The sequence below is a fragment of the Variovorax glucosi genome (assembly GCF_051216695.1).
GTDB lineage: Bacteria > Pseudomonadota > Gammaproteobacteria > Burkholderiales > Burkholderiaceae_C > Variovorax.
In genome coordinates this window covers 1301779-1359449 of sequence record NZ_JBPJZE010000002.1, presented here as the reverse complement: position 1 = coordinate 1359449, position 57671 = coordinate 1301779, and the positions used below count along the sequence as shown (strand labels likewise).

The following is a 57671-nucleotide window of genomic DNA, read 5'->3' as shown; positions in this document are numbered from 1 at the left end:
CTACGGTCGACTGCGTGACCGATCGGGCCGGCGTGCTTCGCGAGCGGGCAAGCGGGACGATGGTCGAAGGCCTCGGGCAGCGGCTCAACCTGATGCTGACGCGCTCCACCGCGATTTCCGAATCGGCAGAAGACGCGCTGTCGCTGCTCGCCCGCTTGCTCAGACCCGAGACCTAGATGAAAACGATGATCCGCACCCTCTCGCTCGCTGCTTCGGCAGCCATTGCCTTCTGCGGAACCGTCGCGCAGGCAGACACGATCAAGGTGCTGACCGCCGGCGCCTTCAAGCAGGTCGTGGTCGCGATGGCCCCGGCTTTCGAGGCGCGCACCGGCCACAAACTCGAAATCCAGAACGACACCGCCGGTGCGTTGATACGGCGTGTCGGCGCCGGGGAGCCGTTCGACGTGCTGATGCTGACACCCGCCGCGCTGCAGACGCTGGCATCGACCGGCCGCGTGATCCCGGACAGCATCGTGCCGCTGGCCAGGGTCGGCATTGGCGTCGCGGTGAAGGCCGGTGCGCCGAAACCGCGCATCGCCACTGTGGCGGATTTCAGGCAGACGTTGCTCGATGCGCGAAAGGTCGCGTACATCGATCCCGCAGCGGGCGGCTCGAGCGGCATCTACCTCGACGGCCTGTTCCAGCGCATGGGCATCGCCGAGGCGATTCGCGCGAAAGCCGTGCTGGTGCCGGGTGGTCTGGTCGCCGAACGTCTGGTCACCGGCGAGGCCGATCTGGCAATTCACCAGGTCAGCGAGATCCTTCCGGTAAAGGGAGTCGATTTGGTCGGTCCGCTGCCTGCGGAAGTGCAGAACGAGACGACCTATGCCGGCGCGGTGGCGAACGACACCATCCACGCCGAAGCGGCACGAAGCCTGCTTGCAGCCATGACAGGGCCGGAGGCGGCATCGACGCTGGCGGCCAAGGGAATGAGCCCGGCACGCTGAAGCTTTCCAGCCATCTTGCAGATGAGCGGATTAGTCAATAAACTGTCTCTTAACCCGGTTAAAAGATTGTTTATTGGTGTCCAGAAGCAGCCTTTCACTGTCCGTCATTCCTGAGCAGGCGCAAGCGGCGCTGGTCCGGATGGGCTCGCGCCTGCGCGCGCACCGGGTGCAGCGCGGCTGGACGGTCGCGGAAATGGCCGAACGCATGTTGTGCTCGCCGACCACCTGGCGCGCGGTCGAATCCGGCAGATCCGGCTCGAGCGTCGGACTCTGGGCACATGCGCTCTGGCTTTTCGGCGAGCTCGACGCGCTCGACACCGTCGCTCCCGCCCCTGCTGCGCTGGCGGCCAACCGACGCGTCCGTCGCACGCGCAGCGAGCCGGTTGCCGGCGTCATTGGTGACGACGAACGTGACTTCTGACCCAACCACGCCGGGGGGCCCGTCGACGCTGTATGTCGGCCTCGCGCAGGACGGTGGCAACGAAGCTTCGTCCGTCGGCCTGCTCAAGCTCGCCCGCAGCGGCGTCGTGGAGTCCGGCGAATTCGCATACGGGCGGCGCTATCTGGCGGCACCGTCCAGCTTCCCGCTCAACCCCGATCGCCTGCCGCTGCGCGACGCGCCATTCCTTCTGCCCGCCCGGCGGCTGCGGGACGGCGGCGCATTGCCGCTGACGCTTCGCGACGCGTTGCCCGACAGTTGGGGGCGCAAGGTGCTGGAGATCCAGCAAGGCCGGCCGCTGACGGATGTCGAAGCGCTGCTGCTCACCAACGAGGACCGTGTCGGTTCGATGGTGTTCGCTGCAGAGCTGCCGATCGGGCGCGAAGGCGACATTCATCCACGACGGCAAACGCCACATCGCCAAATTCGCGTCGCGAGGCGATACGCACGATATGGAAATCGTCGAAGCCGTCACGCTCGACCTGGCCGGGCTCTGCGGCATCGAAGTTCCGTCGTTCGTGTTGCAACCGCTGGCCACCGGACACGCGCTGCTTCTGCGGCGCTTCGACCGTACTGGCGACGTCGACGACGAACGCCGCCATCACTACCTGTCGGCCTCTGCACTGCTGGACGTGCCCTACGAATCCAGTCGCGGCAGCTATGTCGAATTCGCGCAAACGCTGCGCCGCATCTCGCACCGGCCCGCGCAAGACCTGCCGGAGCTGTTCCGTCGGATGGTCTTCAACCTCGTCATCGGCAACAGCGACGACCATGTGAAGAACCACGGCGTGCTGCATGTCGAAGGCAAAGGCTGGGAGCTGGCGCCGGCTTTCGATCTCGTCGCGCAGATCGAAGGACATGCGGGATATCAGGAACTGGCGATCCTGCCGGGGCAGCATGCGTCGAGCCTGGGACTGGCGCGGATGGCGGCACCGCACTTCGGCCTGGTTGCGGGCGAGGCGGAGGTGGTGATCGGGAAGATCGTTTCAACCGTCACAAGCCAGGTCGGGAATGCCGTCGAGGCCCGCTGCGAGGACATGGCGCTGTCGCGGATCTTCACGGCGTTCGTAGAGCTGCAGGGACGACGAATCGGCGCTGCCGAATAGTTCGCAATACGCACCGGATGAACGTTGCGTACTACGTCAGGCCGCATTGGCGAACCTCAATGACTGATCATCCAGGGTCGCCGGCCCGGCGCACTCTTAGCCCCATTCGGCGCAGTCACCGTCGCGCCGCGCTTGGTACTCCCGCCGGAACAACATCCGCATCCCGAGGGATGCTTCAGCCGCGCGTAATCACCCGAGCGCTTGGGCTCATGCCGCGCGCGCTCGTTGGTCTCGATGGCGCTGCGTGTGCTGCCCGCCATCAGCGCCAGGCTCGGCGCGAAGGCGAACACGCGCGGCGATGCGGCACCGCATCCCGGGCATGCGGCAGGCTCGTCGCGCCGGCTCACGCTGCGCAGCGCATCGAAGCCGCCGCAGCCGGCGCAGGCGTAGTCGTAGGTCGGCATGCTGTCGGCTCCTCGCTCAGACGATGTCGTGCGACAGCGGCATGTCGATGCTGCCGTCGATCATCTTCGTCGGCCCGTTGGCATTCGGATTGATGTCGAAGTCGAAGATCTGCGTCGGCAGCCACAGCGTCGCGCAGGCATTCGGCACGTCGACGACACCGCTGATATGGCCCTGCACCGGCGCGGTGCCGAGGATCGAATAAGCCTGTGCGCCGGAGTAGCCGAACTTCTTCAGGTACTCGATCGCGTTCAGGCAGGCCTGCCGGTAGGCGACGTTGACGTCCAGGTAGTACTGCTTGCCGGCTTCGTCGACCGAGATGCCTTCGAAGATCAGGTAGTCGTTGTAGTTCGGCGTCATCACGCTCGGCTTGAAGATCGGGTTCTTGATGCCGTACTTGGCCATGCCGCCCTTGATCAGCGTGACCTTCATGTGCACCCAGCCGGCCATCTCAATGGCGCCGCAGAAGGTGATCTCGCCGTCGCCCTGGCTGAAGTGCAGGTCGCCGACCGACAGGCCCGCGCCATCGACATACACCGGAAAGAACACCTTCGAACCGCGCGACAGATCCTTGATGTCGCAATTGCCGCCGTGCTCGCGCGGCGGCACGGTGCGCGCGCCTTCGGCTGCGGCCTTCGCCTTGGCATCGCCTGTCAGCCGTCCCATGTGCGCGGTGCCGGGCGAAGGCGGATTCGCGAGCCCACCGCTTGGGTTGGTGTCGATCAGGTGCTGCTCGCGCATGTTCCACAGGTCGAGCATCGGCTTGTCGGGCAGGCAGCCGATCAGGCCGGGATGAATCAGGCCGGCGAAGTTCACGCCGGGGATGTGGCGCGAGCTGGTGAACATGCCCTTGAAGTCCCAGATCGACTTCTGCGCCTCGGGGAAATGCTCGGTCAGGAAGCCGCCGCCGTTCTTCTTCGAGAAGAAGCCGTTGAAACCCCACAGGCTGTCCTGCTTTGCGCCGATGTCGAGCAGGTCGACCACCAGCAGATCGCCCGGCTCCGCGCCCTTCACGCCCACCGGACCCGAAAGGTAGTGCACGGTGGTCAGGTCGATGTCGCGCACGTCGTCGGCGCTGTCGTCGTTCTTGATGAATCCGCCAGTCCAGTCGAAGGTCTCGAGGATGAAGTCGTCGCCGGGATTCACCCAGCAAGCCATCGGGATGTCCGGATGCCAGCGGTTGTGGATGTTCTCGTTCTCGGTGGGCGACTTCGTCAGGTCGACCTTGATCAGCGTGTCCGTCATTTGAATTGGCTCCAGGGGTTGTGGTTGAACGAAAAGGGTCAGACCGACAGGTAGGCCTTGATGTGGTTGACATCGGTCTTGTCGCGCGCGGTTTCGTGGACGAGGCGACCGCCTTCGATCACGAACAGGCGATCGGCGACATCCATCGCGAAGCTCAGCACCTGCTCCGAAACGATGATCGTGATGCCGCGCCGACGACGGATCTCGTTGAGCGCCTTGGCTATGTCCTTGATGATCGAGGGCTGGATGCCTTCGGTCGGCTCGTCGAGCAGCAGCACCTTCGGGTCGGTGACCAGTGCGCGCGCGATGGCGAGTTGCTGCTGCTGGCCGCCCGACAGGTTGCCGCCCTTGCGCCGCTTCATGTCCCACAGCACCGGGAACAGCGCGTAGATGTCTTCGGGAATGCGGCGCGTCTTCGAGTTCTCCAGGCCGGTCTGGATGTTCTCCTCGACCGTGAGCGTCGGGAAGATCATCCGGCCCTGCGGCACGTAGGCGATGCCCTTGGCGACGCGCTTGAAGCTCTCGTCGTGCGACACATCGTTGCCCGCGACTTCGATGCGCCCGCTCCTGATCGGCAGCACGCCCATCAGGCTCTTGAACAGCGTCGTCTTGCCCATGCCGTTGCGGCCCATGATGGCGACCGTTTCGTTGGCCATCGCATCGAACGAGATGCCGTGCAGCGCCTCGCTCTGGCCGTAAGCGGTGTGCAGGTCGTCGACCTTGAGGATGATGTCGCTCATGTCAGTGGCCTAAATAAACGTCGATCACGCGTTCGTCGGCCTGCACCTTCTCCATCGGCCCTTCGGCGAGGATCTTTCCCTGGTGCATGACGGTGACCTTGTGCGCGATCTGCTTGACGAATTCCATGTCGTGCTCGATCACGATCACCGCGCGGTTCTTGCAGATGCGCTTGAGCAGTTCGGCCGTCAGCTCGCGTTCGCGCGAGCTCATGCCGGCGATGGGCTCGTCGAGCATCAGAAGTTCGGGCTCCTGCATCAGCAGCATGCCGATCTCCAGCCACTGCTTCTGGCCGTGCGACAACAGGCCGGCTTCGGTGCGCAGCCTGTCGCCCAGGCCGATGTCTTCGGCGACCGACTGCACGGCCGCCTTCACGGTGTCGGTGCATTTGAAAGCCAGCGCGCCGAAAACCGTGCGACCGCTCGGATACGACACTTCCAGGTTCTGGAAGACGCTCAGGTTCTCGTAGATCGACGGCGTCTGGAACTTGCGGCCGATGCCCAGCCGCACCCGCTTGTGCTCGGCCATCTTCGTCAGCTCGGTGTTCTTGAACTTGATGCTGCCGCTGCTGGCCTTGGTTTTGCCGCAGATCAGGTCGAGCAGCGTGGTCTTGCCGGCGCCGTTGGGGCCGATGATCACGCGCAGCTCGTTCCTGTCGATGTAGAGCGTCAGGTTGTCGATGGCCTTGAAACCGTCGAAGGAAACGGTCAGGTCTTCGACCGCGAGGGCGAAATCGGTGTTGCTCATGGAACTGCTTTCTTCGGCACTGCGGCCGATGCCTGCCGCAGCGCCTCGCGACGCGCCTTCCACCACGGCACGATGTGGCTCTCCCACAATCCTGCAAGCCCCATCGGGAAAGCCATCGTCACGCCGATGAAGAGGCCGGCCATCAGGAACAGCCAGAGGTCCGGGAAGCTCTCCGAGAACAGCGTCTTGCCGGCGTTCACCAGCAGCGCGCCGTACACCGCACCGACCAGGCTCAGCCGCCCACCGACCGCCGCGTAGATCACCATCTCGATCGACGGCACGATGCCGACGAAGCTCGGCGACATGAAGCCGACCTGCAGCGAGAACAGCGCGCCGCCGATGCCCGAAAGTGCAGCCGCCAGACAGAAGGTGAAGACCTTGAAGTTGGCGACGTCGTAGCCCGAGAAGCGGACCCGGTCTTCCTTGTCGCGCATGGCGAGCAGCAGCGTGCCGAGCTTGCTGGTCTGAATCCAGCGGCACAGCAAAATGCTCGCTATCAACAGGCCGACGCAGACGTAGTAGAGGATGTATTTGGCGCTGTCGGTGCGCGTGTCCCAGCCGAGCATCGTCTTCAGGTCGGTCATGCCGTTGACGCCACCCGTGTAGCCCTGCTGGCCGATGATGAGCACGGTGACGATCAGCGCCACCGCCTGCGTGATGATCGCGAAATACACGCCACCGACGCGCCGCTTGAACATCGCGAAGCTGATCAGCCAGGCCAGCACCGTCGGCACCGCGATGACGAGGATGAGCGTCAGCGTCAGGCTCTTGAACGGCACCCACATCAGCGGGAGCTCGGTGATCTGGTTCCAGTCCATGAAGTCGGGGATACCGGGCGTCGACTGGATCTTGGTGGTGATCGGGTCCGACGCTTCGAGCTTCAAAAACATCGCCATCGCGTAGCCGCCGAGCCCAAAGAAAACGCCCTGCCCCAGGCTCAGCACGCCACCGTAGCCCCACACCATCACCAGCCCGACGGCGACGAAAGCGTAGGTCAGGTATTTGCCGACAAGGTTGAGCCGGAAGATGTCGAGCGTGGCCGGCAACACCACCGCCAGAAGCAGTGCCAGCAGCAGCACGCTCCAGAGCTTGTAGCGCGTATTCAACGACTTGAGCATGTTCATGTTCAACGCCTCACTTTCGATGCGAAGAGGCCTTGCGGGCGGATCATGAGGATCAGAACGATGAGCGACAGCGTCAGCACCTTCGCCATCGATCCGGTGATGAAGAACTCACTGATCGATTGCGTCTGCGCGATGCCGAAGGCCGATACCACCGTGCCCAGCAGACTCGCCGCGCCGCCGAAGGTGACGACCAGGAAGGCGTCGACGATGTAGAGCTGGCCCGAGGTCGGCCCGGTCGAGCCGATGGTCGTGAAAGCCGCACCCGCAATGCCGGCGATGCCGCAGCCGATGGCAAACGTCAGCCGGTCGGTCTTTTTTGTGTCGATGCCGATGGCATTGGCCATCACGCGGTTGGCGACCGTGGCGCGCACGCGCAGGCCCCAGCGGCTCCGGTGCAGCGCGAGCAGGACGGTACAGGTGACCAGCGTGGTGAGGCCGAGCACAAACATGCCGTTGATCGGAATGTCGAGGCCCTCGGCCGGCGCCCACGACCCCATCAGCCATTCGGGCAGTGCCGGGCTGACTTCCTTCGGACCGATGAAGGTACGGAAGATCTGCTGCATGCCCAGGCTGATGCCCCAGGTGGCGAGCAGCGTATCGAGCGGCCGCTTGTAGAGATGGCGGATGAGCCCCCACTCGACGAACCAGCCGACGATGAATGCGATCACGAAAGCGAGTGCGATCGCGAGCGGAAAGTAGTACGCCATGAAGCCCGGCGCGTGCGTGCCGACGAAGGTCGAGGCCATGTAGATGGTGTAGGCACCGATCGTCATGAACTCGCCATGCGCCATGTTGATGACGCCCATCTGGCCGAAGATGATCGCCAGCCCGAGCCCCATGAGCAGCAGCACCGCGAACAGGCTCAGACCCGCGAAGCCCTGCATGAGGCCGATGTTCCACATGTCCGAAATGCTCATGGCGCAAGGCTCCTGGGGGTTGGGATTACTGATAGCCCTTGGGGAACGGATCGGGCTTGATCAGCTCAGGCGACTCCGCCACCACCTTGAAGCTGCCGTCCAGTTGCCCCTGCCCGATGCGCGCCTTGCTCCACAGGTGGTGGTTCGCATCCAGCTTCACGTAGCCTTCCGGTGCGTTCTTCAGCTCGATGCCCGGCGATGCGGCGACCACCTTGTCGACGTCGAAGCTGCCGGCCTTCTCGACCGCCGCCTTCCACAGCCACGGGCCGAGATAGCCGGCCTGCGTCACGTCGCCGATGACAGCGTCCTTGCCGTACTTGGCCTTGAAGGCCGCGACGAACTTCTTGTTGTTCTCGTTCGGCAGGCTCTGGAAGTACTTCATCGACGAATAGAAGCCGGCGAAGTTCTCGCCGCCCACACCCGTCATCTCGTCTTCCGTCACGGCCAGCGTCAGCAGGAACTGCTTGTCGCCGGTGATGCCCGCAGCCTTCAGCTGCTTGTAGAACGCCACGTTCGAGCCGCCGACCACCGCTGCGAAAATGCAGTCGGGCTTGGCGACCTTGATCTTGTTGATCAGCGAATTGAAGTTGGTGTGGCCGAGCGGGTAGTACTCCTCGCCCTTGATCGAGCCCTTCTGGAAATTCTCGACATGCTTGCGCGCGATCTTCATCGAGGTGCGCGGCCAGATGTAGTCGGAGCCGACCAGGAAGAAGGTCTTGGCCTTCTTCTCCTTCTGCGCCCAGTCCAGGCCCCAGATGATCTGCTGCGTGGCTTCCTGGCCGGTATAGAAAACGTTCTTGCTCTGCTCGAGGCCTTCGTAGAAGGTCGGGTAGTACAGCAGGCCGTTTTCCTTCTCGAACACCGGCAGCACCGCCTTGCGCGACGCGCTGGTCCAGCAGCCGAAGACCGCCGCGCAGTGGTCGTTCACCAGCAGCTTCTTCGACTTCTCGGCAAACGTCGGCCAGTCGGAGGCGCCGTCTTCCTTGATCACCTTGATCTTGCGACCGAGGATGCCGCCCATCGCGTTGATCTCGTCGATGGCGAGCTGCTCGGCCTGGATCGAGCCGGTCTCCGAGATGGCCATCGTGCCGCTCGACGAATGCAGCTGGCCGACGGTGACTTCCGTGTCGGTCACGGCGAGCTTGGTCGTGTTCACCTTGGCCGTGGGAAATGCCTGCCCGAATGCGAGGCCGCTCAGGCCCAGCACGGGCAGCGCGGCGGCGCCCTGCAGCAGTCGGCGGCGCTGTGCCGCATGGTGCAACGCTGCGGACAGGTCGAGAGATTGGTTTTGCGGATCCTGCGGATCCTGGTCGCGGTCACGGGCCATGCGGAAATCTCCAGTCGGGGTTGATGAACGAAAAGCTGTGGTTCGGAGACTCGAAGACTTGGCACCATCGTTGTGCGCTTCGGGTCGCCATGGCCGCAACTCTAGGAACGACGGATGCGCAGGCGAATACGTCAATCAACGTAGCCGCCAGGCACGCGCTTGCGACGAGACTTCGCGACATGAATCGACACCGAAGCGATCGAGGACCGCTTCTTGCGAGCGTCGGGGGACACCCTTCCCGAAAGCACGGCGCCATGCCTTCCGCCAGCGAACCAGCGCCCCGCCCGACGACCCATCCGGTGACGGGCCAGAAGATCTTCCGCATCCGCCGCGACTACAACACCTGGGTCGCGAACGAAACGCTGGAGGACTACGCACTGCGCTACACGCCGCGCAGCTTTCGTAAATGGTCGGAGTTCCGGGTCGCGAACGCTGCCTTCGGCGCCACTTCGTTCCTCGCGCTCGAAGCCATCGGCGGCGCGATCGCGCTGAGCTACGGCTTCGCGAACGCGCTGTGGGCGATATTGGTAGTCGGCATCGTCACCTTCTTCACCGGCCTGCCGATCTGCTACTACGCTGCCAAGTACGGCGTCGACATGGACCTGCTCACGCGCGGCGCGGGCTTCGGCTATCTCGGCTCGACGCTCACATCGCTGATCTACGCCAGCTTCACCTTCATCTTCTTCGCGCTGGAAGCCGCCATCCTGGCGCTGGCGCTGCAGATGTATTTCGACTGGCCGATGGCGGTCTGCTACCTGGTGTCTTCGGTCGTCATCATTCCGCTGGTGATGCGCGGCATCACGATGATTTCGGCCCTGCAGCTGTGGACGCAGCCGGTCTGGCTGGTGCTCTTCGTCTGCCCGTTCATCGCGGTGCTGTGGAAGAACCCGCAGGCATATTCGGACTTCACCGGGCTGGTGGGCCGCATCTCCGGCGGCAACGACTTCGACCCGCTGATGTTCGGCGCGGGCGCCACGGTCGCGTTCTCGCTGGTGGTGCAGATCGGCGAACAGGTCGACTACCTGCGTTTCCTGCCCGAGAAGACCGCGGCCAACCGCCGCAAGTGGTGGGCGGCCGTGCTCATCGCCGGGCCGGGCTGGATCGTGCCGGGAATGATCAAGATGATGGGCGGGGCCTTCCTCGCCTTCCTTGCGCTTCAGCACGAGATTCCGGCAGCGCACGCCGTCGAACCGACGCGCATGTATCTGGCCGGCTTCGGCTACGTCTTCGACAACCCGGACTGGGTGCTCGGCGTGACGGTGCTCTTCGTCGTAGTCTCGCAGATGAAGATCAACCTGACCAACGCCTATGCCGGCTCGCTGGCCTGGTCCAATTTCTTCGCTCGGCTCACGCACAGCCATCCGGGCCGCGTGGTGTGGCTGGTGTTCAACGTGCTGATCGCGCTGCTGCTGATGACGCTCGGCGTCTTTGGCGCGCTGGAGAAGGTGCTCGGCCTCTACAGCAACATCGCCATCGCCTGGGTCGGCGCGCTGGTGGCCGATCTGGTCATCAACAAGCCGTTGGGCTGGAGCCCGAAGTCGATCGAATTCAAGCGCGCCCATCTCTACGACATCAACCCGGTCGGGCTGGTGTCGATGGTGGTGGCGGCGACGGTGGCGATGGTCGCTTACGCCGGCCTGCTCGGCCCGTGGCCGGCCTCGTTCTCGCCTTTCATCGCGCTGCTGACGGCATTGGTCGTATCGCCGCTGCTGGCCTGGCGCACGCGCGGCAGGTACTACCTGGCGCGCACCGATCTACAGCACTGGGCGCCGGGAGAAATCGTGCGCTGCGCGGTCTGCGACAACAGCTTCGAGTCCGAGGACATGGCGCATTGCCCGGCCTATGCGGCACCGATCTGCTCGCTGTGCTGCACGCTCGAATCGCGCTGCCACGACGCCTGCAAGAAGGATTCGCGCGCGTCGGAGCAGATCGGCGTCTGGCTCAAGGCGCTGCTGCCGCCGGCGCTGGCATTGCGGCTGAACTTTCGGGTCGCGCATTACGTGCTGGTGGCGACATCGCTGATCGCCCTGCTCGCGACCGTGATGGGCATCGTCTACGCGCAGGAGGGACTGGTCAACGCGCACGCGGCTAACGTGTTCCTGCGCGGACCATTCCTCAAGGTATTCGCGCTGCTGGCGATGGTGGCCGCGGTGGCGGCCTGGTGGATCGTGCTGGGCAGCGAAAGCCGCAAGATGGCGCAGGAGGAATCGAACCGCCACAACCATCTGCTGACGGTCGAGATCGAAGCCCACGGCCGCACCGGCACCGCGCTGCAGGCAGCCAAGGAAGCCGCCGAATCCGCGAACCAGGCCAAGACGCGCTACGTCGCCGGCATGACGCACGAGTTGCGCACGCCGCTCAACAGCATCCTCGGCTACTCGCAGATCCTGCTGAAGGCCGACGGCGCCGTGCGACCGCCGCGCGAGACGGTGCAGACCATCCACCGCAGCGGCGAACACATGCTAGGCCTGATCGACGGCCTGCTCGACCTCGCCCGCATCGAGGCCGGCCGCCTGCAGCTCGAACCGATGCCGCTCGCGCTGCGCGACTTTCTCGAGGAAGTCGTCCGCATGGTGCGTCCGCAGGCCGAGAGCAAGGGCCTGGCCTTCGTCTACACCGAGAGCGGCCGGCTGCCGGAATGGGTCAATGCGGATGCCAAGCGGCTGCGCCAGATCCTCATCAACCTGCTGACCAACGCCGTGCGTTTTACCGATGCCGGCACCGTCACGCTGCATGTCGACGCGCGGCGCCACGTGCTGCGCTTCGACGTGATCGACACCGGCATCGGCGTCGCGCCGCAGGACCACCAGCGCATCTTCCTGCCCTTCGAGCGCGGCGCGGCGGGACGCCGCCATGGCGAGCCGGGCACCGGGCTCGGCCTGACCATCACCGGCCTGCTGACCTCGCTGATGGGCGGCGAGCTGAAGATGACGCACACATCCAGCGCGGGCAGCGTCTTCAGCGTGCGGGTGTACCTGCGCGAAGTCGCCGATCCGGGCCCGCAGGCCGAACCGCAACGCGCCATCACCGGCTACTTCGGCCCGCGCCGCACGCTGCTGGTGGTCGACGACCAGCCGGTGCAGCGCCAGATGCTGGCCGGCATGCTGATGCCGCTCGGCTTCGAGATCCGAGAAGCCGCGAGCGGCACCGAATGCCTCGACAGCCTGCGCGAGCACGTGCCCTCGGCCATCCTGCTGGACATCAGCATGGACGACATGGACGGCTGGGAGACGGCCCGCCGTGTGCGCGCGACCGGCTTCGAAGCAGTCCCGATCATCATCGTGTCGGCCAACGTGTTCGAGAACCAGACCGAGCGGCTCAAGGAATCGAACTGCCAGGCGTTCATCGGCAAGCCGGTCATCGAGTCGGAGCTGATCGTCACGCTCGAACGCAACCTCGGGCTGGCCTGGATGCAGCACACGGCGCCGCCCGGCGTGCCACCCGGCTTCTATGCCAAGCCGGCACCGTTGAACCTGCCCGACGACGTGCGCGGCGAACTGATGCGGCTGGTACAGGTCGGCCACGTGCGTGGACTGCAGCAGGCGCTCGACCGCATCACCGCCGAAGATCCGTCGCTCGCCGCGAGCTGCACCTTGTTGCGTGGCATGGTCGCGCGCTTCGAACTCGAAGGCGTGCGCTCCGCGCTGATGGAGGACGACGATGTCGCTGCTGCCTGAGAACGAACGCCCGGTCGTGCTGGTCGTCGACGATGCGCCCAGCAGCCTCGGCATGCTGTGCGACACGCTGGAAGCCAGCGGCTACACCGTGCTGGTCGCGGGCGACGGCGAATCCGCGCTGCAGCGGCTCGAACTGGTGGTGCCCGACGCGATCCTGCTCGACGGCATGATGCCCGGCCTTTCCGGCTTCGAGACCTGCCGCCGCATCAAGGCCAACCCGGCGCTGGCGCACATCCCTGTGCTGTTCATGACCGGCATGTCGGAGACGCAGGACGTTGTCGAGGGCTTCGCGAGCGGCGGCGTCGACTATGTCGTGAAGCCGATTCGCGCGCAGGAGGTGCTGGCGCGGCTGCACACGCATGCACGCAATGCACGCATCGTGCGGATGGCGCGGGATGCGGTCGACGTGGCCGGCATGGGCGTGGTCTTCGTCGACACGCGCGGGCGCATCGCGTGGCGTTCGCCGCAGGCTGCGCTGTGGCTGCATGCGCTGGGCGAGCCGCAGTCGCCGGGCCAGCTGCCGGTCGCGGTCGAGGGCGCGCTGACCGGCGTCACCCCGTTGCGCGTGACGACGGCCGGCGGCACGCTGCTGTCGGTGCGCAACCTGGGCGCGGCAGCGCTGGGCGAAACCATGCTGCTGCTGGCGCAGGTGCGGCCGGGGCCGGAAGCGTCATCGCGGCTGGCCGACGCGGCATTGACGCCGCGCGAGACCGAAGTGCTTTCATGGCTGGCCAAGGGCAAGACCAACCGCGACATCGCCGAGATCCTCGGCATGAGTCCGCGCACGGTGAACAAGCACCTGGAGCACATCTTCGAAAAGCTGGGTGTGGAAACGCGGTCTGCGGCGGCAGCGCTGGCGACGGGGCAGCTGGGTTAGGTCGCCTCAATCCCCCTGAATCTGCGACGCCTTCACCACGCTGCCCCAACGCACCAGCTCTGCCTTGCTGAATTCACCAAGCCGCGCCGGGTCCATGTAGTCCGCCGAAGCGCCCTGCTCCGCCGCCTTCTGCTGGAACGCCGGTGTGGCAGTGAGCTTGGCGATCTCGCTGCTGATGCGGTCGACGATCGGCTGCGGCGTCCTGGCCGGCGCGAAAACCGCGAACCACGATGTCGCGTCCAGCTTCGGCATGCCGGCTTCGGCGGAAGTCGGCACGTTCGGCAGCGACGGCAGGCGCGTCTTGCCGGTCACGGCCAGTGCACGGAGCTTGCCGGCCGCGATGTGCTGCATGAACGGCGGCGGCGTGCCGAAAGTCATGTCGACCTGGCCGCCGAGCAGGTCCTGCAGCGCCGGACCGGTGCCCTTGTACGGTACGTGCGTCAGCTGGATGCCGGCCTGCTGTTCGAGCATGGCGCCGGTCACGTGCTGCAGCGATCCGTTACCGGACGACGCGTAGGTCAGCTTGCCGGGATTGGCCTTGGCATAGGCGATCAGCTCGGGCAGCGTCTTTGCCGGGATGCCTTCGCGCACGACGACCAGCTGCGGCGCGCTCACCACGTTGGCGACCGGCCGGAAATCTTCCGCCGACCACTGGGGTTTCTGCTGGCTCACATGCGGCGTGATGACGTGGTAGCCCGAGTACTGCATCAGCAGCGTGTAGCCGTTCGGGTCGGCGCGCTTCACGGCCATCGCGGCGATGACGCCGTTGCCGCCACCCTTGTTGTCGACGACGATCGACTGGCCCAGCGCCTTGCCCAACGGCTCCGCGAGCATGCGCGCGGAGATGTCGGTCGTGCCGCCCGGCGCGGTTGGGACCACGAGGGTGATCGGGCGGTTCGGGTAAGGCGCGTCCTGTGCCGCCGCCGTGCCGACCAGGCCGATGGATGCGATGGATGCGATCAGCAGCGCAGCGCGGCGTGTCAGTGCTTGTTCTTTGTTCAACGGATGTCTCCTTCACTGTGCGGAGCGCCGATTCTGGGAGCGCCACGCAACGAAGGGAAGCGCAAAGCCGCCGCACGAGCTTTCGTGGATCGCGAAAGCAGAGTTGGGTCAACCCTTAGTTCAGCCCTCGGTTCTGGCTGCGCAGAGATGGTCGATCAGCAGACGCACATGGCGCGGCACCGCCGCCGCATCGCGCACGCCGATCAGCAGCCGGCGTTTGGCCCAATCGTCCTGCAGCGCGATCTGGCGCAGGTTCATCGAGCGCAGATGCGGCCGGATCGCCTCCCCCGGAAGCACCGCCACCCCGAGCCCGGCCGCCACCATCTGGCACATCGCGTCGAAACTGCGCACCTGCAGCCGCATCTTCAGGCTGCGCCCGAGCGCGTTCGTCTCCGCCTGCAGCCGCTTCGCCAGCGACGTGCCCTTCGGCAGGCTCACGAAGTCGTAGTCGATCGCTTCCTCGAACCGCACCGACCGCCGCTTCGCCAGCGGATGGTCCTGCGGCACCACCAGCACCAGCCGGTCCTCGCGGTAGTTCATCTGGTGCAGCCCGAAAGCCGGCGTGCGGTCCGCATAGATGCCGAGGTCGGCCCGGCCGTCCAGCACAGCCATCACCACCTCGACGCTGTTCTCCTCTTCCAGCTCGATGCGGATGCCGGCATTGGCGCGGATGAACGACGAAATGTCCGCCGGGAGGAACTGCGTGACCGCCGAAGTGTTGGCCCAGAGCCGCACCACGCCGACCAAGCCGGTCGCGTAGTCGGAGAGATCGGCTGCAAGCTGGTCGACGTTGCTCAGGATGCGCTGGGCATGCAGCCGGAGTGCGTGGCCGGCGACCGTAAGCGTGATGCCGCGGGAATGGCGCTCGAACAGCGGCGCGCCGACGGCGGCTTCGAGATCGGTGATGCGTTTGCTGGCTGCGCCGACTGCGAGGTTCGCCAGGGAGGCGCCGCCGCTGATGCTGCCGCTGCGGGCGATCTGGGTGAAGAGAGAGAGGGAGAAGAGGTCTAGGCGCTGGAGGTTCACGGGTCGGATTCTGCAGCGGGCATGGAATCTGCTGCTTACGAATTACTCCTTCGACTACCAGCTCCTACCGACGACACGCCATGCCTGCCACGCCAGATAAGCCCATAACGCCCTGCTCTCACCTACAGCTATTTTTGAAGCCAGTGCTGCTGGTCGCAGCCGCGTCACTCGCAGTCAGCGTCGCCCACGCACAGACGGCGCTCGATGACATCCTGAAAGCCAAAGTCATCCGCATCGCCATCCCAACCGACTTTCCGCCCTACGGATCGGTCGGCGTCGACCTCAAGCCGCAGGGGCTGGACATCGACATGGCCAACTACATAGGCACAAAACTCGGCGTCAAGGTCGAACTGCTGCCCGTGACGACGGCCAACCGCATCGCCTACCTGCAGACCAAGAAGGCCGACCTGGTCGTTTCGACGCTCGGAAAAAACCCCGAGCGGGAGAAAGTGATCGATTTCACCATCGCCTACTCGCCCTTCTTCATTGGAGTGTTCGGGCCGAAGACGATCGCGCTGAAGACGCCAGGGGAAATGGCGGGCAAGTCGATAGCTGTCACTCGGGGATCGGTGGACGACGCGGAACTGACCAAGGTCGCGCCGCCGACCGCCGAATTGCGGCGGTTCGAGGACAACAACACAACGATCTCGGCGTTCGTCGCCGGGCAGACACAGCTCGTGGCTACAAGTGCACAGGTGGCGGCGGCCATGATGGGGAAGAACCCGCAGCTAGGGACCGAGTTCAAGTTCGTGCTGAAGGATTCGCCGAACTTCGTGGGGGTTGGGAAGGGAGAGGAGAAGCTGAGGGGGAAGGTGAATGAGATCTTGGCGGGGGCGAAGAAGAGTGGGGATCTGGATCGGTTGGCGGTGAAGTGGTTGGGGCGTCCGGTTGGGGAGCTGCCGGAGTGAGGGTGTTTTTGGGAGTCTCCAGCCGCGTAACGTCAAGTCAGTTGTCGCATTAAAGACAATCAAGAAAACTTTGTCACGCTCTCACAAGCACGCAATCTAAAGCTAGTACTTTATGTTCTAGTATCGAACGCTTACATTTTTCGTAGTATCTAGGAATCTTCAACCCATGAGCCGATTGCCGATAGCCTCTTCAGTTGACGACCAGCGTCGCCCTTTACCTTCGTCGCGTCCCGGCGATGTGATTGCGTTCTCAAACGATGACGAGCCGGGATTCTCCGAATATAGGGACATAGTTCTCGCGCACAAGTGGTTAATTGCCGGCGTGACGGGCCTCGTATTACTAATTGGCTTGGCTTACATAGTTATCGCAACTCCAATTTACCGCGCCAATCTGCTTATCCAGATTGAAGATTCTGCACCTGAAAGCAAGAGCTTTCTCACTGAAACGACTGGTCTAGGCGAGCTTAAGACAACAGCCAGTGGCGAAATTCAGGTTCTCGGATCACGTATGATTTTAGGAGCTGCCGTAGATCAGGTCGGCCTGCAAATCGACGCACGACCACGCTTAATTCCAGTAATAGGAGACTGGCTTACTCGAGGTGCTACAGGACTATCGAATCCTGGATTCTTAGGTGTTGATGGATATGTGTCTGGGCTCGAGCGAATAGCAGTCACAAGATTTAATGTTCCTTCCAAGTATGAAGATGTTCAACCGTTCAAGATTACGGTGCTGCCGGAAGGAAAATACTCGATCTCTCATGAGTTACTCGATGCACCGCTCCAAGGCTCAGTTGGTGTACCTATGCGTCACATGAGCCCCGATGGAGAAATTCTAATTGATATTAGCGAACTGTATGGGAAGGTAGGCGCCGATTTTCTCATCTCCGTTTCTTCTCGACTAAATTCGATCGAGAACTTGCAAAGTCGCCTGTTAATGTCTGAACAAGGGCGCCAATCAAATGTTGTCAATGTCACGCTCGAGGATAGCGACCCCGTGAGACTCGGACTTGTGCTCGACGCTATCGCCGAACGGTATTTGGGACAAAATGTACAGCGAAAATCAGAAGAAGCAGAGAAGACACTTGCGTTCCTTAGTGCTCAACTTCCTATATTTGAGCGTCAATTAAAGGCTTCTGAAGATGCTTTTGCGCGGTTTCGTAACCAAAATGGGACGATCGCATTTGACGAAGAAGCTAAAGTTTGGCTACGCAGTGCCGCCGATCTGCAAAGCAATCTTTTAAATCTGCAGCAAAGCAGACTAGATTTGCGACGAACTACTAATGAGACACACCCAAAAATTCAAACCTTGAATCAACAGATTGCAGCTGTCCAGTCAGAGCTTATGTTGATAAACAAGAAAATCACGGCTATGCCAAACGTGCAGCGCGACGCACTTAGGCTTGAACGGGACGTACGCGCAAACAGCGCTCAATATCAATCCATGCAAAATAACGCTTTGCAAATGCGATTAGTGAGCGAAGGAAAGATTGGGAACGTTAGGATTCTTGATAGAGCAGTTGTTTCTAAGGCGCCAGTTAAGCCGCAGAGAAAATTGATTCTAGCGTTTACGCTTGTCACAGGTCTTCTTCTGGGCCTCGCGGCGGCGGTAATCTGCGCACGTATGCGCAATGGCGTGCGAAACGCGAATGAAGTTTCCATGGCAACGGGTTTAGAACTATTTGGTAGCGTTCCGCAAAGCCCTGAACAATTGAAGCTCATCGACAAAAATGGGCAAACAGTCTCAGGTAAACTTTTAACAGATACCTACCCATATGCACCATCATCTGAGTCTCTGCGGAGCATACGTGTCGCGCTTAGAAGAACTGTCAACGCTGCGTCTAACAATCGAGTGCTAATCACAGGAGCCACTGCAAGAATCGGTAAAAGCTTCATAGCTAGCAATTTGGCTGCGCTAATGGCTCAGACTGGAAATCGTGTTTTATTAATCAATGCAGACATGCGGAAAGATGATGAGACAGATGCATTTGGATTAATGCGCTCACCCGGCCTGTCGGAATTGGTCTCAGGTTCAGTTCCAATAGCCATAGCCATTCAATCAAACGTTCGCCCAAACCTTGATGTACTTACGGCAGGAAAATTTGATGGTTTTTCTGCAGACATGTTTGAAGCGAAACCTTTTCATGAGGTCTTGGATGCGGTTTCGAGGATGTACGATCACATTATCATCGATTCGGCGCCGATTTTGGTTGCTGCAGATGCGATAGCAATTGCGCCTCTTTGTGGATCCGTTCTATTAGTAGTTCGGAAGGATGCAACCGAAACGTCAGAAGTTACCGAGAGTATTAGACGTATAGCTCAAGCAAGCGGAGCAGTTGATGGATTCATCTTCAATGGATCACTCCAAGCGAAGCCTCGCCCCTCAAAAGCGTCATATACGCAACAGGCTGCTCGCAGCTCAACAAGCTGATCTTATAAACAATCACTTGCACTAAAATTATTTACTCTTTGATTTGCCGACTATCTTGCAACCAAATGCTTTATATAAGTCAAAGATAAGTATTAGACTCGCGCCACGGCAAAGCGTAATTATTAGCAAATAAAGCAAAAGAATAATCGTTGTTGAGAAAATGGGCTATATACAGAAAACACATGGCTTGCTATTTCGCCTCACCACTATGCGGCGGTTATTTTGACTGCGAAGACTAGCACTGCGAGCCGGGCCGTTAACGCAAGTGCATGGACAATTGGCACTCGCCTGAGTGCCAAATTAATTGACCTAGCAATGCTGCTTTGCTTAGCGCGGTTTTTAGGGCCTGAGGAATTTGGCTTGGTAGCCATGGCAATGGCTGCCGTTTTTATTATAGAAGCCTTATTAGAACTGCCGATGGCTGCGGCGCTGATTCGTGCACAGACATTGACATCAGGTTTGCTGAACACGGCGTTTACACTTAGTCTACTTCGAGGCGCCGTGATCGCGTTAATATTGCTCGCCGTGTCTTGGCCTTTATCCGTGTTTAACGAAGAGCCAAGATTGCGGGCCCTGCTTTCAGTTTTAGCATTGGCTCCTGCTATGCGCGGCTTAGTAAGTCCTCGAATGGTAGAATATGCTCGCGCATTTAATTTCCGGCCTGATGCAGCAATAGAAATTTCGGGAAAATTCGTAGCTTTTTTACTATCAGTTGTTATAGCCACAACAACTGGTAGTTACTGGGCAATCGCAGCCGCGACCGTTGGCGGGCCGCTCACAACTACGCTTTTGTCGTATTTTGTTGCGCCGTTACGTCCAAGAATAACACTTGTTGATTGGTCCTACTTTTCAAATGTTATCGGCTGGAACTTCCTTTCACAAACCGCAGCCGCGCTCAATTGGCAAATTGACAGACTGATTCTTCCGAGATTAACAAGTAACTCGGTCTTTGGGCAGTATGCAATGGGAAAGCAACTGTCGGAAATTCCAGTGCAGGCGTTAGTTCAACCTCTATATCGACCCTCAATGACCGCACTTACTTCGGCAGGAGAAAATCGAAAGTCGCGATATTTGCAGATTTCAGAAGCGATTGTCATCTTTATGCTTCCAGTTATGGGAATACCATTATTATGGCCGGAGGTTCTAGTGCGAATTGCACTTGGACCGAGCTGGGCACAATCTGCAGAATGGCTGCGTTGGATTAGCGCCGTTGCAGTTCTTAGTCTCCCTGCACTTATGATGAGTCCATTGGCCATGACATTAGATCGCACGCGTTGGGTCGCAATCAAGACAACCGTTGAATTGATTTTCAGAATCCCATTTGTATGGTTTGGAGCACTAGCTTTTGGAGTCCCCGGGGCAATTGGTGGCAGTGCAATTGCCACAGCTATTGGCACAATTGCTGCAATGTTCATAGTTAGTCATCTTCTCGAAATAAGTTTCGCGCGGCAAACCATGATACTCTGGCGACCCGTATTCGCAATTGTGCCGTCCGGGCTTCTTCTGTACTACTCAGAATTAACTATTCTGGCAAAAGACGGAATAACTGAGGTCTTACTCTGCGCAGCTATTTTCTCCACCGCTTACGTGATATGTTATTCACTGTTTATCTTGTTGGCCTGGAATTTAGCGGGTAAGCCCGCAGGCATTGAGCAGCATTTAATTGAAGTTGTTCGTGATCGATTTCATAAAAAACGCAAAACAATTCAAAAATCGAAGATTCCGAACGTAAAAAAATCCAATTAACTCGGAGGAATTAATGTCAAAAGCTCTCAGCCACAAGGACCAAAATGAAAATGGCATATTAAATCACATAGTTATTAACGGCAAGTTTTTGCAGACTACCACGAGTCGATCTGGCGTCTATCGCGTTGCCAAAGAATTATTAGTGGCTCTAGATAAAGTTTTGTTAGAAAATCGGGAAATCGCGCAGACTGTGAGGTGCAGTGTAGTTGTACCTAACGCAAATTTCGGTGACCTTAAGCTTTCTATTATTACAATAGAGAACACTGATAAAACAAATAGCATGTCACCGTGGATGCGCCGCATAACTGGTGTCTTATGGGAGCAGCTAATATTGCCAAAACGCTCCAAAGGAAAAACGATTATCAGTCTTTGCAACATCGGGCCGATAGTGCATCGTGATGCATTTACGATGGTCCATGATGCGCAAGTATTTTTATCTCCGGGCTCCTATTCGCGCCTCTTTAGAACTTGGTATCGTTTTGTATTACCATTGCTAGGAAAAAGAAATAAGGCGATTCTTACTGTATCGCAATATTCAAAAGAGCAGCTTGGTCACTTCAAAATTGCACCTGCTGAACGAATAAATGTAATCCACAATGGATGCGATCACGTTCTTCGTCTCATTCCGGATACTGAGTTAATAGCAGCCAAAGGACTAAGACGTACCCCCTACGTTGTTGCGTTGGCCAATTGTCAGAAACACAAAAACATTTCTGTGCTGTTAGAGGCATTTGGTTCGCCTGAAATGAGCGAAGTTACTTTGGTACTTTTCGGACCAGCTTCCCGTGACGACTTTGAGCGTCAAGGGCACAATGTTCCTAAGAATGTCAAATTCCTGGGGTTTGTTAGCGACGAGCAGCTGGCAGGGCTGCTGCAAGAAGCCGTGGCTCTTGCCTTTCCGTCTACGACTGAGGGATTTGGGCTACCTCCCCTCGAAGCGATGGCACTTGGATGTCCTGCCATAGTCGCTCCGCTTGGATCACTTCCAGAAGTCTGCGGCGATGCGGCTTTACAAGCCGACGCATATGATCCACTTCAGTGGCGACATCAAATAATACGCCTTTTGCGAGATGAAGAGCTTGCCGATGAATTACGCCGCCGAGGGAGACAACGTGCTGCGAAATTCACATGGGAAAGGTCAGCTTATCAATTGCTTGAAACGGTTATTGGACGGCAACTGACTTCTGACAGCTTGACTAGAGTCAGATAAATTAATAAACAGCAGTGAAAACCCAAGCTTTTTAGCTTATACAAGCCGCATGTAAACAGTTGTCTATGAACACTACAACTACAAAACTTAAAATTGCAATAGCAATCGCTACAGCTGGCCGTCGGGAAGGTGTTGCTAAAACAATAGAGTGGCTGGCGAAACAGTCCAGAGTGGCTGACGAACTACTCGTCTGTCCAGCAAAGAAAGAAGATTTTGATGATCGTTGCCTTGATACGTATCCTGGGAAAAGCTTAGTGCTTCACGGCTCCATTGGTTTGCCTGCACAAAGAAACGTCCTCCTCAATGCAACCGAATCCGACATCATAATTTTCTTTGACGATGATTTTTTACCGGCACAGGATTACGTGGTAGAAATCGAAAAATTTTTCGATTCCGCATCAGAAGTAGTTATCGCGACAGGTAAGGTGCTTGCAGATGGCATTATTGGTCCTGGAATAGCTTATACGGATGGAATCTCTATTGTAGAAGATGCAGGGCCTAATATTGCGGAACGTTCCCAACGGGTCACGTATAACGGATACGGGTGCAATATGGCTGTTAGGATGAAGCCGGTGCGCGAGCATACGATTCGATTTGACGAGAATTTGCCGCTTTATGCATGGCTTGAGGATGTCGATTTTTCACGTCAACTTTCTATTTATGGTGACGTTGTACAAGTAAATCGTTTACGTGGTGTGCATCTTGGAACAAAAGGATCTGGGAGAACCTCGGGACGCCGACTTGGCTATTCTCAAATTGCAAATCCTATCTATTTGGCGCGTAAAGGAACAATGAACTGGCCACTAGCCAGAAAACACATGCTAAAAAATTTTCTTGCAAACGTTGGATATAGCTTTGCTCCAGAAAAGTGGGTAGATCGCAGGGGTCGCTTAGCAGGTAATCTAATAGCATTAATAGATCTAGTACGTGGCTGTATCAAGCCGAACCGCATCTTAGACTTATGAACGCTTAAGCTTGCTTATTGAAACAAAATGCGCGCAATAGTATTCAACTATAGCTACAAACACGACGACAACACTCCTTGAGCATCTGCCGCACAGCTAATCATTACGTAACCTCAGTTTTTTTGGTACGTTTTTGCGCGCAGCCAATACGAGTAATAAATTCAATTACATAAAACATAATGCAAACTATTGAAAGTCGTCTAATTTTAGTCGAGTACAGACCATCTGGATTCGACTACCTGCGTCTATTTTTATCTATATCTGTAGTGTGTTTTCATAGCGTAATAACTTCCTATGGAAAATTAGAAGATGTTGAGATGTGGAATAGTTGGCTAGGAGTTCCTGTACGTTTCATTCTGCCAATGTTTTTTGCATTAAGTGGTTTTTTAGTCGCGGGCAGTTTGGCACGAAATAAAACAATAAGCGGCTTTCTTTGGCTCCGAGTTGTTAGAATTTATCCGGCTTTAGTCGTTGAAGTATTGCTGTCAGCGCTGGTATTGGGACCTCTGCTGACGTCAAAATCAGCTTCCGATTATTTTACAGATGCGCAATTTTTATTGTACTTTTGGAACATGGTAGGTCACATTCACTACCTTCTTCCAGGTCTTTTTGAGACCAACCCATTTCCATTGATTGTTAACGCGCAACTCTGGACCGTTCCATATGAACTATATTGCTACATTTCACTAGCAGCTTTATCCGCTTTTGGTTTAAAAAAATCTTTTTACATCGCTGCGATAACACCTGTCGGATTAGTCGTAGTCTATTTTCTTGCAAGATTTATCGCAAACAATGGGACCTTCCCCGCGATTGGAGGGGGCGTTACTGGAGTACTTTTGGTTGATGCCTTCCTATTTGGTGTTGCTCTATACTTTCTTCGCAGTTGGCTTCCTTGGAACGCGTTGACTTTTTCATTTGCACTGATTGGCGCCATATGTGCAGCAAAATGGTTTCACTATGGCATTTTATTACTTCCGGCTTTCACCGCGTATCTAGTTGTTTATTTAGGACTAATGAACCCTCGGAGAATAAAAATAATAGCCGGGGCTGATTATTCGTACGGAATTTTTCTTTATGGTTTTGTCATACAACAAGCTTTAGTTAGCTATTTTCCTATCGCACGCATTTGGTGGGCGAACATTATTATCGCCTTGCCAATTACCACTATATTTGCAGCGCTTAGTTGGCATTTTATTGAGAAGCCTGCGCTTCGGCTAAAGTATCTACCAAGCTATCTAGCTCAACTAAAATTAGATTTTCGTAGTTAGATGATCACATTAATCACGAAAGAATCAATTCGCTTTCTTAATTTTGCGAGCGTTTGTATATCTCTCAGCGTTCGTAATCGTAAAAATGAGATTGACTTTTGTCAGTTAGACGTTTTGCCAAGTATCGCTCAAACTCTTTAATGGATCGAGTGATCGTCGTGCTATTCGCCATTGGCCTTTAAAGCGTCAAAAACAACATTTCTGCGAGTAAGGATCTTCAGCCTCCCGCCTGCTCACGGTGATTGCCGTGAGCGATCAATGCGTGGCCTATGCCAGCAATGAGGTGGGTCTTGCCCACACACAGCGGGCCGAAGGCAAGCAAGTTGTGCCCTTGAGCAATCCATCCATCGGCTTTGGCAGGGCCGCGACGTGCGCCTTCGAGACTGCAGGCATCGCATCAAAGTCGAAGCTGGCCAAGCTCTTGTCCGGTGGCAATTGGCTGTCAACGCGAGCACGCGCGAGCCGGCGCGTCTCGCGCTCATTGACCTCCTATTCGAGTAGTGCGCCCAGGAAGCGTTCTGCCGGCCAACCTTTGCGGTTGGACTGATCGGCCAAGTCGGCCCACATCCGCTTCGTCGTGGGAAGCTTCAGCTCTGCCAGCATGAGCGGACGGTGGGTGAATCGGCCGCACTGCGCGTGGCCGCAATCGTGCTCATGCGGTCTCCCAACAGGACGTCGTATGCCGCCGTCGTCGGCAGCTGCACTTGCACGAAGGACATGACCATCGGACGCGGTGCGAACTGCGCACGCAGTACTTCGATGTCCGGGACTTCATTGCGCTCGCGCAGTGCGTCCAGCACGACGGCGAGCTCTGCGACGACGTTCGCCCGATCAGCCAGATCAAGCACGCTTACCATCAGCCGGCATGCATCGCGTTCGCTCAGTCGTTCGCTGATGCGTCGCCATGCTTGGGCGTATTCGCAGCGCGGGAACATCGCATCGCGAAGCACACATCGCGCGAACGCTCCGGGCTTGCGGCGAAGTGAAGGCGTCATGTGACGCTAGACGACGCGCTTTGGGTGCTTGTTCTGGACGCTGCTGCGCAGCCTCTCGTACTCGAACACCTTCACGCCACCGAGCCAGGCTTCAAGGTGCGCGCTTATACCCAAATCTTCAGGCGATAACCAATCAGCCTGGACGGCACGCTGTAGTGCGAGGCCTTGACGCTAATCAGGCCGAACTTGCTGACCCTCTCATCGACCTCGTCGAAGTCGGCGGTGCGCCGGGCCGGCAACGGCCAAAGGCTCGCACGCTCAACTTCCCAGCTTCGAGCAAAACGCGCGTTGAGTCTGCGCATGGTGACGGCGACGAACTGACCATAGCTCTCCAAGTTCGCGAACTCCCGCATGCCACGCAGCAGCAGCGACTGGTCCAGCGCGGTCGTCAAGCTTCCCTGACGCGCTTCGATCAGACCGTTCTCATGGCTCGCGCCCGGATTATTTCGGCTCGCCCGCAGGCCATAGCGGGCGTACAGCTCGCAGTAGCGGGCCGTGAGCTCTTCCCGCTCGGCAAAGTTGTTGAAGGCTGCAGACAGGCTGTCGGTGCGATGCCCGACCGCAAACGCACCGCGGACTGCATGTGTCAACCGCTCAAGATAATTGGCGCTGGCCACCAAGTTAAAACGTACGTCGTGTTCGAGCCTGATATTGGATTGGCCGCTAAGCACGGACCCGCAGGTTCGCTATGTTCGTATTGCATATCACCTTGCAGCAAATGAACTTCGTTTTCACTACGTGTGCCGAGAATTAAACTGCTCAATCTCAGTGCGCACATAAACTGCCCAATGATAGATCGCACTCTATGTGAATTTCCTAAGGCGGTAAGTGCGCCGAAACTAGTCGGCGCGATAGACCTGTATGGTAGATGGCCAGACGCGTTTTGTCATAGAGGCAAGCTGTGTCGTCGCTATGGACTTAAGCGCGCGGCAATTGAGCAGTTTCGCTGTCTCAAAGTGTGATTGCTAACTACCAATCGCGCGATCTGCATTGTCTTTGAAGTTGGGTCGAGATCAAAAGCACAGCAATGCTCGTCGCTAAAATCATTCACGATTTAAGTCAGCCATGAAGTTATGCCGTAGAAAAAACAAATTCGCGAGCTTGACATCCATTTGGCCATTTTTAGCTGCAAAATTTCGCACGTCAGATTTTTTTCCACGTTATGTCTCGTGGTACTGACGCTTTCGATTACATCAGTGCTGATCGTCAAGCGCCTGCCCTACTCGTCGAAAATCTGCCGCTCGTAGCCAATCCTGGATGCGATGGGTTCGACTGTTGCACACAGAGTGCAAACCGCACCTCGGAATGTTCTCAGACCAAACTTACTAAATTTTCAACTCTAGAAAGTCGGCAATTATGCAAAAAATGCTTTCTTTCAATACATCACAAGGCGCAGAAAATTCTTTTCGCTTTAATTCAAAAAACAATCTTACATCTACGTTGTGAATAAATATGGAATCTGTACAGTAATTCAATTTTCAAAGTTAAGCTCAGCTGCTTTTTGCTGCAAAACAAGTGAATGTCCATCTATGCTACTAGGACAAGATATTTCTTTTGAGAGCCCTTCATGCTCTGCTAATTTGAAGTTGAACATCTCAGCAAAAGGTCGGAGCTTTTGGGCAGAACCTGTTGTGTAAAAAACTTGAGAGGCTTGAAGTGCGCCAATTATTAAGCCGTGCAATCTCCCCGTGATTATCCAACGAGCACGTCCGTACGGAATCAGAAGCCCAATCTCAATTTCTTCGCTATTAACCAAATCGACTGGGACGGCCATCCTTTTTTCAATCAAACTTTTCAAGTTCGTGCAAAACGGAAGTCCAAACTCACTTCTGGAATCGTGCGAAACTACAATGACGTGCTTTAATTCTTTTTGATTGAAAAGCTTTTCAAGAACATTTATTATTTCCATAATGTTCTCGTTTCGCCCCTCGATTATATCGATACCAGGAGAAATCAAGCACGTCCCGTTTTCTCTGTGGTGACTTTTTAAATCAATGCAGTTTTTCAAAAAAGCAAGATCGCCTGCTACTTTGATTTTTTGAATTGCAACAGGAAAATCTGATCTTAAAACATCTGCTGAAAATTTATCTCTTGTGTAAATATTTTGACATAGCCTAAAAATCATCGCGAAAATTTTCTTCTTTTGTTGATTTTTAATTGGACTTGCCCCAGAACCAATAACGCCAAAACTATGTCCTGATACGCGAGTTAGAACTGCAATTAGCAAAGCAAATAGAAGCCATCCAAAAGATACATCGTTGCGTATGGCATGACCACCTCCAATTCGTACGGAGCTTCCGACGCATGCTCTTAACGCGCTGAGTGGACGATCTCTAATTCCTATAACCTCAAAACCGTTTTTTAGAAACTCTTGGCATATTGCATTGTTTGGTTGACGATATGGCAGCAACACGCACTGACCGTTGTTCTTGGCAATGTGACGTGCTGCTGCTAGGGCCAGCATAGCGTCACCCAAGTTAACGAAATCCCCTGGAAGCAGAACGAATTTCGATTTCTCTAAGAAGTTCATATATTTTCATACCTATATTAAGAACGTTTAAATTCAATGTCTTTAGATATGTTATATTTATTCTCATAAAATTCGAATCACAAAACGATAAGGATCTTCTGTTTATCTTTAGTTGTCGAATGCATGAAGAGCTTTAATAATCTACAACCTCATTATCATTTTATTATGAAGATATAGCAGGAAACCCACTTCTCAAAAAAACAAATTCCTAACTTGTCGCCACATCTACCCACGATATATAACTTTACCTATGAAATTATAAAAAAACGAAGTTATTTTTTCCAAGGAAGAAAAAATAGACTCGAAAATTTCCTCCCAAAATGCCTTCATTTTTCGTTCAACGAAAAAATTAATCGAAGCCGCCATTATTAGCACAATACAAAATACACCGAAATAAGCTGCCCATCTATTTTCATTACTTGCGTATCTGGATAAGAGCATGTAGCCAATATGAGCGTGCAATAAATAAATCGGATACGTCAATGCGCCTAGTTGCTTAGAAAATGGAAATTTGAAGTTCCATTTATCAGACTGGTTCACCATAAAAAAAACAAGATAGAAAGCTGCCAAAATACACATGACCAGGAATTTAGAAATTTCTTGATGATCGCTGATATTACGCAAGACATACTCAACTGAAAGGCCAAAGCTAAGAATCACTGAAAGAAAGGTTCGCAACTCAAACTTTGTTCTTAACATTGAGAGCAAAACGCCTCCAGCGAAGAAGGAATAGTAACCCCCTAAAAGTGGCAAATCTCCTTTGCCCATGATTGTCGCAAAAGTCATTATGATTGGCCACCAAAGCATGAACTTTTCTAACTTCTTAGAAAATCCCATTGCCAAAAAAAAGAAAATCATTAAATAAAAGTTGATTTCAATGATGAGTGTCCAATAAACCCCGTCAACGAATGTTTGCCTGTGTATCGGTCGATACATAAGCAAATTTCCAAGCACCTGCAAAGGCTCAACGCGCATCTTCTCATTAGCGATGAAATATGCAAAAAATGCAGTTGTTATCATTGCAGCCAAATAAGCTGGATAAAGTCGTACTGTCCTTCCGACTAAAAACTGCTTTGCATCCCGACGACTTGCCGAGATGAATATAACGTAGCCACTAATTAGAAAAAATAAATCAACACCCAGATAACCGTATTTCGCCCAAGCAATGACCGAAGAAACGTGATTGATCGAGCTCACTTTGCCATTCTCTATTCCATTAAAAAAATAGTGAAATGAGACGACTGCCATTGCCGCCAAAAAACGTAGATAGTCAAGGATTGGAAGTCTAGGAACCAAGTTAGACACTTAACAATTCCTTTTAATGAAACTGGGTTTGCTAGGCCAAACGTTCACCGTCGCGATAAAACTATTTCGAAAACACACTTATTCAAACCAAAATGGTGCGTTATGCTGCCACCGGTCTTTACTTTGAACGATTGCAATAATCGTTCAAATTTACCATGATAGCAATCGAAGTCTGTATATCGTTTGGCCTATACATCAAGAGATTCTTGTGTATATATTTTCAGATAATCGTCGAATTTGCAAAATATTGCGATGAGATCAACGTCGCGCTTATACGTTGATGATGGTGCAGTAGATATATTCCGCTGAGCGATATTGCCATCTGACCGATTTAAATGATACTTGATGCTTTGCCAATTAATTAGTCTTCAGCACTATAGGCATTCGACTAAATAGTCTCTGATCGACTCGTTCTATCTGCTTTGAATTATTCTCGGACGCATGTTCTCATATGCGTACTTGTTTACTATTGCTTTTTCCTTCTCTCGCATTATCAATATTCTTTTTTTCATTTAGAAAAAATGGTCTCAGGCTCATCCGGCGAGAACTTGTCAAAGCTACAGAAAATCCAAAAAAGAATGCGTTGAACATCCCAAAATCGGGTGTAGTTCCGACAGTCAACGCTGCAAAAAAAGGCGGAAGATATGCCCATCGAATTGCCTTTTGGTAAGCTGTACCCTCGTGGTCCATACTCGAAACACGCCGGAAAATTAAACACTGCACCAAAAACACAATGTAGAGTGCCCCACCAAGAATTCCTGCATTGCTGAATAGCGACACGGCGAAGTTGGACGCACGCGTGCCGCCCAATCCGACACCCAAACCACCGGTAGTTAAGAGTGCTTCCCACGACACCCGAGTCCACATACTTCGCTCTTCAAATGAGCTGGATGTGGATTTCTGAAATATCATCACATCAAGCATTTCTTGAATCGGTGCAAAAATCTTAGGCATCGTAAGAAACAGAAGCATTGCTCCTACGAGAAACAAAGATCCAAGATAAAACTCATTTATGATTCCGCGGCGCAAAAAAGGATTATTTTGACGTGAAAAGATTCGTGCAATCCATTCTAAAACTGCTACATTGCCCAAAACGCCTAGACCTAAGTATGCTGCTGAAGACGTCGACATCCAAATTGAAATTAATAGTCCAGCCATCAATAATGGAACAATTCGTGTGCTCAGATAGCTTGGTGTGATAGCTCGGCGGAAAAAGTAAAGCGCGGTGAGAAATGTCAACGCTATACTTCCAAATGACGATGCTTCCGGCATCAATCCAACGACACGTTTGCCGCCTAACACTTCATCTGTCGTCAAAAGCGCATAAGTCGCCGTACGAAATAGGTCAAGGACAGAATCCAATGAAATGTACTGAGATGTATAGTCAAGCAGACCGGAAATTATTGTGACAAATGCTCCCAAACATAAAGCTGAGAACACATGGCGACGCAATTCGTTGGACCGTAGCAATTGTGTAAATGCAAAGACGGTCAAGATTGAAATGCTGATATAAGCAAATTGCGAGATGTTTTGTGCAGTCGGAACGAGCAGAGCCGTATCCATTAGCACTTCTACTCGAACCGGCACTACTTCAACACGTCCAGCAAAAAAACGTGGCATGAATGCTGTAGTAATTCCAGCTACCACCCAGAAAAGAAACAAGAACAATAGTCGCGAAGACCTTAACGCATCTGCTGCGGCGCTGCGAAACCCCTTCGCGTTCCCTAGTACTTTTACTATTAGAAGAATTGCTACTGCTGGCGTAGGTGTCAGTGTCAGCCCACCTGTAATAGTAGTAGGCAAAACTGCTAACGAGCCGAATGGCATCGATGCGAATAGAAAGTAGATAAGTTTTTGGGAAGGCTGAAAGCTTATCCAAACAAAAATGCACCAGAATATTCCGATTGGGATTGCTTCCATTGCTTCAACTAGTTCTTGAAGTTACTCGAGCCAGCAATGCAGAATCAATAAATTCTTTAAGCCTTAAGTTACAGACACCGACATCAAAAGCACGCACATGGTCTTGCAATCTCTGCGCTTCGAAATTTTGTAGAGAACTTTCAAAATCAGCTATGGCATCAGCAATTGAATCAGCAGTTTGGTCATTGAAAAAAAATCCAGTTATCCCGTCAACGACTGTCTCAAGAACACCGCCTTTCCCGTAAGCGATTACAGGTCTACCACTCGCCATTACTTCAAGCGGAACAATTCCAAAATCTTCGACTCCAGGGAATAATAGAGCTTTGCAATTCGCGAAATGATAAGTCATGGTTGAGTCATCAACTGCACCTATGAATTCAATAGTTGGCCCAGCAATTTTTCGCAGCGCAGGCGTAGCCCCGGCGCCGATGACTAAAAGTCTCTTTCCCATACGAGTACAAGCCTCAACAGCAATGTCAATTCTCTTATAAGGAGTAATTTGACCTGCACAAATATAATAATCGCCTGGATTATCGACAGGTTTGAATCTGGTTAAGCTGACTGGAGGATGAATCACTTCAGCTTTTCTTCTGTAATAGCGCTCGATACGTCTCGCGACGTACGCTGAGTTAGCTATGAAATAGTCAACACGATGGGAAGTGCTTACATCCCATTGGCGTAGCAGCGGCGCCGTCAAAGACATTAAAGCTCGAGTTACGGGACCGGCCGCGGCTCTGTACTGAGGATACAAATCCCATATATATCTCATCGGCGAATGGCAGTAGCATATATGAAGCGCATCCGGACCTGGAATAATACCCTTTGCCGGACCGGCTTCGCTTGAGATGATCAAGTCATAGCTTGTAAGGTCAAACGATTCCAAAGCAAATGGCATTAACGGAAGCATCTTTTGATAATGCCGCGCGCCACCAATCTTTTGCAGAAACGAGGTGGTTATCTTGTGCCTGCGTATCTTTTCGGATATTGCACTCGGGTCGCACACCAGCGTGAAGATATCCGCGTCAGGATATAGATCGCATAGGATTTCAACAACCTTCTCGCCGCCGCGCATACCGACCAGCCAATAATGAACGATTGCGACTTTCAAGAGAGTTTCACCATCTTGTTGAATATGCAGTCATAAGTTTGTCTTCGAATGTCGCCTCGCTAAAGCGAGCTGCCGCCGAAGTTTTCGCAGCGTTGCCCATCTCAAGTCGCAAGTCGGGGTTGTCAACGAGCGTTGCAATCTTTGAGACCATCTCTTGTTCAGACGTGCACAGAAAGCCATTCTTTCCGTCTTCTATGACCTCGCGGTGCTGCTCGCAATCAAGCGCAACACAAGGAAGTCCTGCTGCCATGGCCTGGACTAAAAATAACGGGAAGCCTCGAGTCGACCAAGGCGCGACATACATCCAGCCACCGGCTAAAGCGCCAGCGCATTCCTGATCATTGGAAATGGATGACACATTCACACTTGCTGCTTGCAGCCGACGCTGTGCGATCTCCGGTACCGTTCCGATCCAGTTGAATTCCAATCCGAGTTCTTCTCCGCTTAATAAAACGGCTAACTGGCTGAAAATTTCGACGCTGCGTACGTTACTGTGTCGACCGCCAGTCACGATGGTAGGCTTTGAACTTTCTACTCTAGGAACCGAGAAGAAGAAATTTGAAACCGGGTTCTCGATAATCGCGGCTGCCTCCCATTTTTCAAACGCACTGATCTCGCGTGGGACAGTAACGATTGCAGAGGTTCGACCGTGGCGAGTAGCAGAATGAACCGCGAGCATCGCCAGTTTTCCTACAAAACGCAGTGTCCCGAGCGATCTGGAACCATGAGGAGAATAGACAACCGGCGCTTGGACGTTTGCAGAGCGAAGCCCAATCGATACGAGCAGAAAGGGAACCAGGCCATGAACATGCACCGCGCCGAGTCCATTTTTATGCAGCTCGATCTTGCAAGCCTTGAAAACATCTACCCATTCGGCCAACGGGTTGCGTGCTTCAGCAATTCTGACGACTGATGCGTATTCGTCGAACTTCTCGACGTTGTGGCGATGCCGCGGCGTGTCGATAACAACGATCTGTTGCGAATGACCGTTGTTCGCCAGTGCGCGAGTTGCCGGGCCAAGAAAACTGAACACCTCGTCTGTAACGGGCCCCACCACATGCAACAGGTGCACACCGCTCGACGCAGCCTGATGTTTTTCTTTTACTGGAGAAGATTCTTTCGGTATCGGCAGCAGCGCAGATGTCACCGTGCGCCTTCTCGGAAGACAACCACGCGGACGGTCTTGATCAAGATGGAAAAGTCTCCTACCAGTGATCTGTTCTCCACGTACTGCCGATCAAACTCGACCCGCTCCGCATACGTCGTGTTGTTGCGACCGCTAATCTGCCAGAGACCGGTCATGCCAGGGGCGACACTGACGTAGTGCCAGCGTGCATCCCCGTATCGCGTCAACTCACCTACAGTGACAGGACGTGGACCCACAAGCGCCATTTCGCCCTTGATCACATTCAATAGCTGGGGAAGCTCATCGAGACTCGACTTGCGCAGGAAATGCCCGATGGGCGTGATGCGTGGGTCGTTCGTGAGTTTCTGGTCTCGCGCCCACTCTGCCCGCGCCGCCGGATCTGTCTTCAACAGCTTCGCAAGGACCTCTTGTGAATCTCGCCGCATCGACCGGAACTTCCAGCACTTGAACAGCTTGCCGTTCTTACCGACGCGATAGTGCCCGAACAGTATGGGAGCGCCGTCGATTCTCCAGATCAGAAAGGTGACCAGAAGGAGGAGCGGGCTTAGGAGGCACCAAAGTACCAACGCCAGTGCCTGATTGGCTCGCAGCGCAAATTGCTCCCTCAAGAAGGGACGCGAAGTCACCTGATGGACCAGCAGAGCCCCGGCAACGAAGTTCGCAGCGTTCATGGCAGACACCTCCAAGGATTGTTACATTCGATCTAGAACCAATTGATACCAGAATGTCATCACAAGCATATGTCATGCCAGAAAATGCACGTTCCGTCTGATCGAGGGTAATTCTCCTATACAGAATCGAGGAAGTGAGTAGAGAAGTTCTATCTTGGTGTTGTTTGCAACAATTAGGAATAAAAGTATCCGATTTGATGCATCGGGCTTGACAGGCTTTGTCACATTGTCATTCGAATGTGACCTGTCGCACCCAGCGTTGGTGAGCAACGCTTGATTTGCCCGCACCCGTGCTGTGCTTGCTTAGCCGATGTGCATATGCCGATGTGCGTATGCCGAGCTGGATGGTTGTCCGCAAGGTCGATTCAAGCTGCCTGCACCCCGCTCCAGACTCTTCCGATCACAGCAGCGAGCGTCATCGACAGCCGCCGACGCACCAGCATGGCGTACGAAAACGGCGTTAATGGTCCGTCGGCGAACCGATAGAACCAGTGGCTGGCGACGCTCGGAGGCTGGCCTTGCAGTGCCCGCCGGAAGTGCCGCCCCTGCCACGGCTTCGCCGCACCGACCGCATGCGACAAGCGGTTGCCTCCTGGCACGAAGTCCATCGCCTCGGGGCCGGCCGCATTGAGCGGCGTAACGCACAAGGTCAGTGCGAAATTCAGTGCGTCCTCGTCCATCGAGTGGAAAAGGCTCTCAGGCCCTCCACTCTTGCGGTCGCGCATACCGCTGCGGCTTTCTGCGGCGACACGCTTATTGATGCGCTCCCAGATCTGCAGGAAATCCATGCGATTTCTATCGATACAGACCAAACCGGCGTTGTAGTAGCGATCGATCGCCCGAACCGAATTCTCTCCGTGCGCTGCAAAGAACTGGCACCACCTGGCTCGCTTCGGGTGATTTGCCGGCATATCCCAGTCGGCGTCTTCAACCAACGCGATGCCGTCTTTGGACAACCACGAATGCATAGCAGACCAATTGCATTTCACGACCATGTCCGGGTCGAGATAACTCACTGCGTCAGCTTCAGGATCGTGGCTTTCCAGAATTTCGCGCATAAGTGTTGGCTTGTAGTAATTCAAGCTGACAGGCGGATTCAATTCAATTGCGCGCAATTCCAACCTGGGGCTGACTTGCAATCTGGCGGATGCACTGTCGAAGCCCGGTCGGTCGACGATCCACGCTGGCAACGGACCGCGATGCCCTACCCACACCGTCCCCTCGTAGCCCGCCGAAACCAGCGAGTTCACGAGTGCAGCGACGCCGTAGTGGTAGTGACCTTCGAACAAGGTGCAGAGAGCAATTTTCATTCGAGTGCCTGGTAGGTGGAGCCATGGAAAAGGCATGTTTCGTGACTGCTTCCACCGATGATCTCCCAGACAAACCACACATGTCAACATTTGTTTACATTTTAATATTTGACTGTGCAGATGAATACTTAATTCGCACATCGACCGTGTAGTACTTAACTTTTAATTAACTGAAAAGGCTATTAAATGAATATGCCCACCCAACAAAATCTATTGCACGCTCTACTCATTTAAATAACGCTCGTGATAGTATTGTTACCAATTTCACTTGATGTTTTTTTAGATTAAGCATTAAGTTAAATTCACGAGTCGCGGCGAATTCTTTAGTTTTAATTACGCGATATTTGTACGCTCAATTCATTACATCGCTCTCCATGTTCCACTGCGTGCATCAAAAAAAGCAACTGACTTCATTCAGGTGCTTGGCTGCCATCACTCAGCCGCTGCTTCTGCTGGTTCTCACTGCGTGCGGCGGCGGGGGCGGAGGCGGAGGCGGAAGTGGCAGCGATTCGACATCTGCGCAGCAAGCCACGAGTACTGCAACACAGGCAAAGGTCCTGGCCAACGCGGGCGAAGAACAGGTGGTCGAGCAAGGGGTCGACGTCATGCTGACCGGCAGCGGTTCAGCCCCTGGAACGGAAGGTGCTCCGCCCGAGCTCAGCTACAGTTGGAAGCAGATCGACGGCCCGTCGGTGGACCTGTCCAACGTTCTTACAGCGAGCCCGATGTTCAAAACACCCTTTGTGTCAGCCGCAAGCGTGATGACTTTTGCGCTGACGGTCAGCGCAGCAGCTGCATCTGCAACAGACAAGGTCAGCATCACCGTCAACCCGGACAGTCCCTGGGGCGTGGCGCCCTCGGCCGCGCTTTCGTACAACCCGGAGGTGTGGCTACCAGCCATGGCTGAAGCGGGCGTCACGGGCGTTCGCGGTTTCTATGCGCCGGAAGCTCCCGCGCAGGACAGATTCGCTCCGATCGCCGCCGCGAAGATGTCGGGAGTTGGCATCCTTCAGTGGAGTTCCGGGCCCGTTCACTCGCTGCCTGTGAACGATCTTGAAGGCTGGCGGCGTTACGTGACTGCCCAGGTCACGCGCTTCAAGGGCCGCGTCAAGCATTGGGAAGTCTGGAACGAGCCGCCCAATTTCACGGCAGACCAATCGCCAGCGTCGTACGCGAAAGTCGTGGCAGTGGCCTTTGAGGCAGCAAAGGCTGTCGATCCGACCGTGCAGATCGGTCTGGCCGCAAAGAGCAATCACGTCAACTTCCTCGCTGAAACCATCGCTTCGGGTGCAAAGGACAAGTTCGACTTCGTGACATTGCATCCGTACGAAGTGGCCTCCATGCTTCCGATGGGCACTGAAGGTCAATTCATGGGCATCGTCCCCGGCGTGCGGAAGATGCTGCAGGCGACGAATCCGGCCAAAGCTGCCGCACCGGTGTTTTTCACCGAGCTCGGAATTCCCGCCTCGTCGCCGGCCAATGGCGGCGTCGGCCCGGACATGCAGGCCGATGTACTGACGAAGATTTACACGATGGCGATCGCCCAAGGCGCAGCGCGGACGTATTGGTTTGACCCGCAAGACAGCGAAGGCTTGACCATGGGTCTGACGGCATCCGACGGCACGAAGCGGCCCGCTTGGTACGCATTGCGCACGCTGAGCAGTCAACTCGGCTCGACGCCCTCCTATCTCGGCTGGACGCAACCCGGCAACGCGTTTTACGGTTTCGTTTTCAAGAGCGCCAAAGGTGTGGTGTTGGTCGCCTGGGCGCGGGCGGGTCAATCCGCAGTGCGGACTCTTTCCTCCGACGTCACGGCCATCGACCCGAGGACGGGTGCGACATCCACGACCCGCACATCCACCATTACCGATGCTCCCATCGTTCTAGTCGCGCCGACCGGCTCGGCACAGGCGCAACAGTGGCTGGGCGACGCAAATGCGAACAAGGGCAAAGCATTCCCTTGGAACGGCGATCACAGCGCGGCTACTTCAGTGGAGCTTGTCGCAGGCCAAGCCCCCAACGGCGTATTCATGGTGAAGCCACCTGCCGTTTCTGTCGTGAACGACGTCGCCGAATTCGATATGGAAGGGAAAAGCAACGTCAGCTTTGCCGTGGACCCGACCTTCCTCTCTTACAACAGGACGCCGATCCGCATCACCGCAGTCGTCCGTGGGCACGGTAATGGCAGTCCCGGGTTCAATCTGAAGTACGAATCCGATGCGCCGATCGCTTCGGCGGACGGCAACGGGCTTGTAGGTTCAAGTGATGGCTGGTTCCAGGTCAAAGGAACGACGTTCTACGAGAAAACGTGGGTTGTGCCAAATGCTCGCTTCGTTGGTAAATACGGCTTCAACTTCAGCTTCGACAGCGACAGTTCAGCGTCTTCGCAATACAGCATCTCGCGCGTCACTGTCAGCAAATAGGCTCTCGACAAGCCCTCGATAATCTCCGCTTCGAGGCCGGCGCCCACTGCCGGCGAGCGAGAGAGCTTGTCCGATAGCTCCGCAGACTCGAAGGCGACCGAAGGTGCAGATGGACGGCAAGTTGTTGATTGACAAAGAAAAAGGGCAAATCGAGCCGACCGGCCAGGACCTGGCCAAGCACACCCCCATGATGGCCCAGTACCTAGGCCTCAAATCCGCCCACCCAGACACCCTCCTCTTCTACCGGATGGGCGACTTCTACGAGCTCTTCTACGCCGACGCAGAAAAAGCTGCCCGCCTCCTCGACATCACGCTCACCCAGCGCGGCCAGTCCGCCGGGCAGCCCATCGCCATGTGCGGCGTCCCGTTCCACGCGGTCGACACCTACCTCGCGCGCCTGATCAAGCTCGGCGAATCCGTCGCGATCTGCGAGCAGGTCGGCGAAGTCGGCTTGGGCAAGGGGCCGGTCGAGCGCAAGGTGATGCGCGTGGTCACGCCAGGCACGCTGACCGATGCGGAACTGCTGAACGACAAGACCGAATCGCTGCTGCTTTCCGTGCATGCGGGCGCACGCAACACGTGCGGGCTGGCATGGCTGAGCGTGACGGGCGCCGAACTGCGTCTGGCCGAATGCGCGGCCGACGCGCTCGAAGCCTGGATCGCCCGCATCGCGCCGAGCGAGCTGATCTACAGCGCCGAAGTCACGCCCGCGTTCGAGAACCGCCTCCGTGCCGCGCGCACCGCGACACCGTTCGTGCTGTCGATCCGGCCCGCCTGGCAGTTCGACGGCGCGCTTGGCGAGCGCAAGCTGTGCGAGCAGCTATCCAGCGCGAGCCTCGCGGCCTGGAATGCCGAATCGCTGGCGCAGGCGCATGCCGCCGCGTCCGCTCTCATCGGCTACGCGGAGCACACGCAGGGCCGCGTGCTGTCGCATCTGCAGCGGCTGACGGTCGAGCGCGACGGCGAACTGATCGACCTGCCGCCGACCACGAGGCGCAACCTGGAACTGGTGCAGACCCTGCGCGGCGAAGAAAGGCCGACGCTGTTTTCGCTGATCGACACCTGCATGACGGGCATGGGCAGCCGCCGCCTTAAGCGCTGGCTGCTGTCGCCGCGGCGCGACCGAAGCGAAGCGCAGGCGCGGCTCGAAGCCATCGGCGCGCTGCATGCGACCGATCTTTCGGCCACCTCACCCGCTTCATCCGCGTCGCCTTCGGTGGCGCCGCCGTGGCGCACCTTGCGGGAACAGCTCAAGAACATCAGCGACGTCGAGCGCATCGCTGCCCGCATCGCCTTGCGCCAAGTGCGCCCGCGTGAGCTGGTTGCGCTGCAGATCGCGCTGACCAAGGCCGAATCGCTCGGGCCGCTGCTGCCGGAAGGCGCGATGTTGCTGGAACGCATCGCCGATCATCTCGTGCCGCCACCGGGTTGCGCCGATCTGCTGGCGATCGCGATCAGGCCGGAGCCGTCCGCGCTGGTGCGTGACGGCGGCGTGATCGCGACCGGTCATGATGCCGAACTCGACGAGTTGCGCGCGATCAGCGAGAACTGTGACGAATTCTTGCTGAAGCTGGAAGTCAGCGAACGCGAGCGCACGGGCATCTCGAACCTGCGGGTGCAGTTCAACCGCGTGCACGGCTTCTATATAGAGGTGACGCAGAGCGCCCTGGGGAAAGTGCCCGACAACTACCGCCGCCGCCAGACGCTGAAGAATGCCGAGCGCTTCGTCACGCCCGAGCTGAAGGCATTCGAGGACAAGGCGCTGTCGGCGCAGGACCGCGCGCTGGCGCGCGAAAAATGGCTGTACGAGCAATTGCTCGATGCGCTGCAGCCGCATGTCGCGGCGCTGGGCCGGCTGGCGGGCGCGATCGCGACGCTCGATGCGCTGTGCGCGCTGGCCGAGCGCGCCCACACGCTGCACTGGAACGCGCCGAGCTTCGTCTCGCATCCGTGCATCGAGATCGCGCAGGGCCGGCATCCGGTGGTGGAGGCACGGCTGGCCGAAAAGTCGTCCGGCGCGTTCATCGCCAACGACACTCAGCTCGGTCCGCACCAGCGCATGCAGATCATCACCGGGCCGAACATGGGCGGAAAATCGACGTACATGCGGCAGATCGCGATCATCGTACTGCTGGCGTCCATCGGCTCGCATGTGCCGGCCACTGCCTGCCGGCTCGGGCCGATCGACGCGATCCACACCCGCATCGGCGCGGCCGACGACCTGGCGAACGCGCAGTCGACCTTCATGCTGGAAATGACCGAGGCTGCGCAGATCCTGCACAGTGCGTCGGCGCAATCGTTGGTGCTAATGGATGAAATCGGACGCGGAACGAGTACTTTCGACGGTCTGGCACTCGCTGCGGGCATCGCGGCGCAGCTGCACGACCGCACCAAGGCGTTCACGCTTTTCGCGACGCACTATTTCGAGCTGACGGAGTTTCCAGCGACGCACCATGGCGCGGTCAACATGCACGTGAGCGCAACCGAGAGCGTCGGCAAGGGCGGCAGGGACATCGTCTTCCTGCACGAGGTGCAGCCCGGACCGGCCAGCAAGAGCTACGGCATCCAGGTCGCGCGACTGGCAGGCATGCCGGCAGCGGTGGTCAACCACGCGCGGCAGGCGCTCGAGGCATTGGAGGCGCAGCAGACGGAGTCGCGCGCGCAGGTCGACCTGTTCGCGGCGCCGCCTGCAGCCCGGATGCCGGAGGCCAGCGCCGTAGAATCCGCGCTGGCAGCACTCAACCTCGACGCCATGAGCCCGCGAGAGGCGCTCGAAGCGCTCTACACACTCCAGAAACTGAACCCGCGAACACCATGACTTACTGTGTAGGCATCAAACTCAACGCCGGACTCGTCTTCCTTTCCGACTCGCGCACCAACGCCGGCGTCGATCACATCAGCACTTTCCGCAAGATGATCGTGTACGAGCAGCCCGGCGACCGCGTCATGGTGCTGCTGTCGGCAGGCAACCTGAGCATCTCGCAATCGGTGCGAGAAATCTTGCAGATCGAGGAACTTCGCGAGACCACCGAAGACGGCAAGGTCGGCCCGCCGATCACGATCTGGAACGCAAAGAGCATGTTCGACGCCACCCGCGTGCTCGGAGCGGCCGTGCGCCACGTCTACGACCGCGATGCAGAAGCGCTGAAGCACGCCGGGCTCGATTTCAACGTGTCGTTCATCTTCGGCGGGCAGGTTGCCGGCGAAGGCATGCGTCTGTTTCTGGTCTATTCGGCCGGCAACTTCATCGAAGCGACCAACGAGACACCGTACTTCCAGGTCGGCGAATCGAAATACGGCAAGCCGGTGCTCGACCGCGTGCTGACGCCCGTCACGCCGCTCGACGAAGCCGCCAAGTGCGCGCTGGTGTCGATGGATTCGACGATGAAGTCCAATCTGTCGGTCGGCCTGCCGCTCGATCTGGTGGTGTACGAGGCCAACTCGCTGCAGACCGACAAGATCGTCTGCATCGACGCCAACAACCCGTACTACCAGATGATGCACAACAGCTGGGGTCAGAAGCTGCGCGAAGTCTTCGACAGCATCGACGACCCGGTCTGGGACGACAGCGTCACCGAATTCCCGCTGATGATGCCGGCAGCGCGCCACAGCCCGCTGCGGAAGATCTCGACGCCGGACGAGAAGCTGATCTAGCCTTTATTCGGCCCAGACGACCAGACCGCTCCAGGCGGTTGCCAGCACCACGATGCCGAACGCGATGCGGTACCAGGCGAACGGCACGAAGTTGTGGGTGCTGATGTAGCGCAGCAGCCAGCGCACGCACAGCCAGGCGCTGATGAACGAGAACACCAGGCCGACGATGAACATCGGCAGGTCGGCCACCGACAGCAGCGCGCGCGACTTGTAGAGGCTGTACGCGCCCGCGCCGATCAGCGTCGGGATCGCAAGGAAGAACGAAAAATCCGTCGCCGCCTGCCTGCTGAGCCCGAGCAGCATGCCGCCGATGATGGTCGAGCCGCTGCGGCTGGTGCCCGGAATCATCGCGAAGCACTGCACCAGACCGACCTTGAGCGCATCGAATGCGGTCATGTCGTCGACGTTCTCGATGCGTACCGAGCCGGGCGGACGCTTCTCTGCCCACAGGATGATGAAGCCGCCGACGATGAAGGTCGTCGCGACGACCACCGGCGTGAACAGGTGCGCCTTGATGATCGAACCGAAGGCCAAGCCCAGAATCACCGCCGGCAGGAAGCCGATGACGACGTTCATCGCCAGCCGCTGAGCCTTGGCCTGCTTCGGCAGCGCGATCACGGTCGATTTGATCTTCTGCCAGTAGACGAGGATCACCGCGAAGATCGCGCCGGTCTGGATCGCGATGTCGAAGACCTTGGCCTTTTCGTCGTCGAAACCGAGCAGAGCCCCGGCAAGGATGAGGTGACCGGTCGAAGAGATCGGCAGGAACTCGGTGAGTCCCTCGACGATGCCCATGATGGCGGCCTTGGCCAGCAAAACAATATCCACGCGTGCTCCTGAAAAGAGCACCAATTATGGCGAAGCAGCGTGTCAGGCTACGTTCATATTCCGGTCCAACCGCCGCCGAGGCCCTGAATGAGTGCGACCGCTGCGTTCTGGCGGCTCGCCACCAGCTGCAACACCGTTCGTCGCGCGTTCAGCGCCGTGGCCTGCGCCGTCACCACTTCGGTATAGCTCACCTGCCCGGCGCGGTAGCGGTTAAGAATCTGCTGCTCGGTGCGGTCGGCGGCGGCCGAGGCTTCGCGGCGCAAGACCTCCTGCTCCGCGAGGCTCGCCGTTGCGGTGAGCTGGTCCTCGATCGACTGGAACGCCGTCAGCACCGTCTGCCGGTAGCTCGCCACCGACGCGTCGTACGCCGCCTTCGCCGCATCGACCCGCGCACCGATGGCACCCGCATCGAAGATCACCTGCGTCGCCGACAGGCCGAGCGACCACAGCACGTTCGAAGCGCTGAACAGGTCCGAAACGCTGGTCGACGAACGGCCGAGCGACGCGCTCAGGCTCAGGCTCGGGTAGTACGCCGAGCGCTGGATGGCGATCTGCGCATTCGCCACCGCGACCGAGCGCTCGGCGGCGGCGATGTCGGGCCGGCGCTGCAGCAGCGTCGACGGCACGCCGAGCGGTACGGACGGCACCACCGGCGTCCAGCCAGCGAGCGCCGGAATGCCGAAGTCGGACGGCGCCACGCCGACCAGCACGGCGATGGCATGTTCCAGGTTCGCGCGCGAGCGCTGCAATGCGACGCGGTCGGCGCGCGTGTTGGCGAGCAGCGTCTGCGCCTGCGAAACGTCGCTCTGCGCGGCGATGCCGGCCTGGTAGCGGTTCTGCGCGATCGTCAGCGAGCGTTCGTAGCCGGCCAATGTCTCGCCGACCAGCGCGAGTTCGGCATCGGTCTCGCGCAACGAGAAATAGTTGGATGCGAGCAAGCCCTGTGCGGACAGGCGCGCGGCGGCCAGATCGGCGGCACTGGCCTGGGCCTGCGCTTCGGCGCTGCCGACCGCCGTGCGCAGACGGCCCCAGACATCGGGCGTCCAGCTTGCGCCGAGCGACACGTCGGCGCTGCCGGTCGCGGTCGTGCGGTCGCCGTCGCGGTTGCCGCTGCGCGACGCGCCGCCCGAAAGCCCAAGCGTCGGAAACAGCGACGCACGCTGCTCGCGTACCAGCGCCCTCGCCTGCGCGTAATTCGCAACGGCGACGGCGATGTTCTGGTTCGACACCTGCACGCGCTCGGCCAGTTCGTTCAGCCCCGCATCGCCGAAAAGCTGCCACCACGGCCCGCGATCCAGCAGGTCGGCGGGCGCGGCGGGCAGCCAGCCTTCGGCGGCGGGCGCCTCTTTCCAGGCGGCGGGAACCGCGGTGACGGGGCGCTCGTAGACCGGCCCGACGGCGCAACCGCCGAGCAGTGCGGCGAGCGCGAGGACGACGGCGGTCGATCGGAAGGACGTTGCGTTCATGTCGAGTGAGAAGGTGTGAGGCCAGCCGGGTCCGGCGGCTCGGTGCCGCGCGCGAGCAGGTGCTCGTTCGGCGCACGGCGGCGCAGTTTGTCCATGAGCACGTAAACGACCGGCGTGGTCAGCAGCGTCAGCAACTGGCTGGCGATCAGCCCGCCGATGATCGCGACGCCCAGCGGCTGCCGCAGCTCCGAGCCCTGCCCGAAGCCGATCGCCAGCGGCAGCGCGCCGAGCGCCGCCGCCATCGTCGTCATCAGGATCGGGCGGAAGCGCAGCATGCAGGCCTCGCGCACGGCTTCGGTCGCGGTCAGCCCACGGGCACGTTCGGCGTCCAGCGCGAAATCGATGATCAGGATCGCGTTCTTCTTCACGATGCCGATCAGCAGGAACACGCCGATCAGCGCGATGACCGAAAACTCCATCCGCAACAGCAGCAAGGCCAGCACCGCGCCGACGCCGGCAGAAGGCAGCGTCGTCAGCACGGTGATCGGATGCACCAGGCTTTCGTAGAGCACGCCGAGCACGATGTAGATCACCACCAGCGCCGCGAAGATCAGCCAGAACTGCTGGCCCTGCCCTTGCTGGAACGTCGCCGCCGATCCGCCGAAAGCGCCGCGCACGTTGATCGGCATGGCGATGTCGGCGCCGGCCTGCTCGACGATCTTCTGTGCAGCGCCGAGCGCGACGCCGGGCGCGAGGTCGAACGAAATGGTGCTCGACAGCTCGCCGCCTTCGTGCGAGATCGATGTCGGAATCGCGCGCTCGGAAATCTTCGCGACGGCGCTCAGCGGCACCATCGTCGTCGGCGCCGTGCTGAGCGGCGCGCCGGTCGAAGCGCCGCGCTGTCCGGGGTTGGCGGAGGTCGTGACGACGGTGGTGCCGGTCAGCGACGAAGCCGATGTCGGGAGGTACAGATCCTTGAGCGCGGGCGGCCCCTGCATGAAACGCGGCGCCCATTCCATGATGACGGCGTACTGGTTGAGCTCGTCGTAGATCGTCGCGACCGAGCGCTGGCCGAACGCGTTGTAGAGCGCGCTGTCGACGGCGCTCGACGTGATGCCGAGGCGCGACGCGCTCTCGCGATCGACGGTGACGAAAGTCTCGACGCCGTTGTCGGACTGGTCGCTGTCGAGATCGGTCAGCGACGGTTCGGTCTTCAGGCGCTCGACCAGCTTGTTGGTCCAGGTGCGCAGATCGGAAAGGTTGTCGGCCTTGAGCGTGTACTGATAGGTCGAATTGCTCGACCGCCCGCCGCCGCGAAGATCCTGCACCTGGCCGAGGAACACGCGCAGGCCGGTCAGGCGGTTCAGCTGCGGTCGCAACCGTGCAATGACGACTTCGCTCGCCACCTTGCGCTCGGCCAGCGGCTTCAGGTTGACGAACATGAAGCCGCCACCCGCACGGCTGCCGCCCGAAAACCCGACCACCGTGTCGACTGCAGGATCGGCGCGGATGATGTCGACAGCCTGCTTCAGCTTCTCTCCCAGCGCCTGCGAAGAGATGCTCTGGTCGGCGCGCAATCCGCCGTTGAGCTGGCCGTTGTCCTGCTGCGGAAAAAATCCTTTCGGAATCTTCGCGAACAGATAGACGTTCAGTCCGACCACGGCCAGCAGGATCAGCATGACCAGCGCCTTGCTGTCGAGCGCCCAGTCGAGGCTGCGCTCGTAGGTGCGCAACACCGCGTCGTAGCTGCGCTCGGCCCAGCGCACCGGCCACGAAGCGCGACGCTGCGGACCGTCGACTTCCCTGGGTTCCGGGCGCAGCAGCAGCGCGCACATCATCGGCGTCGTCGTCAGCGAAATGACCAGCGAAATCATCACCGCCGCCGACAGCGTGACCGCGAATTCACGGAACAGCCGGCCGATCTGCCCGTCCATGAACAGCAGCGGAATGAACACCGCCACCAGCGACAGGCTGATGGACAGCACGGTGAACCCGACCTCGCGCGCCCCGAGCAGCGCCGCCTCCACGCGGTCCATTCCGTTCTCGATGTGGCGCATCGTGTTCTCCAGCACCACGATGGCATCGTCGACCACGAAACCGGTCGCGACCGTCAGCGCCATCAGGCTCAGATTGTTGAGGCTGAAACCCAGCAGATACATCACGCCGAAGGTGCCGAGCAGCGACACCACCGTCGCCACGGCCGGCACGATGGTCGCGCGCACCTTGCGCAGGAACAGCCCGACGACCAGCACCACGAGCACGATCGAAATCATCAGCGTGAACTCGATCTCCTTGAGCGACGCGCGGATGGAATTGGTGCTGTCCGACGCCACCGCCACTTCGATGTCCTGCGGCAGCTGCGCGCGCAACTCCGGCACCAGCGCACGCACACGGTCGACCGTTTCGATGATGTTGGCGTTCGGGTCGCGCGTGATCAGCACGATGATTCCCGGCTGACCGTTGAAAAGCCCCAGCGTGCGCCGGTTCTCGACGCCGTCCTGCACGTTCGCCACATCCGACAGCCGCACCGCCGCGTTGTTGCGCCACGCGACGATCAGCGACCGGTATTCCGCCGCCTGCCGCCCCGGCGAAGGCGTGTAGATCTGCAGCCGCCGCCCCTCGCCCTCGATCGCGCCCTTCGGTCGATTGGCAATCGTTGCCTGAATGGCGGCGCGCACGTCTTCCGTGCTGATCCCGTACTGGTTCAGCGCGAACGGCAACAACTCCACCCGCACCGCCGGCAGCGACCCGCCGCCGATCTCCACGTCCCCCACCCCCTCGACCTGCGCCAGCCGCTGGCTGACGATGTTCGACACCGCGTCGTAGATCTGCCCCGGCGTCTTGGTCTTGGACGTGAGCGCCAGGATGATCACCGGCGCCGACGCGGGATTGGCTTTGCGATAGGTCGGGTTGTTGCGCAACGTGGCCGGCAGATCGACCCGCGCGGCATTGATCGCGGCCTGCACCTCGCGCGCCGCACCGTCGATGTTTCGGTTGAGGTCGAACTGCAGCGTGACGCGGGCAGAGCCGGTCGAGCTCGTCGACGTCATCTCGTTGACACCGGCGATGGTGCCGAGTCGGCGTTCGAGCGGCGTCGCAACGCTGCTGGCCATGGTGTCCGGACTGGCGCCGGCGAGACTGGCAGTGACGGAGATGACAGGGAAATCGACCTTGGGCAAAGGCGAAACGGGCAGCACGAAGTACGCGGCGATTCCGGCCAGGGCGATGCCGATAGTCAGGAGGATCGTCGCGATGGGACGCTCGACGAAGGGTCTGGAGAGGTTCATGGGGAGGCGCGGTAGCAAAGGTCCGCGATTTCGGAGGCTGCGGCCCCCACCCCAGCCCTCCCCCGGTAGGGGAGGGAGTAACACCGGCAGCGGCGGCGGTCGATCGGATGTGCTTGTTCGAAGGCCGCTGCCCTCACCCCAGCCCTCTCCCTGAGGGAGAGGGAGTAATACCGGCGCAGCGGTCGTTCAACTGTCAGCAGCGAGCGCACAAGTCGCGCCACCCCCATAGCCCGGTGGATGAAGCGGCTGGGGCGACCCTTCTGCGCCGCTGAGGAGCGCAGCTTCAGGCGGATCAGGGCCAAAGCTGTCTGAGCGAAGCGAGTTCTTTGGACCCCGCCTGAAGCGAGCACCGCAAGGGAGCCCGAAGGGCCGGCGCAGCAGGGTCGCCCCAGCCGCTTCATCCACCGGGCGGCCCCGCCAGCGACCCCAACAGCCCCATCAACGACGGCAGCATCAGCATCAGCAACGGCAACGGCAAAAGTCACGCCACAACCTCATGACCAGAGCGCCGAGAAAACCTCCGCCCCACCCGGTCGAACGCCAGATAAATCACCGGCGTCGTGAACAGCGTCAACACCTGACTCACCACCAGCCCGCCGAAAATCGCCAACCCGAGCGGCCGCCGCAACTCCGCGCCCTCCCCAAATCCCAGCATCAACGGCACCGCAGCAAACAGCGCAGCCAGCGTCGTCATCAGGATCGGCCGGAAGCGCAAGAGCGCTGCCTGGTGAATCGCCTCCAGCGGCGTCATCCCCTGGTTGCGCTCCGCGTCGATCGCGAAGTCGATCATCATGATCGCGTTCTTCTTCACGATGCCGATCAGCAGAATGATCCCGATGATCCCGATCACCCCCAGGTCGTTGCCCGTCACCATCAGCGCCAGCAACGCACCGACCCCCGCCGAAGGCAGCGTCGACAGAATTGTCAGCGGATGCACGTAGCTCTCGTAAAGCACACCCAGCACGATATACACGCACACCACCGCCGCCAATATCAGCCACAGCTGGTTCGACAGCGAATTCTCGTAAGCCCCCGAAGCGCCCAGGAACGTCATCGTCACGCCCACCGGCAGCCCGACATCCTTTGCCGCCTGCCGGATCGCATCCACCGCCCGCCCGAGCGACACGCCGTCCGCCGTATCGAACCCCACCGTCGCGGCCGGGTACTGCGCCACGTGCGTGATCTGCAGCGGCGCCAGCTGCTCCCGCACCGTTGCGATTGCCGACAGAGGTGTCGATGCACCCGAGCCGGTCTTCAGGTTCAGCGTGCCGAGCTGCTGCGGCGTCTCGATCGAATCCGTCTTGGCTTCCAGGATCACGCGGTACTGGTTCGTCTCGGTAAAAATCGTCGAGACGATCCGCTGCCCGAATGCGCTGTAAAGCACATCGTCGACCGCGCTCGCAGTGATCGCCAGCCGCGAAGCCGTCGCCCGGTCGATGTCGACATACGCAGACAGGCCCTGCGCGCCCGCATCGCTGGTCACATTGCGCACTTCTTTCACGGTGGCAAGTCGCGCTCGGATCTTGTTCACCCACTGCGTCACCGTCGCCGAATCCACGCCTTCGATCGAGAAACGGAACTCGGTCGGCCCGGTCTCGGCATCGATGGTCAGGTCCTGCGTCGGTTGCAGATACAGCGTGACGCCAGCCACCTGCGACACGCGCAGGCGCAGCCGGTTCATCGTCGCTTCCTGCGCGCCGCGATCGGCCTTCAGGTTGATCAGCATGCGGCCGGTGTTGAGCATCGTGTTGTTGGCCGCATCGACGCCGGTGAACGAACTCAGGCTCTCGACTTCAGGATCGGCAAGGATCGCGCGCGCCGCCGCCTGCTGCAACTCGGCCATCCGCGCATACGACACGTCCTGCGCCGCCTCGATGCGGCCTTGCAGCTGGCCGGTGTCCTGCGTCGGGAACAGGCCTTTCGGGATCACGACATACAGAAGTACCGTCAGCCCCATCGTGGCCAGTGCGACGATCAGCGTCAGCCCCTGCCGCCGGAAGACCCATTGCAGCCAGATGTCGTAGCGCGCGATCACGCGGTCGAAGAACGCCTGCACCTTGCCGGCCAGCCCGCGCGTCGCGTTGTGCGGCTCGCTCTTCAGCCAGCGCGCCGACATCATCGGCACCAGCGTCAACGAAACGACAGCGGATATCAGGATCGTGATCGCCAGCGTCACCGCGAACTCCCGGAACAGCCGACCGACCACGTCGCCCATGAACAGCAGCGGGATAAGAACCGCAATCAGCGACACCGTCAGCGAAATGATGGTGAAGCCGATCTGCGCCGCACCCTTGATGGCGGCGGCGAAAGGCGCCTCGCCCTCCTCCAGGTAGCGCGAGATGTTCTCGATCATCACGATCGCGTCGTCCACCACGAAACCGGTCGCGATGGTCAGCGCCATCAGGCTCAGGTTGTTCAGGCTGTAACCCATCAGGTACATCAGCCCGCAAGTGCCGATCAGCGAAATCGGCACGGCGAGGCTCGCGATGACGGTGGCGCGCAGGCTGTGCAGGAAGAAGAAAATCACCAGCACCACCATCAGCACCGCCAGCAGCAGCTCGATCTCGACATGCTTCACGGACGCGCGGATGCCGGTGGTGCGGTCGCTCAGCACCTTGACGTCGAGCGTCGCGGGCAGGCCGGCCTGCAGTTCGGGAAGGCGCTTCTTGATCGCGTCGACGGTAGCGATGACGTTCGCGCCGGGCTGGCGCTGCACGTTCAGGATGATCGACGGCGTCAGTTGCCCGTCGATGCCGGACCATGCGCCCAACCTCGTGTTCTCCGCGCTGTCGACCACCGTCGCCACGTCGGTCATGCGGACCGGCGCGCCGTTGCGGAAGGCGACGATCAGGCTCTTGTAATCGTTGGCGGTAACGAGCTGGTCGTTGGCATTGATGGTGTACGAGCGCTTCGGCCCGTCGAAGCTGCCTTTGGCGCTGTTGGCGTTCGCGTTCGTAATGGCGGTGCGCAGCGTGTCGAGCCCGATGCCGTACGCGGCGAGCGCGGCGGTGTCGGCCTGGATCCGCACGGCAGGCCGCTGCCCGCCGGCCAGCGACACCAGCCCGACGCCGGACACCTGGCTGATCTTCTGGGCCAGCCGCGTGTTGACGATGTTCTGCACCTCGGTCAGCGGCATCGTGCCGGAGCTGATCGCGAGCGTCAGCACCGGCGCGTCGGCCGGATTCACCTTGGCATAGACCGGTGGCGCCGGCAGGTCGGCCGGCAGCAGCGAATTGCTGGCGTTGATGGCGGCCTGCACCTCCTGCTCGGCCACGTCGAGCGTCTCGCCCAGGCCGAATTGCAGCGTGATGATTGACACGCCCGACGCGCTGGTCGAACTCATTCGGTTCAGACCCGGCATCTGCCCGAACTGGCGCTCCAGCGGCGCGGTGACGGTGCGGCTCATGACTTCCGGACTGCCGCCGGGGTACAGCGTCTGGACCTGGATCGTCGGGTAATCGACCTGCGGCAGCGCAGACAGCGGCAAGAACTTGAAGCCGACCAGCCCCGCCAGCACGATCGCGACCATAAGCAGCGCGGTCGCGACCGGCCGCTCGATGAACGGGCGCGACGGGCTCATTCCGGGCGCCGCCGACGCGGGCCGGAGGCGCCGTCGCGCGGAGCTGCTGCCCCTGCCGCAGCGGAAGCGCCCGAACGCGGACGCGGCGCGTCGGTCGGCAGCTGCACGCTGGAACCGTCCTTCAGGCGGTCGCCGCCTTCGGTGACGACGCGCTCGCCCTCCTTCAGACCTTCGGTGACGACGACCGTCTCGACCGTCGATTCGCCGCGTTTCACCATCCGCATCGTCACCGTGCGGTTGTCGTTGATCACGTAGACGTAGTTGCCGGTGCCCGACGTTCGCAGCGCCGTGACCGGCACCGTGACAGCGCCGCCGATGGTGCGCAACAGCAGCCGCACGTTCACGAACTGGCTCGGGAACAGCGTGCTGCCCGCATTGGCGAAGCGCGCCTTGGCCTTGACGGTGCCGGTGGTGGTGTCGACGATGTTGTCGAGCGTCGAAAACATGCCGACGTCGAGCTGGGTCGCGCGGGTGCGGTCGAGCGCCGTCACGGCCATCTTCGCGCCGGAGCGCACGCGCGCCTCGATGTCGGGCACGCGGTCTTGCGGCACCGCGAACTGGACGTCGATCGGCGTCATCTGCGTGATCGTGGCGATGCCGGTCGTGGCGCCAGCGGCGACGTAGTTGCCGGGGTCGACGGTCCGCAGGCCGACGCGACCGCTGACGGGTGACGTGACGCGCGTGTAGTCGAGATTGAGTCTTGCCGTTCCCTCGGCCGCCTTGTCGGTCAGCACCGTGCCCTGCAGCTGCTTCACGAGTGCGGCCTGCGTGTCGACATCCTGCCGGGCGATGGAATCCTGGCCGAGAAGCGTTCGGTAGCGCTCCAGCGTGACGCGCGCGGCTTCCAGTTGCGCTTCATCGCGCTGCCGGGTGCCTTGCGCCTGCATCAGCGCCTGCTCGAAAGGGCGCGGGTCGATGCGCGCTAGCACGTCGCCTTTCCTGACCAGCTGGCCTTCGGTGAAGAGAACGTCGGTCATGACGCCGGAAACCTGGGCGCGGAGCGTGATCGTCGTGACAGGCGTCACGGTGCCCAGTGCGTCGAGGTAGACGGGGATGTCGGCGCGCGTGGCGGTCGCCATGCCGACCGTGACCAGCGTCGGACCGGACCCGCCGCTTCCGCTGCCTGCGCCTGGTGGTCCGCCGGGTCCACCCGGACCCGGTGGCCCGCCGGCCGTCGGCGCGCCCGCAGTGGCTGCTGGCGGCCTGTTTGCCAGATACCAGGCACCGCCGATCAACGCTGCAGTCGCCAGTACGGCGACAGCGCCACCGAGCCAGCGACGCCGACGGACGATCAAGGGAGTGGGCGCTGGCGCGTCGGAAAAGGCGGGAGGCGTCGGCGGCGGTCGGGGGTCCATGGGGAAAAATCCTGAGCAATAGCGGCCTCGGCGGGCGCTTCGGTCTGGATCGTAGCCTGCACCGACACAGGCTTTGCGACCGTCCGCCTACAGCGCCGTAAAGCGTCGGTAAAGCGTCAGTCGCGCCATCGGCCCCTCAGACCGACTCAGCGCCAGTCGCGGCGATCGTATCTGTCGTGACGGTCGTAACCGTCGCGGCCGTCGCGGTAATAGCCGGGTGCCGGACGGTAGTAGCCACGCGGCGGGCCGTAATAGACCGGTGCGGGCGGCGCGTAGTAGATCGGCGCCGGGCGGTAATACACCGGCGGTGGCGGCGGCTGGTAATAGACCGGGGCCGGCGGCTGGTAGTACTGGGGTGCGGGCGCGTAATACTGCGGTCCGCCGACGACGACGCCGGGCGCCGCGAAGCCGAGCGAAACACCTATGTCGGTGCGCGCATTGGCGGCGGCGGCGCCGAAGAGCGCTGCAGCAGCCACTGCACCGGCAGCGGCCCATTTGAAGAAAGTCGAACGTGAGAGAGTCATTTTGGCTCCTTGATGAAGGGCGAAAGCGCCCTGTGCCTGCATTGAACGCGTCAGTCGTCGATCAGGTTCACTCGGCTCGGTGAAGTTCGTTGCCAGACGTAACCCTGAAATGGTGCCGCCTAGAATGAACGGATGACCTCCCCCGCCGACAAAAACGCTCCAAAAGTGGGCAATTTCCTACGCCACGTCATCGAAAACGATCTCGAGCAGAACACCTATGCAACACGCCAGTGGGGCGGTTCACCCGGCGACGCGCAGCACCACGCGCAGGGCATGGCCGACCCGGCCAAGGTCCGAATGCGTTTTCCGCCGGAACCCAACGGCTATCTGCACATCGGTCATGCCAAGAGCATCTGGCTCAACTTCGAGATGGCGAAGGAATACGGCGGCGTCTGCCACCTGCGTTTCGACGACACCAATCCTGAAAAGGAAGAGCAGGAATACGTCGATTCGATCCGCGATGCGATCGACTGGCTCGGCTACGAAACCTACCTTGCCGACCGCCCCAGCGCGCCCGGCACGATGCAGCCGCACGAGTATTTCGCCAGCAACTACTTCGACTTCATGTATCGCGCGGCGGAATACCTGATCGAGTCCGGCCTCGCCTACGTCGACGAGCAATCGCCCGAAGACATGCGCACCAACCGCGGCGACTTCACCACGCCCGGCACCGACAGCCCGTTCCGCAGCCGCAGCGTCGCCGAGAACCTCGCCCGTTTCCGCGAGATGCGCGACGGCAAGCTAGAAGACGGCGCAGCCATCCTGCGCGCCAGGATCGACATGGCGAGCCCGAACATCAACATGCGCGACCCGGCGCTCTACCGCATCCGCCGCGCCACCCACCACAACACCGGCGACAAATGGTGCATCTACCCGATGTACACCTTCGCGCACCCGATCGAAGACGCGCTCGAGCAGATCACCCACAGCATCTGCACGCTCGAATTCGAAGACCAGCGCCCTTTCTACGACTGGCTGCTCGACCGCCTGTCCGAAGGCGGCCTGATCGCCACGCCGCATCCGCGCCAATACGAATTCGCACGCCTCAATGTTACGCACGTCATCACCAGCAAACGCAAGCTGCGCCAGCTGGTGGAGGAAGGCCATGTCGACGGCTGGGACGATCCGCGCATGCCCACGCTCGCAGGGCTGCGCCGCCGCGGCTACACGCCCGAGGCGCTGAAGCTGTTCTGCGAACGCAGCGGCGTCACGAAATCGGGCGGCTGGATCGACTACGCAAGCCTAGAAGCTGCGCTGCGCGACACCCTCGACCCGATCGCACCCCGCGCGATGGCCGTGCTGGACCCGGTCAAGCTGGTTCTGACGAACTGGGGCGAAGTGATGGGCGGCGCGAACAGGGATGAAAGCATGCTCGACGACTGCACCGCGCCGATCAACCCACGCGATGCAAGCGTCGGCCTGCGGCATTTCAAGATCGGGCGGGAAGTCTGGATCGAGCGGACGGACTACGAAGACGTGCAGCCGAAGGGATTCTTCCGGCTGTTCCCGGGGAACAAGGTGCGGCTGAAGTATGGCCACACGATCGAATGCATCGGTGCGACGCGGGATTCGGAAGGCCGGTTGGTCGAGGTGCAGGCGAGGCTGCTGCCGGACACGAAGAGTGGGACGCCGGGGGCGGATGCCGTGAAGGTGAAGGGGAATATCACCTGGGTGGCGGTGGCTGATGCTGTTCCTGCGGAAGTGCGGCTGTATGAGCGGTTGTTCGCTGCGGAGAAGCCGGGGAGTGGCGAGTTGCTGGATGAATTGAACAAGGACAGTCTGGTCGCTTGTTCGGCGTTCGTGGAGCCTTCGCTGTCGGGGGCGAATGCGGGGAACGGTGCAGGGATTCAGTTCGAGCGGCACGGGTACTTCGTGCTGGATACGAAGGCTGCTGGCGCCGAGAAACATGTCTTCAATCGTGCGGCTGGGATGCGGGACGGTTGGGGGAAGTAGTCAGCAAAGGCTCGAATGTCCGAACTGGTCAAGTACGCGCAGATTCAACCGCAGGGCACGCTGGTTGACTTCATGCAACGCTCCCCGCTGTTCGACCTGGACGATCTGGTGTTCGAGCGCGAAGCCGGTCTGACGCGCGAGATACACCAAGGACTTTGCCGGTTTGCCGGTGCAGTTGTTCAACCCTTGGTCTACGAGTTGAGTCGCGTCACGCACTCCGACGCGTCAGCAACAACAACCCACCCATCAGCGTAAACAACCCGCCGCAAATCCGGTTCACCCAGCGCACCGGACCGCTCTGCCTCAGCAACGGCGCCAGTCGAGAAACGCTCAACGCACAAACCGTCAGCACCGCGAATTCGAACGCCATGAACGTCATCGCAAGGATGGCGAACTGCGGCGCCATCGGTGCAGCCGGATTCAGGAATTGCGGGAAGAACGCGGCAAAGAACAGTACCGCCTTCGGGTTGCTGGCGCCGACAAGCAGGCCCTGCAGGTAGAACGATCGCCGTGGCAACCCTGCCGCATCGCCCTCGACCTTCAAAGCCGACGCATCGCTGCGGAAGGTCTTGATGCCCAGCCAGATCAGGTACGCCGCGCCGACCAGCTTGGCGGTCGTGAACGCCGTTTCCGATGTAGCCAACAGCGCGCCTAATCCCATGGCAGACAGCACCATCACCACTAACACCGCAGAAACCGAACCCGCCACCGAAGTCATCGCCTGGCGCGGACCATGGTTCAAGGCGTTCGTCATGCACATGAGCATGGTCGGACCCGGCGTAGCGATCAGCAGCGCGACGGCTGCGACATAGAGGAGGTAGGTGGAAAGCGTCATGGGGAAAGTATGCAGGAGCGAGCGTGGAGCGGACTAAACTCCCGCCATGCATCCCGCCATCGCCCAACACCGCGCCGGCATCTCCGTCATCTGTCAGCGCTATCGAATTCGCAGGCTGGATGTTTTCGGCTCGGCTGCACGTTCGGACGATTTTGATGCGGCTCGCAGCGATGCAGATTTTCTGATTGAGTTCGAGCCGGATGTGCTTGTCGAGCTAAGTACGTTTTTTGGAGCCAAAGATGCCCTCGAACAGCTACTTGGACGCGATGTCGATCTAGTGGAAGCCGGCGCGATACGCAACCCTTTTGTTCTCGACAGCATCAACCGTAGCCGCGAACCTGTTTATGCAGCGTGAACCACAGGCCTTTCTCTAGGACGTCAAGACGTCCGTTCTAGAAATCCTGACTCGACCAAGCGAATGCTCTTCTTGATGAACTGAGCTCTCGCTGACCCCGGCGATTTGCATATTGAAGAGACGTCTTTCAGAAGCGCACCCATCCTTCGCGCCCATCGCTGACACCCGCAGCCCGCCCCGCAACACAGAATCGCGCACCTCGAATCCTCACAGCGCGCATTCCATGAAATCCTTCCTCCGCATCTACGCCGTCGTCCACGCGGTGATGGCGCTCCTGTTCGCAATCGCAAGCGTCACGCTGATGGTCATCGCAGCGCACAGCGGGTGGATGGCGCTCTCGCAGGGCCTGGACACCTCTGCGGGCGAAGCAGTGATCGAAGCGATCGGCTTGCTGGCCGCGGCGGTCGTGGCACTGCAGATCTCCCAGACGATTGCCGAGGAAGAAGTCATTCGCGATTCGCACATCGGCGCGCCGACGCGGGTGCGGCGCTTTCTGTCCCGCTTTCTCGTGGTGATCGCCGTCGCCATCGCTGTCGAGGCACTGGTCGCGACGTTCAAGTCGCGCGAGACGCCGGAGTTGATGCTTTACGCATCGGCGCTTTTCAGCTCGCTCGGCCTGGTGCTGGCCGGCTGGGGTGCCTTCATCTACCTCAACCGCTCCGCCGAGGAACTCGAACCCGAGGCAATGGAAGACGCCAAGAAAGAGGATCGGAAGCTGGAGTGACGTCGGTGGCGCGCTAAGCTCGCCGGCGCCATGGTGCTCGCCCCTCCCCCGTCCGACCTGATTCTCTTCAACAAACCGTACGGCGTCCTCAGCCAGTTCACGCCCGAAGGTCGCTGGCGGGGGTTGAAGGATTTCATCGACGTTCCGGATGTCTACGTCGCTGGCCGACTCGATGCGGACAGCGAGGGACTGCTGCTCCTCACCGGCGACGGCAGGCTGCAGGCGCGCATCGCCGATCCACGCTTCAAGATGGAAAAGACCTACTGGGTGCAGGTCGAGGGCGTGCCTGATGAATCGGCGCTCGCGGCCCTGCGCGACGGCATCCAGCTTAACGACGGCGCGACGCGTCCAGCGCGTGCGCGGCTGCTCGATCCGCCGCCCGATATATGGAACCGCGAGCCACCGATCCGCGTCAGGCAGAGCATTCCCACCTCGTGGATCGAGCTCGCCATCAAGGAAGGCCGCAACCGCCAGGTGCGGCGCATGACGGCTGCTGTCGGCTTCCCGACGCTGCGACTGATTCGCGCATCGATCGGCCCGTATGCGCTGGATGGACTGGCACCCGGGGCCTGGAAGGGCCAGCTCGCCATCGGGCCTTGAAGCAGGTTCGGCTCCGATCGGCCGCTAGACTCGAACAATGCCTGCTCGACACTTGCCAGACCCTGCGCAGCCACCCTCGCCCGGTCGCCGTTCCGCCCTTATCGCCGCCATCGGTGCTGCGGCGGCAACCACCCTTCCTTTCTCCGCCGCGGCGCGTCAGGCCACAGCGTCGCCGTCGCCATTGCCCGCCATCTGGCCGCAGCCGGCGCAGGTTCCCGGCGGCGTGGCGCGTCTTTCGCTCGGCCCCTCGGCGACGCGCCCGGCTGCTTTTGCCGGCGAAGTGCCGCTGCTGGTGATCGGCGATGCGATCGACTGGACGGCGCTGGTGGGCATTCCGCTTTCCGCGCGAACCGGCTCGGCGCACATCGCGCTGCGCAGCCCCGGCAAGGCGGAGCGGCAGATCGACTACCTCATCGCCGGCAAGCAGTATCAGGAGCAGCGCCTGAAGGTCGCGCCGGGAACGGTCGATCTCTCGCCGGCCGACCAGGCGCGCTACGAGCGCGAACGTGTGCATCTGGCGGACGTCATGGCGACGTTCAGCGCCTCGCTGCCACCGCAGGAGCTGAAGATGCGCGTTCCGGTTCCGGGCCGGCGCTCGAGTTCGTTCGGACTGCGACGCGTGTTCAACGGTCAGTCGCGCAATCCGCACAGCGGCATGGACATCGCCGCGGCCACCGGCACGCCGATCGTCGCGCCGCTTCCCGGCAAGGTGATCGACACCGGCGACTACTTCTTCAACGGCAACACGGTCTGGCTGGACCACGGTGCCGGCCTGCTCACGATGTACTGCCACCTGAGCGCCATCGGCGTGAAGCCGGGCGACATCTGCGACCCGGGCGAGCAGATCGGCGCCGTCGGTGCCACGGGACGGGTCACGGGGCCGCATCTGCACTGGGGCGTGATGTTGAACCGGACGATGGTCGATCCGGCGCTTTTCATCGACGCCTGATCGCGCGCCACGGTCTATCGATGGAACCGCGTGGAAAACGGCGCGGCGTCCCACAGCTCGCGGATTCGTAGTTGATAAGTTGCAAATCCCATCAACTCATCCGAATACGAAAT

47 protein-coding genes (1 of these 47 running past the window's edge) are annotated in these 57671 nt (G+C 59.1%); 21 read left to right on the top strand and 26 right to left on the bottom strand.

Features of this window, described 5'->3' with window-relative positions:
• From ACSFA3_RS14560 to ACSFA3_RS14550, 3 genes are all read left to right on the top strand, one after another.
• On the top strand, positions 1 to 176 hold the end of the coding sequence (locus tag ACSFA3_RS14560; RefSeq protein ID WP_435506153.1) for a nucleoside 2-deoxyribosyltransferase. The gene continues 352 nt to the left of window position 1, outside the view; only the last 176 of its 528 coding nucleotides appear in the window; its start codon lies off the left edge, out of view; it ends in the stop codon at positions 174 to 176.
• Positions 177 to 947 carry a molybdate ABC transporter substrate-binding protein gene (locus ACSFA3_RS14555; protein WP_435506152.1) on the top strand — a complete coding sequence of 257 codons (771 nt, stop codon included), beginning with the start codon at positions 177 to 179 and terminating at the stop codon, positions 945 to 947.
• A gap of 76 nt (positions 948 to 1023) precedes the next feature.
• Positions 1024 to 1368, top strand: a complete 345-nt coding sequence (locus ACSFA3_RS14550; protein WP_435506151.1) for a helix-turn-helix transcriptional regulator — start codon at positions 1024 to 1026, stop codon at positions 1366 to 1368.
• Here ACSFA3_RS14550 and ACSFA3_RS14545 read toward each other — a convergent pair.
• On the bottom strand, positions 1340 to 1783 hold the full coding sequence (locus ACSFA3_RS14545; protein ID WP_435506150.1) for a hypothetical protein: 444 nt from the start codon (positions 1781 to 1783) through the stop codon (positions 1340 to 1342). The genes ACSFA3_RS14550 and ACSFA3_RS14545 overlap by 29 nt on opposite strands.
• 55 nt (positions 1784 to 1838) lie before the next feature.
• Between ACSFA3_RS14545 and ACSFA3_RS14540 the strand changes: the two genes are divergently transcribed.
• Complete coding sequence (locus tag ACSFA3_RS14540) at positions 1839 to 2492, top strand: HipA domain-containing protein (protein WP_435506149.1); 654 nt, start codon at positions 1839 to 1841, stop codon at positions 2490 to 2492.
• Between the two features lie 56 nt (positions 2493 to 2548).
• Here ACSFA3_RS14540 and ACSFA3_RS14535 read toward each other — a convergent pair whose 3' ends face one another.
• From ACSFA3_RS14535 to urtA, 7 genes are read right to left on the bottom strand one after another with little or no spacing between them, the layout of a single operon-like run.
• On the bottom strand, positions 2549 to 2896 hold the full coding sequence (locus ACSFA3_RS14535) for a zinc ribbon domain-containing protein (RefSeq protein WP_435506148.1): 348 nt from the start codon (positions 2894 to 2896) through the stop codon (positions 2549 to 2551).
• Between the two features lie 16 nt (positions 2897 to 2912).
• Positions 2913 to 4139 carry a formamidase gene (gene fmdA / locus ACSFA3_RS14530; protein WP_435506147.1) on the bottom strand — a complete coding sequence of 409 codons (1227 nt, stop codon included), beginning with the start codon at positions 4137 to 4139 and terminating at the stop codon, positions 2913 to 2915.
• 38 nt (positions 4140 to 4177) lie between these two features.
• Positions 4178 to 4867: an urea ABC transporter ATP-binding subunit UrtE gene (gene urtE / locus ACSFA3_RS14525; RefSeq protein WP_435506234.1), complete on the bottom strand. Its 690-nt coding sequence runs from the start codon at positions 4865 to 4867 to the stop codon at positions 4178 to 4180.
• Between the two features lie 13 nt (positions 4868 to 4880).
• Positions 4881 to 5624: an urea ABC transporter ATP-binding protein UrtD gene (urtD, locus tag ACSFA3_RS14520; RefSeq protein WP_435506146.1), complete on the bottom strand. Its 744-nt coding sequence runs from the start codon at positions 5622 to 5624 to the stop codon at positions 4881 to 4883.
• The gene (gene urtC, locus ACSFA3_RS14515) at positions 5621 to 6748 is read right to left on the bottom strand and encodes an urea ABC transporter permease subunit UrtC (RefSeq protein ID WP_435506145.1); all 1128 of its coding nucleotides are present in this window, start codon (positions 6746 to 6748) and stop codon (positions 5621 to 5623) included. Before urtC ends, urtD begins: the two co-directional genes overlap by 4 nt.
• Positions 6749 to 6750: 2 nt before the next feature.
• Positions 6751 to 7665, bottom strand: a complete 915-nt coding sequence (gene urtB / locus ACSFA3_RS14510; protein WP_435506144.1) for an urea ABC transporter permease subunit UrtB — start codon at positions 7663 to 7665, stop codon at positions 6751 to 6753.
• A 25-nt stretch (positions 7666 to 7690) separates the two neighbouring features.
• Positions 7691 to 8992 (bottom strand): urea ABC transporter substrate-binding protein, encoded by a 1302-nt coding sequence (urtA, locus tag ACSFA3_RS14505; protein WP_435506143.1) that lies wholly within the window; start codon positions 8990 to 8992, stop codon positions 7691 to 7693.
• A 254-nt stretch (positions 8993 to 9246) separates the two neighbouring features.
• Between urtA and ACSFA3_RS14500 the strand changes: the two genes are divergently transcribed.
• Entirely contained in the window at positions 9247 to 12669 is a 3423-nt protein-coding gene (locus tag ACSFA3_RS14500) for a hybrid sensor histidine kinase/response regulator (RefSeq protein ID WP_435506142.1), read from the top strand.
• Positions 12653 to 13546 carry a response regulator gene (locus ACSFA3_RS14495; protein WP_435506141.1) on the top strand — a complete coding sequence of 298 codons (894 nt, stop codon included), beginning with the start codon at positions 12653 to 12655 and terminating at the stop codon, positions 13544 to 13546. The genes ACSFA3_RS14500 and ACSFA3_RS14495 overlap by 17 nt, the downstream gene beginning before the upstream one ends.
• Positions 13547 to 13552: 6 nt before the next feature.
• Here ACSFA3_RS14495 and ACSFA3_RS14490 read toward each other — a convergent pair whose 3' ends face one another.
• Both ACSFA3_RS14490 and ACSFA3_RS14485 read right to left on the bottom strand, forming a co-directional pair.
• Complete coding sequence (locus ACSFA3_RS14490; RefSeq protein ID WP_435506140.1) at positions 13553 to 14548, bottom strand: Bug family tripartite tricarboxylate transporter substrate binding protein; 996 nt, start codon at positions 14546 to 14548, stop codon at positions 13553 to 13555.
• 120 nt (positions 14549 to 14668) lie between these two features.
• Entirely contained in the window at positions 14669 to 15574 is a 906-nt protein-coding gene (locus ACSFA3_RS14485) for a LysR family transcriptional regulator (RefSeq protein WP_435506139.1), read from the bottom strand.
• Between the two features lie 143 nt (positions 15575 to 15717).
• On the opposite strand from ACSFA3_RS14485, the gene ACSFA3_RS14480 reads away from it, so the two are divergent.
• From ACSFA3_RS14480 to ACSFA3_RS14455, 6 genes are all read left to right on the top strand, one after another.
• On the top strand, positions 15718 to 16482 hold the full coding sequence (locus tag ACSFA3_RS14480) for a transporter substrate-binding domain-containing protein (protein ID WP_435506138.1): 765 nt from the start codon (positions 15718 to 15720) through the stop codon (positions 16480 to 16482).
• A 166-nt stretch (positions 16483 to 16648) separates the two neighbouring features.
• Positions 16649 to 18910 (top strand): GNVR domain-containing protein, encoded by a 2262-nt coding sequence (locus ACSFA3_RS14475; protein WP_435506137.1) that lies wholly within the window; start codon positions 16649 to 16651, stop codon positions 18908 to 18910.
• Between the two features lie 222 nt (positions 18911 to 19132).
• On the top strand, positions 19133 to 20656 hold the full coding sequence (locus ACSFA3_RS14470; protein WP_435506136.1) for an oligosaccharide flippase family protein: 1524 nt from the start codon (positions 19133 to 19135) through the stop codon (positions 20654 to 20656).
• Between the two features lie 13 nt (positions 20657 to 20669).
• A complete protein-coding gene (locus tag ACSFA3_RS14465; RefSeq protein WP_435506135.1) occupies positions 20670 to 21866 on the top strand; it encodes a glycosyltransferase family 4 protein in 1197 nt (398 codons plus the stop codon).
• A 65-nt stretch (positions 21867 to 21931) separates the two neighbouring features.
• Positions 21932 to 22831: a glycosyltransferase family 2 protein gene (locus tag ACSFA3_RS14460; RefSeq protein ID WP_435506134.1), complete on the top strand. Its 900-nt coding sequence runs from the start codon at positions 21932 to 21934 to the stop codon at positions 22829 to 22831.
• Positions 22832 to 23010: 179 nt separating this feature from the next.
• The gene (locus ACSFA3_RS14455; protein ID WP_435506133.1) at positions 23011 to 24099 is read left to right on the top strand and encodes an acyltransferase family protein; all 1089 of its coding nucleotides are present in this window, start codon (positions 23011 to 23013) and stop codon (positions 24097 to 24099) included.
• Between the two features lie 587 nt (positions 24100 to 24686).
• On the opposite strand, the gene ACSFA3_RS14450 is transcribed toward ACSFA3_RS14455, so the two are convergent.
• The 9 genes from ACSFA3_RS14450 to ACSFA3_RS14410 all read right to left on the bottom strand — a co-directional run bounded on the left by ACSFA3_RS14450 (position 24687) and on the right by ACSFA3_RS14410 (position 35085).
• On the bottom strand, positions 24687 to 25094 hold the full coding sequence (locus ACSFA3_RS14450; RefSeq protein WP_435506132.1) for a hypothetical protein: 408 nt from the start codon (positions 25092 to 25094) through the stop codon (positions 24687 to 24689).
• Between the two features lie 104 nt (positions 25095 to 25198).
• Positions 25199 to 25765: a hypothetical protein gene (locus tag ACSFA3_RS14445; RefSeq protein WP_435506131.1), complete on the bottom strand. Its 567-nt coding sequence runs from the start codon at positions 25763 to 25765 to the stop codon at positions 25199 to 25201.
• Positions 25766 to 26565: 800 nt separating this feature from the next.
• Entirely contained in the window at positions 26566 to 27624 is a 1059-nt protein-coding gene (locus tag ACSFA3_RS14440) for a polysaccharide pyruvyl transferase family protein (RefSeq protein WP_435506130.1), read from the bottom strand.
• A gap of 225 nt (positions 27625 to 27849) precedes the next feature.
• Complete coding sequence (locus ACSFA3_RS14435) at positions 27850 to 28929, bottom strand: acyltransferase family protein (RefSeq protein ID WP_435506129.1); 1080 nt, start codon at positions 28927 to 28929, stop codon at positions 27850 to 27852.
• 447 nt (positions 28930 to 29376) lie between these two features.
• On the bottom strand, positions 29377 to 30849 hold the full coding sequence (locus tag ACSFA3_RS14430) for a hypothetical protein (RefSeq protein WP_435506128.1): 1473 nt from the start codon (positions 30847 to 30849) through the stop codon (positions 29377 to 29379).
• A 4-nt stretch (positions 30850 to 30853) separates the two neighbouring features.
• On the bottom strand, positions 30854 to 31957 hold the full coding sequence (locus tag ACSFA3_RS14425) for a glycosyltransferase (protein ID WP_435506127.1): 1104 nt from the start codon (positions 31955 to 31957) through the stop codon (positions 30854 to 30856).
• A gap of 7 nt (positions 31958 to 31964) precedes the next feature.
• Complete coding sequence (locus ACSFA3_RS14420) at positions 31965 to 33104, bottom strand: glycosyltransferase (protein ID WP_435506126.1); 1140 nt, start codon at positions 33102 to 33104, stop codon at positions 31965 to 31967.
• On the bottom strand, positions 33101 to 33775 hold the full coding sequence (locus tag ACSFA3_RS14415; RefSeq protein WP_435506125.1) for a sugar transferase: 675 nt from the start codon (positions 33773 to 33775) through the stop codon (positions 33101 to 33103). Before ACSFA3_RS14415 ends, ACSFA3_RS14420 begins: the two co-directional genes overlap by 4 nt.
• 365 nt (positions 33776 to 34140) lie before the next feature.
• Entirely contained in the window at positions 34141 to 35085 is a 945-nt protein-coding gene (locus tag ACSFA3_RS14410) for a glycosyltransferase family protein (protein ID WP_435506124.1), read from the bottom strand.
• 422 nt (positions 35086 to 35507) lie between these two features.
• Here ACSFA3_RS14410 and ACSFA3_RS14405 point away from each other — a divergent pair, with 422 nt between their 5' ends.
• The 3 genes from ACSFA3_RS14405 to ACSFA3_RS14395 all read left to right on the top strand — a co-directional run bounded on the left by ACSFA3_RS14405 (position 35508) and on the right by ACSFA3_RS14395 (position 41162).
• Positions 35508 to 37508 (top strand): PKD domain-containing protein, encoded by a 2001-nt coding sequence (locus tag ACSFA3_RS14405; RefSeq protein ID WP_435506123.1) that lies wholly within the window; start codon positions 35508 to 35510, stop codon positions 37506 to 37508.
• Between the two features lie 187 nt (positions 37509 to 37695).
• Positions 37696 to 40326 carry a DNA mismatch repair protein MutS gene (mutS, locus tag ACSFA3_RS14400; protein ID WP_435506233.1) on the top strand — a complete coding sequence of 877 codons (2631 nt, stop codon included), beginning with the start codon at positions 37696 to 37698 and terminating at the stop codon, positions 40324 to 40326.
• Complete coding sequence (locus ACSFA3_RS14395; protein ID WP_435506122.1) at positions 40323 to 41162, top strand: proteasome-type protease; 840 nt, start codon at positions 40323 to 40325, stop codon at positions 41160 to 41162. The genes mutS and ACSFA3_RS14395 overlap by 4 nt, the downstream gene beginning before the upstream one ends.
• 3 nt (positions 41163 to 41165) lie before the next feature.
• Here the strand turns inward: ACSFA3_RS14395 and ACSFA3_RS14390 are convergent, their stop codons facing one another.
• The 6 genes from ACSFA3_RS14390 to ACSFA3_RS14365 all read right to left on the bottom strand — a co-directional run bounded on the left by ACSFA3_RS14390 (position 41166) and on the right by ACSFA3_RS14365 (position 52142).
• Positions 41166 to 41990, bottom strand: a complete 825-nt coding sequence (locus ACSFA3_RS14390) for an undecaprenyl-diphosphate phosphatase (RefSeq protein ID WP_435506121.1) — start codon at positions 41988 to 41990, stop codon at positions 41166 to 41168.
• A 53-nt stretch (positions 41991 to 42043) separates the two neighbouring features.
• Entirely contained in the window at positions 42044 to 43456 is a 1413-nt protein-coding gene (locus ACSFA3_RS14385) for an efflux transporter outer membrane subunit (RefSeq protein ID WP_435506120.1), read from the bottom strand.
• Positions 43453 to 46683: an efflux RND transporter permease subunit gene (locus tag ACSFA3_RS14380; protein WP_435506119.1), complete on the bottom strand. Its 3231-nt coding sequence runs from the start codon at positions 46681 to 46683 to the stop codon at positions 43453 to 43455. Before ACSFA3_RS14380 ends, ACSFA3_RS14385 begins: the two co-directional genes overlap by 4 nt.
• Before the next feature lie 481 nt (positions 46684 to 47164).
• The gene (locus tag ACSFA3_RS14375; RefSeq protein ID WP_435506118.1) at positions 47165 to 50263 is read right to left on the bottom strand and encodes an efflux RND transporter permease subunit; all 3099 of its coding nucleotides are present in this window, start codon (positions 50261 to 50263) and stop codon (positions 47165 to 47167) included.
• Positions 50260 to 51618, bottom strand: coding sequence for an efflux RND transporter periplasmic adaptor subunit (locus ACSFA3_RS14370; RefSeq protein WP_435506117.1), 1359 nt, complete (start codon positions 51616 to 51618; stop codon positions 50260 to 50262). The genes ACSFA3_RS14375 and ACSFA3_RS14370 overlap by 4 nt, the downstream gene beginning before the upstream one ends.
• Positions 51619 to 51764: 146 nt before the next feature.
• On the bottom strand, positions 51765 to 52142 hold the full coding sequence (locus ACSFA3_RS14365) for a hypothetical protein (protein WP_435506116.1): 378 nt from the start codon (positions 52140 to 52142) through the stop codon (positions 51765 to 51767).
• A 132-nt stretch (positions 52143 to 52274) separates the two neighbouring features.
• On the opposite strand from ACSFA3_RS14365, the gene ACSFA3_RS14360 reads away from it, so the two are divergent.
• A complete protein-coding gene (locus ACSFA3_RS14360) occupies positions 52275 to 54095 on the top strand; it encodes a glutamine--tRNA ligase/YqeY domain fusion protein (protein WP_435506115.1) in 1821 nt (606 codons plus the stop codon).
• Between the two features lie 15 nt (positions 54096 to 54110).
• The gene (locus tag ACSFA3_RS14355; RefSeq protein ID WP_435506114.1) at positions 54111 to 54350 is read left to right on the top strand and encodes a hypothetical protein; all 240 of its coding nucleotides are present in this window, start codon (positions 54111 to 54113) and stop codon (positions 54348 to 54350) included.
• Here ACSFA3_RS14355 and ACSFA3_RS14350 read toward each other — a convergent pair.
• The gene (locus ACSFA3_RS14350; RefSeq protein WP_435506113.1) at positions 54304 to 54930 is read right to left on the bottom strand and encodes a LysE family translocator; all 627 of its coding nucleotides are present in this window, start codon (positions 54928 to 54930) and stop codon (positions 54304 to 54306) included. The genes ACSFA3_RS14355 and ACSFA3_RS14350 overlap by 47 nt on opposite strands.
• 46 nt (positions 54931 to 54976) lie before the next feature.
• Here ACSFA3_RS14350 and ACSFA3_RS14345 point away from each other — a divergent pair, with 46 nt between their 5' ends.
• From ACSFA3_RS14345 to ACSFA3_RS14330, 4 genes are all read left to right on the top strand, one after another.
• Positions 54977 to 55285 (top strand): nucleotidyltransferase family protein, encoded by a 309-nt coding sequence (locus ACSFA3_RS14345; RefSeq protein ID WP_435506112.1) that lies wholly within the window; start codon positions 54977 to 54979, stop codon positions 55283 to 55285.
• A 223-nt stretch (positions 55286 to 55508) separates the two neighbouring features.
• A complete protein-coding gene (locus ACSFA3_RS14340) occupies positions 55509 to 56009 on the top strand; it encodes a hypothetical protein (RefSeq protein ID WP_435506111.1) in 501 nt (166 codons plus the stop codon).
• A 30-nt stretch (positions 56010 to 56039) separates the two neighbouring features.
• Positions 56040 to 56609 (top strand): pseudouridine synthase, encoded by a 570-nt coding sequence (locus ACSFA3_RS14335; RefSeq protein ID WP_435506110.1) that lies wholly within the window; start codon positions 56040 to 56042, stop codon positions 56607 to 56609.
• A 37-nt stretch (positions 56610 to 56646) separates the two neighbouring features.
• Positions 56647 to 57558, top strand: a complete 912-nt coding sequence (locus ACSFA3_RS14330; RefSeq protein ID WP_435506109.1) for a peptidoglycan DD-metalloendopeptidase family protein — start codon at positions 56647 to 56649, stop codon at positions 57556 to 57558.
• The last annotated feature ends 113 nt before the right edge of the window (positions 57559 to 57671 follow it).

Bases quoted from the DNA above. Each gene is read 5' to 3' on its own strand.
- ACSFA3_RS14555 (WP_435506152.1), top strand. From the start codon at position 177: ATGAAAACGATGATCCGCACCCTCTCGCTCGCTGCTTCGGCAGCCATT.
- ACSFA3_RS14545 (WP_435506150.1), bottom strand. From the start codon at position 1,783: ATGAATGTCGCCTTCGCGCCCGATCGGCAGCTCTGCAGCGAACACCAT.
- ACSFA3_RS14540 (WP_435506149.1), top strand. From the start codon at position 1,839: ATGGAAATCGTCGAAGCCGTCACGCTCGACCTGGCCGGGCTCTGCGGC.
- ACSFA3_RS14535 (WP_435506148.1), bottom strand. From the start codon at position 2,896: ATGCCGACCTACGACTACGCCTGCGCCGGCTGCGGCGGCTTCGATGCG.
- fmdA (WP_435506147.1), bottom strand. From the start codon at position 4,139: ATGACGGACACGCTGATCAAGGTCGACCTGACGAAGTCGCCCACCGAG.
- urtD (WP_435506146.1), bottom strand. From the start codon at position 5,624: ATGAGCAACACCGATTTCGCCCTCGCGGTCGAAGACCTGACCGTTTCC.
- urtC (WP_435506145.1), bottom strand. From the start codon at position 6,748: ATGAACATGCTCAAGTCGTTGAATACGCGCTACAAGCTCTGGAGCGTG.
- urtB (WP_435506144.1), bottom strand. From the start codon at position 7,665: ATGAGCATTTCGGACATGTGGAACATCGGCCTCATGCAGGGCTTCGCG.
- urtA (WP_435506143.1), bottom strand. From the start codon at position 8,992: ATGGCCCGTGACCGCGACCAGGATCCGCAGGATCCGCAAAACCAATCT.
- ACSFA3_RS14500 (WP_435506142.1), top strand. From the start codon at position 9,247: ATGCCTTCCGCCAGCGAACCAGCGCCCCGCCCGACGACCCATCCGGTG.
- ACSFA3_RS14495 (WP_435506141.1), top strand. From the start codon at position 12,653: ATGTCGCTGCTGCCTGAGAACGAACGCCCGGTCGTGCTGGTCGTCGAC.
- ACSFA3_RS14475 (WP_435506137.1), top strand. From the start codon at position 16,649: ATGAGCCGATTGCCGATAGCCTCTTCAGTTGACGACCAGCGTCGCCCT.
- ACSFA3_RS14465 (WP_435506135.1), top strand. From the start codon at position 20,670: ATGTCAAAAGCTCTCAGCCACAAGGACCAAAATGAAAATGGCATATTA.
- ACSFA3_RS14460 (WP_435506134.1), top strand. From the start codon at position 21,932: ATGAACACTACAACTACAAAACTTAAAATTGCAATAGCAATCGCTACA.
- ACSFA3_RS14455 (WP_435506133.1), top strand. From the start codon at position 23,011: ATGCAAACTATTGAAAGTCGTCTAATTTTAGTCGAGTACAGACCATCT.
- ACSFA3_RS14450 (WP_435506132.1), bottom strand. From the start codon at position 25,094: ATGACGCCTTCACTTCGCCGCAAGCCCGGAGCGTTCGCGCGATGTGTG.
- ACSFA3_RS14440 (WP_435506130.1), bottom strand. From the start codon at position 27,624: ATGAACTTCTTAGAGAAATCGAAATTCGTTCTGCTTCCAGGGGATTTC.
- ACSFA3_RS14430 (WP_435506128.1), bottom strand. From the start codon at position 30,849: ATGGAAGCAATCCCAATCGGAATATTCTGGTGCATTTTTGTTTGGATA.
- ACSFA3_RS14415 (WP_435506125.1), bottom strand. From the start codon at position 33,775: ATGAACGCTGCGAACTTCGTTGCCGGGGCTCTGCTGGTCCATCAGGTG.
- ACSFA3_RS14410 (WP_435506124.1), bottom strand. From the start codon at position 35,085: ATGAAAATTGCTCTCTGCACCTTGTTCGAAGGTCACTACCACTACGGC.
- mutS (WP_435506233.1), top strand. From the start codon at position 37,696: ATGATGGCCCAGTACCTAGGCCTCAAATCCGCCCACCCAGACACCCTC.
- ACSFA3_RS14395 (WP_435506122.1), top strand. From the start codon at position 40,323: ATGACTTACTGTGTAGGCATCAAACTCAACGCCGGACTCGTCTTCCTT.
- ACSFA3_RS14385 (WP_435506120.1), bottom strand. From the start codon at position 43,456: ATGAACGCAACGTCCTTCCGATCGACCGCCGTCGTCCTCGCGCTCGCC.
- ACSFA3_RS14380 (WP_435506119.1), bottom strand. From the start codon at position 46,683: ATGAACCTCTCCAGACCCTTCGTCGAGCGTCCCATCGCGACGATCCTC.
- ACSFA3_RS14375 (WP_435506118.1), bottom strand. From the start codon at position 50,263: ATGAGCCCGTCGCGCCCGTTCATCGAGCGGCCGGTCGCGACCGCGCTG.
- ACSFA3_RS14370 (WP_435506117.1), bottom strand. From the start codon at position 51,618: ATGGACCCCCGACCGCCGCCGACGCCTCCCGCCTTTTCCGACGCGCCA.
- ACSFA3_RS14365 (WP_435506116.1), bottom strand. From the start codon at position 52,142: ATGACTCTCTCACGTTCGACTTTCTTCAAATGGGCCGCTGCCGGTGCA.
- ACSFA3_RS14360 (WP_435506115.1), top strand. From the start codon at position 52,275: ATGACCTCCCCCGCCGACAAAAACGCTCCAAAAGTGGGCAATTTCCTA.
- ACSFA3_RS14355 (WP_435506114.1), top strand. From the start codon at position 54,111: ATGTCCGAACTGGTCAAGTACGCGCAGATTCAACCGCAGGGCACGCTG.
- ACSFA3_RS14350 (WP_435506113.1), bottom strand. From the start codon at position 54,930: ATGACGCTTTCCACCTACCTCCTCTATGTCGCAGCCGTCGCGCTGCTG.
- ACSFA3_RS14345 (WP_435506112.1), top strand. From the start codon at position 54,977: ATGCATCCCGCCATCGCCCAACACCGCGCCGGCATCTCCGTCATCTGT.
- ACSFA3_RS14340 (WP_435506111.1), top strand. From the start codon at position 55,509: ATGAAATCCTTCCTCCGCATCTACGCCGTCGTCCACGCGGTGATGGCG.
- ACSFA3_RS14335 (WP_435506110.1), top strand. From the start codon at position 56,040: ATGGTGCTCGCCCCTCCCCCGTCCGACCTGATTCTCTTCAACAAACCG.
- ACSFA3_RS14330 (WP_435506109.1), top strand. From the start codon at position 56,647: ATGCCTGCTCGACACTTGCCAGACCCTGCGCAGCCACCCTCGCCCGGT.